Origin of the sequence: Paenibacillus sp. MER TA 81-3 (assembly GCF_023713585.1) — a bacterium.
Taxonomy (GTDB): Bacteria; Bacillota; Bacilli; order Paenibacillales; family Paenibacillaceae; genus Paenibacillus_B; species Paenibacillus_B profundus.
The window spans coordinates 403,570-461,240 of sequence record NZ_JAMAWB010000001.1 but is presented as its reverse complement, the minus strand read 5'-3'; the positions used below and the strand labels follow the sequence as shown (position 1 = coordinate 461,240).

Here is a 57,671-nt window from a genome sequence, read left to right as displayed (position 1 = left end):
ACCATTTCTCCCAAAGTAATACTATTATCCCACTGAATAAATTGGTATCTGACATTATGATTGCATTCATGTGCTAACACCGATTTTATACGGGGTAATGTATATTCATTTGGGGTCATGGTGGCGATAATATAGCCAGGGATACCACCATCCCCACAAATTCCTTCATTGATAGTTAGCGTAGGACTGTTAGCATCACCTAATAATATAGTGTAAAGATATTCTGAAATCGAAAGCTCAATCCCATTTTTGAGAAATGATGATAAACTAGTAGTAACTGCTTCATGACAATCTTGCCAAAATTGTTCAGACGAAATTGCTGCTAATTCTCCGTATATATCAGGAATAATGTCTGTTGGAGATAAATTCATGAAATTATTCATCATAATTACATCAAACCCATTTGGCTCACTTGATTTAAACGGAATTTGTTGGATTTCCCATTTTTCCATAAAGGGTCTCATCATTTCTTGCCGATATAGTTCCAATTTCTCATCTGGTGTTGCCTTGATTATTTTTCCATAAATCTTATCGGAACGCAATGCGGTAATCTTCAATAGTAATCTCTCCTTTATTTAAGATTGATTACATTATTAAGTATTACCTTACGTAACAGTCAAGGGTTCATATTCCAGGTATTGAATCGCTGCATAGCTACTTCCATTGTTACGGGGGATTTCTTGATATTGTTTACGTGTGAAGTAATAAAAAAATCCTCTTTTGCCTCTACCTGTTTTGTGAAGAACAGATAGCTAAAAGGGGACCTCTACCCTAGATATCGGCTGCCTTCACAGGGGGTGGATTAAGCTATAGTGTCCCGTTAGTTGAAAAAGCAAATCATAAATATTTTTTGAACCCTTTACTGGCTGAACCACTGTATCCTTTTCTTTCAAAGAATTGATGTGCTCTTTGGCGTGAAGAATTACTTAAAAGCATAATCTTATGACAATCAATTGATTTGTAGTAATCCTCAACATATTGTAGAAGTTTTTGTCCAATATTTCTGTTCCTATGATTTTCATGAACAATCACATTCTCTACCACTCCATATGGTCTAAAACCATGCAAAGCCTGCAAACATATGTTTAATGTAACCCTTCCTAATATTTGTCCATACTCCTCGTATACAAGTAAAGAATTGTTTGAATCCCTTCTAATAGTCTCAATTTGTGCTCCTAAACATTCATTTTCTTACTATTTGGTACTAACATTCTATAGAGCTCGAATATCTGATCTTTATCTGATATTTCAGCTTCTCGAATCATAAGATTTCGACTCCTTTTTAACTGGATCGATACATGGTATTCGCCTTCTATAGTTCATTTCCTTTATTTGTAACCTCCCTACCCGTTACCCCAATAATATTAGGAGGGCAATTGCTACAATAAACTTCTATTATTAAACGACTGACGATCGGGTTGAAACATTCATTGGCGAGCTAATCAATATCGATTTCTGCGTTCCCGTTGCAACCGATCCTCTAATACAGATCAATGATCTGGCGATTGATGGCTGGCCATCTGCGACCAACCCTAATATTATCTGGATCTCATGCATCGCGGTCAAAGGCGAGAACAAGATAAGTATTAAGGTTGATGATTCAACTTACAACTATTTCTTTCATGCTGAAAAATAATATCCAATGATTTGATAAAGAATGGCCTGCAGTTGTGCATTTTTTCTATGACACAAATGTTCCTAGATAAAAAAAGAAAGGAACGATTTACTTTGGGATGTGAAACATTTCTAAATATTGATTCGTATATATTGATGTTAAAGATTAGATATGAATGGAGGAACTATGGTGAGAAAATGTTATTCGTTGCTTATTTCCGCATTTCTACTGTCGGTTCTTGTAGTTGCGCCCACAACGATATTCGCCGCAGCACCGGCAACATCGTTTAACGTCTATATGAATGGGAAGCAACTGGAGGATGTGCTACTGTTGCAGGGGCGCACACTTGTGCCGTTGACTGCCTTCGATGATCCGACTCGGCTTAGTTATACCTATGATGCCAATTCGAAGACGGTCAACATTACAAACAAGGTCAACAAAGTGAGCATCCAATTAAGTGGCGGGGCGCAGGAAGCAATTATGAACGGGAAGAAAGTAAAGCTTGATGCGCAAGTAACCTTTAAGGGTGGCCGTACCTTTGTGCCGTTGCGTTTCTTGTCTGAGAATCTGGGAGGGAGTGTTAGTTATGACAAAGAGGGCAAAAAAGTCGTGGTTCGCACCCCTACGGAGCAAGAACGATTCAAAACATTGATGAGCGGAGACTTGACGGAGGCACGCAAAATTGCCATTAGACTTCCTCTCATATACGGGAAGGACGCTCTTCAACCACAGGGCGAAGGATTTTCAATCCAGTATACGTTTCCTAAGGGAGAAACTCTTCGTTATTATCAACAATATAAAGGGCTAGTTAATTATGTCGAAATTAATGCGGATGGACTTGCAGAAGTAAAATGGCAAGGGGATGAGCCTCAATCGGGTATAGAGCACCGCGAGAAAGGGAACAAACCAGCCGATCTAGGGGAAGCCGTCTATTTCGTTGATTCCGTCATGTCCGATTACACGTACTATGGTACGATCGACAAATTGGGAAAGTCGACCGAACTAGGGCAATTTGGCCGATTGGAGGAAAACAATAAAGGCAAAGTAATTGTCCCAATCGACGAAGAAAAAAGAATCGATGCAAGTAAAGACTAGATTACATATTTCATCTGTCAGCATGCCAGCCCCCGACTGTAAGAGTCGAGGGTTTTTCTTATTGTCTGTTCATGATACAGCTATAAGGAAACTGGTAATAAGATATATTTCTCCGCAATCCTGTGATGGACATAGATGATTGAAGTATAACCTCAAAACCTACCTGGTTTGTTTCAACCTGTCCGTAGATCAATGAAGTGTGACTACATTTTTGCATGAATATAATTGTTTATTACATAAACAACATCCGCGACAATGCCTGGTCTATCAAGCTTTTCATCGTTAAGTCATGTTGCATCACCGAAGGCTCCCAAATTTTCAGGAAAGACTCATTTTCTTATCATACTACTTATCCAACAACTGATAATATTTTTCGATATGCCCTCTAGGTGGTTACCATGAATGACTATATCTGCAAAATTTTTAGTGCGTAGTACAAATTCTATTTCTCTATGTTTTGCAGCATCTAAGTAATATGTTGCAACTTCCTCAAAACCCACGCCCCAATTTTTCATATTTCTACTTATCCTTCGATACATGCGTTCATCTGAATCAAGGTCAACAAAGATCTTTACATCTAACATTTTTCTTAACTCTTCAAAGTAAAGTGTGAAAATGCCTTCTAAGATAACTACTTCAGGAGGAATTTCAGCTCTCAGTAAGTTGTTTAAGTATTCCATTAATTTGTTATAGTCTAATGCATCTGAATGATTAAAATCGTCATATTCCACATTTGATACAGGCGATATCATCTTTGGCAAATCCTTTTTATAGAAATCGTCCGTTGAGACAACATCTACTTGATAATCTTTAAGTTCTTTAGCTATAATATCGCAGTAAGTTGACTTTCCGCTGCCAGAACCGCCTGCAATTCCCACAATAATTCCTTAGCAATGGAATAATATTCCACTAACTGCAGGGAAATCCTTCTTACACCATTATCCTGTCCGTTAGCTTAAAAAAATGAGCAGACTGCGGTAGCCTGCTCAACAATAAATTTTATGCAACTATTGTTCTCCGTTAGTTGAATGATTAATTACGAGTATTCAATGAGTTTCTTGTCGATTTCTGCAATTTCGCCGATCTCTGATATACCATCCCAAAGAATTATTGACTCAGCATCAGCAGGAACTGAGTATTGTCTGGATTGGTAGGAGATCATGTTCGATGCATTGATCTTTACAAGCTTATGATGTATGCGATAGGAACTTCTTATACGCTCCGCTGGTAACGGGTGTAAGGAGTTCTTTTTCTTTTCTAGGGCTAGAACTGGCACTTTTCCCGTTCCTTGATGGAACGATTGATTTACTCGAGCACATAGCGTTTGAATGTCGTCCATGACGGTCTTCATGTTGTCTGTAAGAATCTAATCTCATGAGGCACGCCACCAATGGTATCAAAGGCCTCCGTTAAGAAAGATAGCAGCACGCTTTGTGATTTAGATACGCTCATGTGATAAACCCTGAACCGAGAATACGAGAGCAGCAGTACAGCTACATTCACTTCAACTTTCTCTCCGTCCTTCGTTTCAAAGGGAATGCTCTTTCCAGTCTAACTGGGCCTGCACACCTGGATCTGTCTCGAACCGAATCGTTCCCTGTGGTGATGGCATTCGCTGTCCATGCTTAAAGTAGGCTTCAAATTCAGGTTTACGGGCAATGTAAGCTCTGAATGCAGACGCTGAACATTGCAGTCCATGGTTGTCCGTAAGGTATTGCCATAATACTCGCTTGTAGTAAAACACTTGCTTGCTGTCTATGGATAGAAGTGCAGCAATGATTTCATAATACTCATCAATCTTCGAGCCTTTGTCTCGTGATCTGCTCTCGTATACCCATCTAGGTATTTCTGAATGGTTCGACGATCCACACCCAGTTCTCTAGCTAACTGACTTTTATTGATTTTCATATTGAGATTCTCCATTAATGATTTGAGTTTTGGTAAGTCTAGTAAACTGCGGATTTCCATATTTGATTGAACATTCAACGTGATATACATACTCATCTCTCCCTTGAGACAATATGGTTCATCTCGTCAAATCTGAACATTCTAATTCAAGCATTTCTGTACATGTTTAGACTAGCATTTGTAGAGCACTCTCATTTGTGGAAGAACTTCTATATATTTATTTGGTATATCCGATGCCAAGATTACATTACTAGTAGCAAGCGTCCTTTTTCCTTTCGAATATAAATCATATACAACGCCCCCTAGATAAACCTTCTGCTGATAAAAAATTCTCCTGTCCCTCTAGCTTCCCGAATAAATCGTCTACTCTTTGGCTGAATGTTACCAATCCATCAACATTACTCACTCTTTTCGCCACCCTTAGTAGTGTATTTCCTTAAGTTTACACTCGTCTAAGTTATTCCGTAAAGTAATTGGCCGCCCCCGAAGGAGCGGCTATATAGGAGAAAGGTTATGAATTAACATAGTAAGTAGACGCAGCACGGTTTCCACCGGAGAAATGGAGAGCCGCTGGCGACCATGCCCGGGTTTATTCTCCGTGCTATTTTAGCGTCTTATATATTAGGTGGCTTTTGTATGGGATGAAAAATCTTCGTTCAATTTCCACAAACAATCAACACGTGTAAAAACATTTGCGGTTCCTATTTACACGTGTTATTACATGTGTTATGATGGAATTAGAAAGGAGGTCAACATGGTCGACCTTGATAAAGCATACTCATCAAGAGAAATCATCAAGATAATAAAAGCAGATGGTTGGGTACATAAAAATACAGAAGGTGACCACTGGCACTTCAAACATCCAACCAAATCGGGTAAAGTAACTGTTGCACACCCCAAGAAAAATCTTAAACGTAAGACAATAAAAAGTATCTTTGAGCAGGCGGGACTAATTTAAGCCCTGCCTCTCCCAAGGAGGTTAACATATATGAAGTACATTTACCCAGCTGTATTCTCTCCCGGCGAGCCAGACGAAGGCGGCTTCACTGTCACATTTCCTGACCTTCCGGGCTGTGTAACCGAGGGTGACACTCTCGACGAAGCCCTATACATGGCGAAGGATGCCCTTGGTGGACACCTTTACCTCATGGAAGATGACAACGATGATATTCCTCAGCCGTCGAAACCAGACGTTATCCAATTGGAAGCCGGTGAATTTGTGTCTCTCATCCAAGCTAATACAGATTTCGTCCGCGAGCGTATTCGCAATAAGGCCGTGAACAAAACACTCACGATCCCGAAATGGCTGAACGATGCAGCTGCAGAGGAAGGGATTAATTTCTCCCAGACGCTGCAGGATGCTCTTAAGCAGAAACTCGGTGTTAAAGACTTCTCTTCATGAGGAGTCTTTTTCTTTTATAGATAACAAAAAAAGTAAAAAACTCTCCCAAGCATCATACGCTCCATTGCCCGAGGGTATCAGAGGACCAAAGTCGGTCGTCGTGCTATCCAGTTGAATCTGGTTCATATCGGTAATGACGCGGACCAGATCGGGGAGCAGTTCAATCTTCTGCTTTGCCTGCAGGTCAGCCACGACACTGCCCTTAATCCGCTCTGAGATACAATACCTAAATGGCCCATCTTCTCCTCGTCCGAATGTCTTCGGATAAAGCACATCCTGAGAAGAGAGTATATCGGCAACATAATGCTCCGTTTGAAACGTATCCACTGCATCGCTGAAGTGGATGACATAATCGCGATGTTCGATCTTAAATGAAAAGACACTGCTGAAATTCCCGCCTTCGATTGCGCTGACATTCTCAGCAGATTGTCTCCAGTGACGCTCTAGTACCGCGTGGACATCCGTAATTGTTAAACTTGGCTTGGCATGGCTCATTTCGCTTCAACCCCTATTAGTTAGTCATATTAATGAATTAAAAGAGAGGCGTACACCTCGATGAGAATAGAAAAAAGCCGTGGAATGAACATAGTTCACCCACGGCCTTTCGTAAACGATCACCACCAATAGACGCATGTCTATCGCAGCAATGTAAACAATAGCAATGATGATAATATGGTTCATGACAAGTAAACATGAACCGTGACATTAAAAAATTACCCCACCTTAATACAGAGTAAGGTTCTCAGTCCAGTTCATATGCAGTTAAAAGATTAACCGATAACCATTGTCAGAAACATAATATTCATCAAAGCGCTAATCCCACCATTTCTTTTATTTGTCTCTAGTATAAGTGCTTTACAGGATATTACAACCTCTTTTATTGTAAAACGCTCACTTACAAATATCAGTACTCTCATTGAGATTGAGGCAACTTAAACCGTAGCGCGAACGATGTAATGTTCAAATGTTGTCGGCAAGCCTCTTTCGGTGGCATGTTCATGAAATATCCTTTCTATTTCAGACATGCATTCATTGATTACCATCTCAAATACGGAAGGCGTTTGACCAAAGCAACGAACTTTAACAACATCCATGGGCTCATGTAAATATTGAATACTTGTCACGGTTTCAACCTGAGCGTGCTCCAGCGCACCTGCTTCCAGCTTATTTTTGATTTTATCTAAAATGGGAGTTCCTTCAGAATGCGGTTCGAAAAGATTGGGGAATAGTTGCGGCAGCTCAGCCGATAAACGATCGCCTGGGTGGAGACCAAGTATTTGTCTGCCCTTCTTCACAACCCTGCCTATATCAACATAAGCTGAAGTTGGGCCTCTGCGATTGTAAACGCAATCAAATTCCCCAGCATCAAACGGTAGTCTGTCTCTTGTATTGCCTGTAACAAATGACACATTTGAAAGGGTGCGATTGCTCCCCGCTATGATGAAGTCGCTTGTAGCATCCAAACCTATGATTTTGTTAACTATCGGACTCCATTGCATAGTGAAGTCTCCATGACCGCATCCAACGTCCAGCACGATTTTATTCCGAACCATTTGCGACACTTTATTTGTAAATAGAGCCTCACCATTAGGCTCCGTAATCGTGGAATTCCATGAATAAGAATACTTCCCTGTCAATTTGCCGATCTGAGCGTACCACGCAAAAGAGTGGGGAGATAACCAATCCTTATGGGTCTTTGGATCTGACAACTTCGGGTACAATAAAACACCTCCTATGAGTCATGAGTTTACATTATAAGACATACCAACATGGATACACAATATATTCCTCAATCATGCCGATTAACTCACATACATTCCCTTCTCTGAGCATTTGGGAGAGTGGCCAAAAGCACCAAGTGACGGATACATTCGCCAGACCCGTACGTAACTCATTACCCCTAGAAAACAGTTCGCTGCACAATTAATCTCTTCTCCCACTAACGCCCTCCTTTGAAGGCCATATCCCTGTATCATTATCCCCGATCAAAAAAAGACAGCCCGCCATCAAGACAAGCCATCTTTGCATCCATATCTGCCAACCCACCATCAAAGAACAGCATTCCATCTCCCATGCCCTAGCGGCGCATCAGGAGCGGATTGCATGCATCCTCTGAAAATTCGTCACGATACGAAGCAGCACTCACTGCCCCTGTTCATGCCGATGTATTATCCATAGCGAAATGTCGGCATCCCCTGAACATCCGTTACGATGCGGAACAAGCTGCCTGCATGAGGCTCGGCTTGCATCTGCGCTTCGCTCAAGCCTTCCCGCGCTGTCGTTATATACAGCTCGTTCAGCTCTCGTCCGCCAAAAGCGCACGAAGTTACGTGCGACGCTGGCACCGCTACGAAACCTATCTGGCGTCCCGTATGTGGATCCCAACGTGACACGCCACCACCGCCCCAATGCGCGATCCAGAGCATGCCTTCGGTATCAATGGTCATGCCGTCCGGGTACCCTTGCTCTGGCGCAAAGGTGATGACCGCTCGCGGATGGCTAATGTTGCCTGACTCCACCTCATAATCCCATGCCCTCACCTGCAGCGTCGGCGTATCGATATAATAAAAAGTGCGGTGATCTAGACTCCAAGCAAGGCCGTTCGATGTCGACACCCCGTCAAGCAGCGTGCTCAGTTGTCCATTCTGCTCGAGCTGGTACAGCTTGCCCGCCTGCGGCTTCCCAATCTTACTCATCGTGCCAGCCAGAAAACGACCTGCCGGATCGCATTTTCCGTCGTTGAAGCGGATGGATTCATCTTGCGTCTCCTCAGGACGAGCGCACAGCTCCGTTTGTCCCGTCTCCATATGGTAGACGTACAACCCGTCCCGCAGCGCAAGCAGCAGCGTATCATCCACCTCCGTCAAGGCAACGGCGCCGACCATCTGCTCCATTTGAATCGCCTGCACCTCTTCCTCGCGCGGGCTCCAGTGAAACACGAATTGAGCAGTAATATCGACCCAATACAGCCGCTGCAGCCGCTCGTCCCATACGGGCCCTTCTCCTAATATCGCTTGGCGGTCAACGACCAGTTCCGCTTGCATCCCCATCTCTCCTTTTTTGCCAACTGTCATTCGACTATAACATGCAATGCTGCACAGCGTCACCCGTCGGGCCAGCTCTTCCTCCGGCACGTCTAGATGCAGCCGACGCGCAGAGATATCGAGCTCGATATCGTCGCCGGCGCGCACGAGCGCCAGCGGTCCGCCGAGCAGCGCTGACGCTGTACATCATTTCACCCGCCTGCTCTATCAACTAAATAACAGGTTAATTGGACAAGGAATAGATAATCTCCGATTTAGTTTATGATACAATGGAGTAATTATAAAAAAGGTGATGAATCTATGATAATTCGATGGGAAGAAATTACGCATGATAATTTAATTCACTTAGAAAAGGCCTTAAATTTATTTGACCAATCATTCCCTATTGAAGTGAGAGAATCACATCGTTACTAATCCTTTTGTACGAAGTAGAGGGCTTGGGGCGAAAACATTATCGAAATTAGAAGAATTATTACATAAAGATGCTGCTGCTGGATATGCTTCGTTAAGTGCAAAATACTTACAACCACCATTGCATGATGGGGGAAACAATATACCTCTAAATCTCTTTATTAAAAATGTTCATAAAGTTGAAATGAACACGGAAGAAATCAGTGAAATAATCCGAGCAATTTACCAAGAGAAATATTACTTTGTGAATAGAATAGATGAAAAAGTTCTTATTAATTGTTTTGAGAAAATGGGATTAATGGAAAAAGCCCGCATCCTCCGATGCGAGCTTCACAGCCAGTGAACTTCATCCGCGGCTGTCCCTCTGCCACTATACCAACTGTACCGTTAGATTAAATAGACCGCTATATGAACAGGTTCAGGTTGGCGTCTTCTGCCCTGCCCAAATATGTGGCGACTCCGCCGATCGTGACACCGTCGATCATCTCTTCCGCCTGGATGCCCATCACATCCATCGACATGGAGCATGCCACCAGCTCCACGCCGAGATCCATCGCATTGCGCATTAGCGTCTCAAGACTATCCACGTTCTTCTTTTTCATAACACGCTTAATCATTTGTGCGCCCATTCCTGCCATATTCATATTGGAGATCGGCAGCGCGTCCGGTCCTTGCGGCATCATTTTCCCGAACATCCGATCCATAATGTCTTTATCCAATCGTGGCGCATTCGCCTTGCGCAATATATTCAGCCCCCAGAAGGTGAAAAACATCGTTACCTTCTTCCCCATCGATGCAGCTCCGGTCGCAATAATGAAGGAAGCAATCGCTTTGTCCAAATCTTGATTGAATACGACGAGCGTCGCGCCTTTCTCCCCCTCCGGTTCGCTGCTAGTGGCCGCAGCCTGACTCTCGGCGGACCGGCCCTTCTGCAGCCAGACGCGGATGTTGTCTTTCTCCATCACTTGCTTCAGCAGCATGTTCCCTGTCTTGCCGCACCAAGCCGCAATATCCTGTGGAAACGCCGGATCGGTAACGGACACCTCGATTACGTCTCCTTCCTCCGCCTTCTGCATCACTTGATATACTTGGCTAATCGGGCCCGGGCACTGCAGCCCGCACACATCTAATTGATAACGGGATTGCAGCTCGCCGCTGAATTCAAGCTGCGGAGGCTCTGTATCGGAAGCAGCCTGCGACGTGGATGAGCCGGGCCCGTGCTGTCCCTGTGCCTCTTCCGGCGATTGCTTCCCGAAGTACATCGAGTACGTCTTATATCCGCCGCTCAAATTGATCGCCTTGAAGCCATTCTGCTCCAAAATTCGCGCAGCCAAGTAACCGCGCAGCCCGACTTGGCAGCTGACATAGATCGGCTCGCTGCCCGGCAGATCGTGCAGACGAGAGCGCAGCTCCCCGAGCGGAATGTTGATCGAGCCCGCAATGAATCCGGACTCGCGTTCGACCGGCTCGCGCACATCGACCAATGTCGCGCCATTTCGAATGAGCTCGTCGATGCGGTCGTAATGAACGACGTCCAGCACGCCGTCCGCCACATTGGAAGCGACATAGCCGAGCATATTCACTGGATCTTTCGCCGAAGAATACGGCGGCGCATAAGCAAGCTCCAGATCCGGCAGATCATGCACCGTTAGCTTGCCTTTAATGGCGGTCGCGATCACGTCAATCCGCTTCTCCACACCGTTCATGCCAACGCCCTGCACACCATAGATTTCCCCCGTCTCCTTGTTGAACGTCATCTTTAGCGATACCGGAAATCCGCCTGGATAGTAGCTGGCGTGAGAAGCCGGATGGATGTGCACCGCTTCGTATGCAGCCTCAAGCCGCTTCAATGTCTTCTCATTATTGCCCGTCACCGCTACAGTCAAGTCGAACACTTTCGCGACGGACGTGCCCAATGTCCCCCGATAAGGGCGCCCCTTCCCATAAATATGATCCGCTACCAGTCTCCCTTGCCGATTAGCCGGCCACGCCAGTGGAATCATCGCCGGCGTCTGTTGAATATAATCCTTCACTTCGATCGCATCGCCAATGGCCCAAATATGCGGATCTTCCGTACGCAGCTGCTCATTGACCATAATGCCGCCGCGGCTGCCAAGTGCCAATCCCGCAGCTTTCGCCAACTCATTTTCGGGACGCACGCCAATCGACAGAATCGTCATGTCAGTCTCCAATGTTCTGCCGCTCCCCAGCTTAACCTTGCGGCCTTCCTCCATAAAAGACGACAGTCCGTCGTTCAAAATGAGCCGAACTCCTTTGTCCCGCAAATGCCGGTGCACGATCGCCGCCATTTCCGGATCCAGCGGCGCCATCACTTGGTCCGCCATCTCAACGATGGTGACTTGAATACCGCGCAGGTGCAAATTCTCAGCCATCTCCAAGCCGATAAAGCCGCCGCCTACGATAAGGGCTTGCTTCGGTCCTGCTTCATCCACGAATTGTTTGATTCGATCGGTATCCGGAATATTGCGCAGCGTAAATACATGCTTCGCCTCGCTCAAGCCTTCAATTGGCGGCACAATCGGCTTTGCTCCCGGTGATAGAATTAACTCGTCATACGATTCCTCGTAGTTCTCCCCTGTCTTCACATTGCGTACAGTGACAACCTTGCGCTCGCGATCGATACCTGTTACCTCGTTCAATGGCCGGATATCGAGATTGAACTTCTTCGACATCCCTTCCGCCGTCTGCACGAGCAGCGATTCACGCTTCGGAATGACATTGCCTATATGGTAAGGCAGTCCGCAGTTCGCGAATGAAATATGCTCACCCCGCTCGAACAGCACAATATGGGACGTTTCATCCAAGCGCCGCAATCTCGCTGCAGCGGTTGCACCTCCGGCGACACCGCCAACGATAACAATTTTCTTCTGGTTCGACATTAGGATCATCCTCTCCTTTTTTATACCCATAGGGGTATATTATAACATCGCTGATGATCCGTCAAATCGGGAATGGCGGCATGAAAACAGCAGCGTACGCCACACATATAAAAACACCGCCTTCCTGAGAAAGCGGTGCAGCCCACACATTTGCCGTGCAGTATAGTCTGTATGTATGTTAATAAGTGCAGCATAAATATTGATTATGCTTTTTCCTTCGGCTCCATTAATCTCTCGGAGTCCACCGTCGGATCGAGCCAATTCTCGATCAACTGCCGTGCATATTGCAGGTCTTCATCATCGAGCATGTAGTACCATATTCCATTAATCATCGCGCCTTCTCCATCCAGCATATAGCTGCTGAATCCAGGGAAGCTGTCTTTCGCAATAATCGACTTCGCCAGGTCAATCATATCCTTGGGGAGCATATCGGTCGTGAAGTTGTCGCCCGCAATTTCCATCAGCTCAGGAATTCGGCCGATTTTGTCGAGCTCAACCGTACGCTCCATGACGGCTTGCAAAAAGATGCGGTTCCGCATCGTTCGATTCATATCCGAATCCTCGCGATATCGCACATAATTCAATGCCTCCAGCCCGTTGTAAATCGGCTTGTTCGCTTCGATTCTGAATTTATCATGGTTCCAATGTTTATTGACAATGTCTTGTGTTATCGGCAATTTGACGCCATCGAGCGCGTCAACCACATCTTTGAACCCTGTGAAGTTGATTGCTGCATAATGATTTACCGGATGCTGAAGCAAGTTCTCCACACTCTCCACGCTCATTTTCGCCTCTCCGAACGCATATGCGTGTGCGATTTTATCCTGTATGTCCTTTCCGACGAGCTCCGCATAGGCATCCCTCGGGATAGACAAGAGCAGAATTCGATTCTCTTTGGGCCGCACGATGGAGTAGATGATTGAATCTGAACGGCCTGCCTCTTTGTCACGTTGGTCAATACCCAGCAGCAGTAGGGAGAATGGAGTGTTCTCTTCGCGGATGACTTCTATTTTTCCGATAATCGGTTTGTACGTTTGTTCCAGCGTCTTCTCTACCCGCTCGGACAGGAACATGTCGAATGCAAGAACCGCAAGCTGCTTGCGAAAGAGAAAGCCTCCAATTGCAAGAATGGCCACTGCCAGCAGTACGATTCCCCATTTTTTATATTTTCTCATAGCCGCTCCTTCCTTCAAATTTTTAAAATCTCATTACACTTTACTTGAAGAAGGAACGCTTTTCCACATCCTAATTGTCATATATGGTATTTTATAGTTAGTTTCGACATTGTTTTTGCTCTCCTTTATAAGTTTTCTCCATTAAATCCTCGTTCTTCCATGGATGAAGCAGTCGATCTGCTCTACTCCGACCTCGACCGCGGACCATGGAACATGAAAAGAAAAACCAGTCATAGGGCATGCCCCACGACCGGCTTGATTGATGTTTAACGCTATCGAACGGCATCCAGTTCCTTTCACCCAACACCGTTCACCGATGAATGCCACCCTTCTTATCACAACCAGCTTGCGATGTTCTGCTGCAAGCGTTCAATCGGCTCCAGACCGGTATCGCCCAGATTGCTCAGCGCAATCAACACAGCATCTTTATCTGTATTCCGGTATAACGTGGAGCGGAATCCCGCCAAGCTTCCATTATGATAAGCCGTATTCCGGCGCTCAGAATATATCATCCAGCCATAGCCTTTGCACAGGCGAACGCTGCCTTCATAGGCAAATAAGAACGAACCGTTAAAGCCTTTGTACTCATGGCCTCTAATGTCTTATGGGGTCAAGCTCAGCCAATATATTTTCCAGGATGCATCCAAACGTTTCTTGAAACGGACCGGCCCGCCCAATAGCATCTCTACGAGCACGCCATCGAGCAGGCACATGAATGACGCCGTGACCGTTCCCACGTCCAGTTGCACCACTTCTGCCCGTTCCATTCCCCGTTCGAACACCGTCACGAGCATTTGCTCCATTTTGTCCAAATAAGCGTTGATATGCTCCATCACCAATGCCTGCAAAGACACGGGCGGGAAAAACATCATCCGCATCAAAAATTTCACGCTATTGTCGTTATCATACCTATCTTTATATTGCGCAATGAGCTCGAATAGCTGATGCTGGACCGTGTTATCTCGGTTCCGTTCGCAAAATTCCCGCAGCAGCTTCAGCTCATCATGAATCGTTTGCTCGATAACTCTCAAGAACAAATCATCCTTGCTCTTGAAATGAGCGTAAATGGACGGTGTCTTGATGCCAACCTGCTCTGCGATGTGAGCCAATGAGGCACCCTCATACCCATTCTCCGCAAAATGATCCAATGCAATCTCTATAATCCGATTCGCGGTCATAATCCCCCTCCTGCTGCCTAACTAACATTAGTTATATTGAAATTTTCACATAGCTTTTAGGCGTTTGTCAAGCAAAAAATCCCCTGGCAGCAATGTCGTACTCTTCATGAGCATCGCTTGCCGGCAGGGGATGCTTGTAACTACATCCGTTGAGAAAATAGTGTCTTCAATTATGATACCAATTTCAAGCCCACAGCTGCGCCGAGCACCATGCCGATGAACAAAATGCGTTTCCATTCACGCGATTCTCCGTACAGAATCATGCCGAGAATGGCCCCCCCAGAAGCGCCGATTCCCGTCCAAATCGCATACGCGGTTCCCATCGGCAGCGTCTCCATCGCCAGCGCCAAGAACACAAAGCTAGCGCCAAAGCCTGCCATCATATAGACAGCCGATTGCCATGTATGTTCCTTATGGAATTTATTAATCATGGAAACGCCTGCCATCTCAAACACGCCGGCCAACAGCAAACTAACCCATGCCATCAGGATTCAGCTCCTTTCTCTGCTTTCTCCTTCGTAACCAGCTTCAAGCCGATAACGCCGCACAACAGCAGAAGAATAAGGAGCACCTTGGCCATGTTGAACGGTTCGCCGAAGAACACGATATCCGCAAAGACAGTACCTGCCGTCCCCAACCCTACGAATACCGCATAGACCGTTCCGACGGGAAGATTCCTCCCAGCCATAATCATGACATAGAAGCTTATGACAATTGCAATAATTGTACCGCTCCAAGTCCACACATCATACGCGTGCTTCAGACCGATAACCCAGAACACTTCAAAGAATGCGGCAATAAACACTTTAATCCAATGAATATTCATGATTCCTACTCTCCTCTTCGCTGCCCATTCTGTCTACACTTACGGAACAAATCAACCTTCACTCATTGTGCGCTATAATAAGGCGATATTATGCCTGCAACAACTTGTTTCCTTCCTCCGTTCAAAAGTAAACAACTCCCTTCTAAGCAAACCTAACTAACATTAGTTAATTGAATTTTTTCACACAAAGAACTTACTGTCAAGAGGTTACATTCGTTTTCCAATATAAATGGTATTGATTCAACCATTATTATTATGAGTGTTCCACAAAGTCCTTTTGTCCACTATCCCCTTAATTCAGTAAACAAAAATCTATCGAACCACCAGTTGATAGGGTGAATCGCTCTTCACTGCTAGGATCAGATCCGCTCTAAAAAGAACAGAATTCCATCCTATCTCAGCAAATAAACCGATACCTTTAATTCCTGAGCTGTTCCTTCCACAATCTGAATGGTGGGGAGAGTGAACAAAAGAACACTTCGACGACCCTCGCCTTGCTCAATCTGAGTAATTGGGATAAAACCGATTGATCGCCACTTGATGCTTGAACCCTGCACTCAGGCAATTTCATAGATAGACCCTATATTACTTTTTACCAAAAGAAAAAAGCAGACCTATTCTCAGATCTGCTCCATACGCTTATTTATATTTATTTGCCTGATACGCTTGCAGCCTAGGCTCTCAGATCGAGCCAAGCCACTTCTTCCGGAGTCAACGCAATTGCAGCAGCATCTTTGCACGATTCCATTTCCGACCGGTTTTGCGATCCGATAATCGCGGCAGTAGGGAATGGCTGATTAAGCACATATGCAAGCGCTATCTGAATCGTCGTGACCCCTTTTTTATCCGCCAGTTGAGCAGCGCGATCGTAGCGTTCCCAGTTCGCATCATTATAAAATACGCGCACGAGGTCCTCGTTCGAGCGATTGTCACGCGTAAAGCGACCTGTGAAGAAACCGCGAGCTTGCGATGACCAGGACATTATCGGAAGCCCTGAGCGCTTATGCCAGGAGAGTGTTTCATCATCTGCACTGATGCAATCGGTCCAATAGGGCTCCTGCGCCTTCGCCAAGCTCAGGTTCGGACTGCTGAACGAGAAGCCGCGCAGCCCGTGTGATTCAGCATACTCATTAGCTTCCTCCAGACGCTGCCACGTCCAATTGGAGCCGCCGAAAGCACGAATTTTACCCTCTTCCACCAGCTCGTTCAACATTTCAAGGATGGCTCCGACCTCCACGTCCGGATCGTCCCGATGCAACGCATACAAATCAATATAGTCCGTGCGCAGCCGCTCCAGACTTATCTCCAACTCCGCCCGAACAGCAACACGATTCACTTGCGGTCCGTGCTGGTTCGGATGGCCGCCCTTGGTCCAGACACGGATCTGATCCCGATTGCCCCGCTCCTCCATCCACATTCCGATCGCTTGCTCGCTCTTGCCCCCGCAATAAATGAATGCCGTGTCAATCGTGTTCCCGCCGATGTCCGTAAAGGAATCTAGGTTGTTACTGACTAATTCATATACTTCAGGCGAAAAATAATCCGAGCCCATAATGAGCTGCGATACCGGCTTTGCCAGACCGTCAATGGACAGCATCTTCATCCAGGTTCACCCTTCCCCACGCATTTTTAGGTTATAGCTACACGTCTGCGCTCATAAGCGGAAGCAAGACATGCGTCAATGACTTGCATATTCAAAATGGCATCATCCGGATTCAGCAAGAGCGGCTGCTCTCCCCAGATGGCTTGCGCCATATTATCCGCTTGCAGCGCATACGCATTCAGCTTCGGTATTTCTTCCTCGCGCTGTCCTTCTTGCGTATGTACGATAAAGTTCGGATCGCCGATAAATGCGGAGGGCACCTCGATCCGGCCGTCGGTTCCCAATATTTCCAATGTGTTGCGGAACGCCGCCCACATGGCGCAATCAAATGTAAGCGCAACCGAATCCGGAAATTCAATCAATCCCGAAGCCATCATATCGACATTGTCATGCTCCGGCGACAAAAAAGCATGGACGGTAGCCGCTTCCGGTTCCGAGCCCAAAATATATCGGGCAGCGCTTATCGGATAACAGCCCACATCATAGATGGAGCCTCCGCCCCAGTCGCGGCGATAACGGACATTGTTTTTGTCACCCGCATTATTGAAGGAGAACGTGCCGTGTATACCGCGAACGGTTCCGATTTCACCGGACTGGACAATCTCACGGATACGCTCGTAGCGGGGATGATGGCGGTACATGTATGCTTCGGCCAGCTTCACGCCAGCCTTGGCGCACGCCTCGACCATACGCCGAGCCTGATCGGCATTTAACGCAATCGGCTTCTCGCAGAGCACGTGCTTGCCTGCTTCCGCCGCGCGAATCGTCCATTCCATATGCAAATGATTCGGCAGCGGAATGTAGACCGCATCGATATCCGGATCATGCAGCAGCTCCTCATAGCTGCCGTATGCCTCCGGTATCTCCAACTGCTCCGTTTTCTCTTGCGCTTTATGAACATCCCTGCTCGCAATCGCGACGACTTCACCCGTCTTTGATGCCCGAATTCCAGGAATAACCGAGTGAATCGCAATAGTAGCACAGCCGAGCACACCCCAACGCAGCTTCTGTTCCATAGCGTCTTCCCCTCCTGCCAATGTTTGGATTCCCTAATCACCAGCTATTATAGAGGATGGCATCTTCAAAATCTATAGAAGCGTTTTCATATGAATATAACGATTTGAAACTAAAAGACAATGCCCCGATCCGATGAGAAACCCAGAATGAATTGAAAAAGAAACAAGAATGGTGGGCGTATCCGCTTCCGTCGCTGTTGAATCCAAGTCATTGGGATGAGACGATGCGGGGATGACTCGGATTCAAAGGCGATCGCCAGGTCTCTTCAGCGGATACCTCCACCCTTGTTTGTTTCGTCTACAACCTTACAGGGTTTCTCAACGGTCTGGCCCCGCTCCGATGATTGGGGCATACCCTGACTATTCCGGAATATTGTTCACAGTTGGATCAGGCACATAGCTTTTTTTGTAATCCAAATAATGAACGTCCGTGACCATTCCGTCTGCCGCATGATGCAGATCATGGCAATGGAACATCCAGTCGCCCGGGTTATCGGCTTCGAAGGCGACGACTATCGTTTCTCCCGGATTGACGTTTAGCGTATCCTTCATAATGGGTGCTCCTGCAATCGGCTTGCCATTCTTGCTCAGCACTTGGAAGAAGTGCCCGTGCAAATGCATTGGATGATCTTCGCTCTTAGACTGATTTACGAAAGTCACCTTCACCCGCTCCCCTTTGTTGACCTTGATCTTGTCCGTATCCGGGAACACTTTGCCATTAATCGTATACACCGTTTTGCCTGCGCGCACCTCGGTATTCAAGTCCATCTTGACATCTTGATCATACGCTTCATTCAAACTGAACTTCGCATTCGCCATCTCACCGTATTTCGCCAAATCCAATGTCGGGTGCATGACAGAGGAATCAGACACGTCTTTGGATGCAGCGGCTGTCTCTCCTTCATATTCGATAAAGGTTCGCATTTGCTTCATTCGCTGTTCCGAGCCATGCTCTTCTATCAGCCACTTGCCCGGGTTGTCCGCTATGAATTCCACATCATATCGCTCGCCTGGTGCAATAGACAACAGCTGATTTTGAATGAGGGCCGGACTGTTAATCGGCTGCCCGTCCGATGCCACCACCTTGAATTCATGTCCGTGAATATGAATCTGATGGGACAGGAATCCGGCATTCACGAAGCGTAAACGCACCTTCTCACCTTTTTTCACCTTAAGAGGCTGTATCGCGTCCCCCATTTTCCCATTGATCGTATACATATCGTACATGCTCATATCGTGTCCTGCCATCGGTTGGACGGATGAGGCATCCGATGAAGCTGCTGCACCATGAGTATCGTGGCCATCCCCTTGCTGCTCCTTCTCCCTATGCTCCATTCCTTTCATTTCTCCATCCATACTATCCGTCGCATCCATGGAATGACTCATCTCCATGTTCATCCACTCATCCAACACCAATGTATAGTCGCGCTCCGCCTTATCATTCCGGTCCTCGACCACAAGTGATCCATACAAGCCTTTATCGACCTGATTCACGCTGTCCTGATGCGAGTGATACCAATAGGTGCCCGGAATGGTCGCCTTGAATTCATAGGTGAATGATTTCCCCGGCAGCACCGCATCCTGCGTCACTCCGGGAATGCCATCCATATCATTCGGCACCGGGTATCCATGCCAATGAATCGATACGGGCTCCTCCAACTCATTCTTCAGAGTAACCTTGATCGTCTCCCCCACCTGTGCGCGAATTTGCGGTCCCGGCACGCTGTTATTGAACGTCCACACCGGCAGCTTCTTCCCTGGCGCGATCTCCAATTCGCTTGCTTGTGCGGTAAGCGTCGCATTGCTTCCATCCAACACCTCAATTGCGCCGGTGAGCCGTCCGTTCGTGTCCTCGATCAAGCCAGATACCGCGGCGTCCGCTCCATGATTCATCCCTTCATGCCCGCTTGCTTGTCTTGCCTTCCCATCTGATCTGCTTTCTTCATCGCTCCCAGCGAAACATCCAGATAAGGCGATCACTCCCGCAAGAGCGGTTATGACGACATAAATATTCAACCATGTGCGTTTGTTCATTGACCCACATCCTTTCATCTGTTATGCACAATTGATTATAAGAAGCAATTTTGTACAAATGTTGTAGATGGCATACCTGTTGGGCAATAACAACACACTTTGGCGCATTACCAGTACTTCTCCTTCATCACAGCACATTGCTGCGCCAATAAGGCAGCATTCCCTATACAATTTGTACAACCTTTTGCGTTACAATAAGGAGGAGCGGATAAGGAGGTTGCTATGAAGGGCACACGGATTCTCGTCGTCGATGACGAGCGAAATATGCGCAATTTAATTCGAATCTATTTGAAAAAGAATGGCTATGACGTCATTGAAACCGATAATGGCATACAGGCGTTGGAGATCATGGAAAGAGAAGCGGCGGATCTCGTCATTTTGGATATCATGATGCCGGGCATGGACGGATGGAGTGTCTGTGAACGGATTCGCGAACGCTGGCCCATCCCGATTCTGATGCTTACGGCACGGACGGATACGAAGGATAAAGTGCACGGGCTGAATATGGGGGCAGATGACTATGTGGTCAAGCCGTTTGATGGGGAGGAACTGGTTGCGAGAGTCGGAGCTTTGCTGCGCAGAGCGCAGGTGAGCCATGCTGACACTGCGTCGACGCCCGCCATTCATGTTCCCGATATGGATATATATCCGGACAGCCGGGAAATTCGCATCAAGGGGGAAGCCGTCGATTTCACACCGAAGGAATTCGAGCTGCTGCTGTTGTTGGCTTCCAATGCGCAGCGAGTATACTCCCGCGATCGGATCGTCGAACAGCTGTGGGACTATGATTATGAGGGCGATATCCGTTCGGTCGATAATCATGTAAAAAACATTCGGGATAAAGTACAAAAGGCACAATTAAGCTACGATCCGATTCAAACCGTATGGGGCGTTGGCTATAAGTTCAACCAGAAAGGGACGTCATCATGAAATGGAATCGCGTCGACGTCAAGATTGGCGCCTCCATGATGTCGTTATTCCTCATCGTGCTCATCCCGCTCGGCATCGTAACCGATCGGATTTTCACTTCATTTTATTACCAAAAGGCCCATCAGGAAGTCATGGAGCTGTCCGCTCATTTCCTCAAAATGGCCGAAGCGCAGCACGGCTTGACCTCGGACGCGGTCTCGACGATGGCGGAATTTTCGAAGGTCGGCATCCATATTTTCGATCGGGATGGCAACGCCACGGGCAGCTCGAATCGCCATTCCCAGAACATAAGCGAGCTTCTGACCCCTGAGGAATGGAAGCGGCTCAAAGCAGGACAGCTTATCGATAAAGAATTCGAATCGCCGGATCAAGAGCCATGCATCGTATCGGGACGAGCCTTCATAAATGACGGACAATTTATGGGCGGCGTCATCATTACATCGTCATTGGACAGCGTGCGCAGCTTTGTCGGGCAGGTACGGCACATGATCGCCATCTCAGGTGTCATCGGCGTCCTGATTGCGCTGGGCTTCTCGCTCGTCTTGTCCCGCCGCATGTCTAAGCCGCTGCTGCATATGGTGCAGGCGACTCGACAGATTGCGGTCGGACAATTGGGAACGAGAGTCCCGGTCACGTCCCAAGACGAGATCGGCTCACTCGCCCATGCCATTAACGACCTAGCTCGGGATCTGCAGCGGCTGCGCGAATCACGCAATGAATTTTTCGCCAATATTTCACATGAACTGAAAACGCCCATAACCTACTTGGAAGGCTATGCGAAGGTCATTTCAGAGGAGCTGTATGAATCGGAGGAAGAGAAGAACGCTTACTTGCAGATCATCTCGTCGGAAGCAGTGCGGCTGAATCGATTAATCAATGATCTGTTCGAATTATCCAAGATGGAAGAAGGGCGCATCGAGCTGATTCCGGAAGCGATCGATCTTATCCCGCTTGTTGAAAGCGCCGTGGCCAAGGTCGAACGCGCTGCCGCACAGAAAGGGCTTGAATTGGAATTCCATACCGAACTGCGGCAAGCATTCGTGTGGGGAGACGGAATGAGGCTGGAGCAAATATGGATCAACCTGCTCGACAATGCCATCCGCTACACGCAAGCAGGCTCCATTCGGGTAAGCATTGTCCCGTTGCAGCAGCAGTATGAAGTATGCGTCCAAGATACGGGCATCGGCATCCCGGAAGAAGAGCTCCCCTATCTATTCGAGCGGATGTATCGAGTGGAGAAATCCCGTTCGCGCGATTACGGCGGAACCGGACTTGGGCTCGCTATCGTCTCCAAGCTCGTCGAGCTGCATCAAGGCCGCATCGATGTGCAGAGTGAACACGGCAAGGGAACGGCCTTCTCCGTCAAGTTGGCCAAGCATGAATCCGATTAAAAACATCTTTTCTTCCTGCGCATAAAAAGAAGATTGTTGTACCACAATAAGGCAGGGAATATGAACATACAAGAAAAGGTGGTTTCAGCATGTACAACCAACAAATGTCCTCGCAGCTCAATCAGTGCGAACAAGTTATTCAGCAATTGATGCAGCAGACACAGCGGGCATCTCAAATGTATCAGCAACTGCTGCAGCAAGAGCAGCAAAACGTATCGCGCCTCGAAGAGTTGGCTCAGCGCGAACGCCAAGCATCGCAGATTATCCAGACCGCGCTGCAAGGACATCAAGTAGCAATGCAGCAAATGCAGCAGGTATCGCAGGTGTGTCGCGAGCTGGAGCATTCGATTCAGACATCGGCCAATGTCGCATACGCGCAGCCGCAATACACGACGGCTTCGTATACGAACCGGGTATAAATGTAGAAGCTGTTCGGGCGGTTGCCGGCAATGCTGCGCAACCGCCCGTTCGGGCTGCTCGCTATACCCGCTTCGGCGTCTTCATGCCTAGCAAGTGCAGGCCGTGCTGCAAGATGCGCGATACAGCCGCGACGAGCAGCAGCTTGGCCGACTTCTCCGCTTCGTTCTCTACGAGAATCGATTCATGATTATAGAAGCGGTTGAAGTGCTTGGCGACATCGAGCAAATATCTGGCGAGGATAGACGGCTCGTTGGATGCGATAGCAGATGCGATGATCTGCTCGTATTGACTCAACGACTTCATACTGGCCCAAGCTTCCTTCCCAGCCAAATACGGATTTGCGGCAGCCTTCGCTTGATCTGCTGCGTATTTCTCCAAGCCGGGTTCCCCCATCGTTTCCAAGCCTTTCTCCAATAGGCGCACCGTTCTTGCATAGGTGTATTGCACGTATGGCCCGGTTTCTCCCTCGAAGCGCAATGCTTCGTCGAGACTGAAATCAACGGATAACGTGCGGCTGTTCTTCAAGTCGCCGAAGACGATTGAACCTACCCCAATCGCTTCCGCAATCTGTTCCTTATCATGTAACGTCGGATTTTTCTCTTCAACAATTGCTAGTGCTTTCCCCTTCGCTTCATCCAGCACTTCATTCAGGAAGACAACCTTCCCTCTGCGAGTCGACATTTTCTTGCCGTCCACCGTCATTAGGCCGAACGCCACATGCTTGCAGTCACGCGCCCACTCATACCCCATCTTGCCCAGCACGGTGAACACCTGCTGGAAATGCAGCCGCTGCTCCGCGCCGACGACATACAGGAGCTTATCTGCCTTCATCACTTCCTTGCGGTAAATGGCCGTAGCCAGATCACGAGTCGGATAAATGGTCGTGCCGTTCGATTTCAGAATGAGACACGGCGGCATCCCTTCCTCATCCAAGCGCACGACCATCGCGCCATCGCTTTCCTCCAACAGGCCTTTTTCCTGCAGCTGCTTCACGACTGCATCCATCTTATCGTTGTAGAAGCTTTCGCCCAATACGTAATCGAATCCAACGCCAAGTCTTTCATAGACGCGCTCGAATTCCTTCATGCTGACGTCCACGAAATACGTCCACAGGCGCACGGTCTCTTCATCACCGTCCTCCAGCTTGCGGAACCACTCTCTCGCTTCATCCTCCAGTTCCGGATGACGCTCTGCTTCTTCATGGAACTGCACGTACAGCTTCAAGCTTTCCTCAATCGGCTTTTGCTGGAGCAAATCATCATTTCCCCAATGCTTATAAGCGGCTATCAGCTTGCCGAACTGAGTTCCCCAATCCCCCAGGTGGTTGACGTTCATTACCTCGTAACCAGCAGTGCGGTACAAGTTCATCAGCGCATTGCCTATCATCGTCGAGCGCAAATGACCGATCCCGAACGGCTTCGCGATATTCGGCGATGACATATCAATAACGATCCGCTTCCCATTTCCGAGAGCGGGCTGCCCATACGTGGGTTGAAGCATGTCATGGAGCAAGGCGCCTGACAGCACAGCCGGATCGAAAAACACATTTACATAGCCTCCCGCCGCCTCTGCACGCATGCCTTCTCCAGCATGCTGCTCATTCACCTGGTTGACAACGTCCGCGGCAATTTGCTGCGGGGCACGCTTCCACGCCTTCGCTAAAGGGAAGCATGGGAAGGCGAGATCGCCCATGTCCGCTTTGGGCGGCTCCTCCAACGATTCGATGATGTCTTCCTGCAACATGTTCAGCATCGGCGCTAACGCCTTTGCCGCAATTACTTTCAACATTCATACCCCTCCAATGTGCTTGAAAATACAAAAAGCCCCCGTCTGCAAGAGACGGAGGCTGAACCTGTCCGTGGTACCACTCTAATTGAATTCAAATCGATCATTATCTGCATGCAACACGCAACGATTCGAAATCCACTTCCTGATTGTAACGGCTGTGCCGGATTTCCCTACTTCCATTCTGGCGTCAGAACAAGTTCAAGAAATCAACTCCCGGGTCCGCTTCCTCCGCACACCGTGCCGGCTTCCACCATCCCGGCTCGCTGCTTCACGGCTTTGTGCTAAGTACTCTCCCGTTCATCGTCATTGTACATTTGATTTTTTCACATTATATCCTTAGTCGCCTGCAAAAATCAACCGTCCGTTTCAAATCGGTTCCCGAATCAACGTTTTTACGAATTCCATCTGCGTATCTGTCCCGGTCACCCGATCATCTACGTTATCGGGTACAAGCAAGTCGGGATAGCAAGCGTCCTCCGCATTGCGTGCCGAGTCTGGCCGCTCGAATATTTTGTAGGACAGTTGGAAGCTCACCCTCGAATGCGGCATCGTAAATAAAATCATATCGCCATAGTGACTCGGCTTGCCGCCTGTCGGCATTCTTTTGACCTCGTTTCTTGTTCATTTTTATTAGTTAATTGATTTATAATTAACCACTTAACTATTTAGCTTATAGCAACCTTTGGTCAACTGCGACCAAAGGTTTAATCGTCATTCACTGCCGATTGGGAAGCATTCAGCTTGTGCAGCAAACGAAGCAATGTCATCTGTTCATCTGTAGTCAAAGGCTGCAGCATAGCGCTTACCGTTGTCTCATAAATGGGCCATGCCTGATTCAAGATGTCCTCCCCCGCCGGAGTAAAATAGACCAGTACGCGTCTTCGATCTGCTTGATCAAGCGCGCGGAGGACCATTCCATCCCGTTCCAACCCTCTCAGCAATCCGCTAATATTGGCGCGCGTGACGGCCAAATCATCCCCCAACTCGGAGGGCAGCGCCGGACTCCCGTGCTGCTGCAGAGCATACAACAGACATAACCGTCCTAACGTAAGACCAAGCGGGGCCAATTGTTCTTCAAGCTGGCGAACCAGCGACACATTTGTCTTATAAGAAGTTAGAAACCATTTAACGGGTATGATGGATTCTTTGAACGGGTCATATTTTATGATGGAAAATCAATCCCTTCATACATAATTAAGCACTTAATTATTTGCCGATTAATATTAAACCTCTAACTCACTCTTGTAAACAACGTGGAATGACCTTGTGCATTATCCAATAGGCAAGAAAATGACTGCGCTCGACGAGAAACCCAGTCACTTAAAGTTTATTTTGATAATTATTTCATTAAAATGTTGATTCTCCGTCAGTTAATCCATACCATTTTAGTGTGTACCCGTCTCGATAACGCTGATAGGCTCTCTCAATCAGTGAGTCGTCTTCAAATTGAATATATCCCGCTAAATATAGTGCCTTCAAATAATCTTCGAACTTCTCATTTCCAAGCGCCATGTCTTCTTGTGATATCCCACAGAAAATACTTGTCTCAAGACCTAGCAAGAATGACATACCTTGCTCTGTAGCACCTGACAAATATGTCTGATCCTCTGAGTTAAGAATGATGTTAATTCCATTGGGATGATAACATTCTAAATACTCGTCAGGGTTAAGCTTAAGAAGTTCCTTAATTCCTCGCTCATCTCGGAATATATAAGCTTTTACAACTGTATTAAAATTAGCATGCGGATCTTTTTCCAAATCAGAAAAATAGTGTATATCCACTTCCTCAGCAAAATAGCAATCTTTAAATCTTTTATTGATTTGCTCTAGAGTGAAAGGATTTGGAATATCTAAAGTCAAGTATTTTTTGAATAACTTGTTGATGTCGAGATTCAATTTTCTCCCTCTTTTCAATTTCATCTTATCGCATTAAAATTAAATTTAGTTGAGAAGGTACTAGAGCATTTTATTCTTGCTGAACTATCGAAGATTATTATCTTTTATTTTTACCCAAAAAATTACTTGTTCCGTAAAAGATATGGCCTGTGTCTCCTCTGCTGCCACCATGATAATGATAATAATAGCGAGTATCGTTATATCCTGTCTGCCAGTGATTCTCAGGTCCTACAAATTTCCCTTGCCCTACTCTCATGGCAAGACCTTTCGCATCCTTATCGCTTACTGCCCATACTTCGTTATGAATACTTGCTTTTAACCATAATTCAGCTTCGCCTTCCCCTAATGGTTTTTCGACAAGTAAAGGTTCTTTGTTTCCATTTCGAGATTTAGCTACATAAAATCTAGGCTTGTCTTCTTTTTTACTTTTGCTGATTGCTTCCGCCATTTCATTGACAAAAGCATATGTTTCTCCAGCCAATTCAATCGTGACAATTGTGACGGCCGCTCCTGCTGTTAACCAACCTATTAATTGTCCAATTCCCCAACCTATCCATGGAAGCGCTGGAACAACAAACATACTATCATTTCCATGCGAATCAGGGTAATCTGAAATATCCGTTCGTGATGAGTTATCGTCCTTTAATTCTATCTGACTGTGATTAAATTACAAATCGGCTTGCGCATTTAATGCATATGTGTGCGTAGCAGTTAAGAAAAAGATAAGGAATGCAGCAACCATTGCAGTCTTGCGAATTAGAGATTGAAAGAAAGATTTTTTTCTCATCGTTTTACGCTCCTACATTTTATTAGCTCTAGTACCCTCTCAAACAATTTCAAAATTCAGCCTCCCTAACGCCTAACATAATGAAGTAAGTTTTTCAATTTATTGGGAAATATATATAATATAACCAAATATTGTTAATGAAGCAAGATATTTTTTTCATCTCTAGATTTTCTAAAATATATATTTACTCTCCTTTTATAGATTTTTTTCTTTTATCCGCTACAAAGATGGCTTGGCTATCCTCACTTAAGTCCACTAAAGAAGAAATTTATTCGGAGTATCTGATTTACACAACAAAAAAGACGACTTTTATTCATTTTTTGAATGAGAAACCGCCTTTTTTTCATCCTTTGTCGGTTTTGAATCATCGGACTCACCCACTAATTTTGATACCTTATTATGCAAAAAAAGGTACAGCCTCCTCATAAATTGAGAAGCTATACCTTTTTCTGGTTCCGGAAAAGATGATGATGCCGTTTTTTCCAGACAGTTCAAAACGATTAGTGTGTTGCTTCAATATTGCCGCGTACCGACTTACCTTTGTTGGTGATCAGGAAATAATACTTATTATTTTTTTCGACATTAAATGTTTTTACATACTCGTCTCTAGTGTTGCCATCTACAACGACAGAGCCATACGTTTCCCAACCGTCATCGTTTACTTGAACTAAAGTATATTTGACTTCGGTGGCGCTGCTTCTGTCGCCTTTTTGCGTAACATATAATTTCACCTTATTGCTGGCTGCATAGAAAGTTCCGCTTTTATCCTTTTCATCTCTGCTTAGTTCGAATCCGTAACCATAGGATGCCAGCGTCCCAAATTCACTTGCTTGATTTTGCGGAGCGGCACTTGCGTTGTGGGCGAATACCGGACTGGCCGAAACCAACATGCACAGTGCGGAAATGGTAAGAATCATCTTTTTCATAAGCTATCATTCTCCTTTATTGTTTATAGTTAGTGAAGTGTACACTTCCTTGTACTATTGTAATAAATTAGTTCAACAATTTTAACTAGACTGTTATTACATTTCCCGGTGGTTTAATGACGTCTTTTGTTAACATCATCTGATAATGCCGATATTTTCCCGCAATATTTCTAAATAAATTCCAGTCTCAATCTAGCGTGAAAGGCATTTGGGAGATGGTTCGAACTTCGTCTTAATCTATGGCAAAAGACGGCCAATGGCCGTCTTCACTCGTTTTCTCTCACTTTGACTTTACGATGCGTCAATCCGTTCCTGAGCCGCATTGAAGCATTTTTTGCACACCTTCAGCGCCGTGCCGTTCCCCTTCGTTCGCGTGTAGAGCAGCTTGATGCGGGTGCTGCTGCAGACCGGACATGTCCCTCGTCCGTGCGACGGCATGTTCCACAATGCTTTGCCGCGTTTGTTCTTCGCCATGAACTTCTCTCTCCCTTTAGCACTAGCTCGTAATACGAATGCAGACTTGCATCCTTTCTCTACTTGTATGAGCGCTGCCTTCGTAATATTCATACACTGATGAACGGCTTCGGTCAGTCCGTACGACAAGATCAAAGTGCATACAATCAGCTGTACAATTCTTCATGGAAGTTGCAGCATCTCATGTTATGATAGAAGAAACAATCCGTATGAGGAGCGTAGATCAGATGACTATTCATATTCTTACAGACAGCGCAATCGACATGCCTCATTCCATTGTTGAACAGTTGGGCATTACGGTAATGCCGATCGTTGTGACCATAGATAGCGATCAATTCGAGGACGGCATCACCATACTGCCGAAACAGCTGTTCGATGGCATGCGGAATGGCCTCGTGTATAAGACATCTCAAGTGCCGATGGAACGGTTCAAAGAAACGTTCGAGGCGATCGCGAAGGCAGGAGATGAGGCGGTATACATCGCTTTTTCTTCCGAGCTTTCCGGGACGTATGCTTCCTCGCGCATGATGCTTGAAATGGTGCAGGAAGAATATCCTTCCTTCGCCTGCGATATTATCGACACCAAATGCGCATCGCTAGGCTTCGGACTCGTCGTGCATCAAGCGGCGCTCTGGGTGCGCGAAGGTCTGTCCAGAGCAGAGATCACGTCTCGAACCGAACTGCTCGCGAAGCAGATGGAGCACGTGTTCACCGTTGACGATCTGGAATATTTGTACCGCGGCGGGCGGGTCAGCAAGTCGTCCGCAGTAATCGGCGGACTGTTGAACATTAAGCCGGTATTGGATGTGGAGGATGGCAAGTTAATCCCAATCGATAAAGTGCGGGGCAGAAAAAAATCGATTATACGCCTTGCCGACCTGTTGGGAGAGCGTGCTAATTTGGAGGATAAAGAGCAGCTTATCGGCATCGCTCATGGTGACGACGAGGAAGCGTTGGAATCGTTGAAGCAGATGATTCAAGAACGCTTTGGCCTGAACAATTTCATTACCAGCTCCATCGGATGCGCCATCGGCGCTCACTCGGGACCAGGTACGCTAGCGTTATTTTTCAGAAACAAATCATACAAATAAATGGTACGCAGGCTGCTACATATGAACTGAACATCCCCCCGCACACGAAGGAGCGGCCTCACCATAGGCCGCTCCTCATCTTACACTCCCACCTTCGCTATCGCAAAGGGCTTCCTGGCGTCGTCTCATCCGTATATATCCGTACGGAATGCGGGCGGTCGTGCGCTTGGGCCCAATAATACGAGGCAGCCGCGATCCGATCTGGCTTGAACCCCACCAGCAGACCGGGAGCCAATGCTTCGGAAGTGGCGGTGTAGAAGCCGGCTGCATCCGTTGCCCCTTGCTGGTACTTGCCTGAAGCGAATTCGAAGCGTCCGTATACCGCCGCAGTCACCGGCACGTTAGTCTTCGCATCGACCACTTGAAGCGTCACCTTCACTTTGCCGTTATTTACCGCAGCCGCCATGCTGCCGATAACCATTGGCTTTAAATCCGTCGCTCCCGTCGTTGCGCAGCTCTCACCGGACATCGGGCCGACATTGCCTGCTAGGTCGACGGCGGCGACGCGATAACAGTACGTCGTATTCGGGAGCAATCCGACATCCTTATACGACAACCCACGCACTTGAGCCTCATATCCGTCAGGATCGGGTATGAAGCCGGCTTCCGTTCCGCGATAAATCAAATACCTGCTCACTTCCTGATTGTCGGACGCCCTATCGAAGCGGAGCGTAATCTGCTCGTAATCGAGCTCCTCGGCTTGAAGATTTCCAGGCTGAGTAGGCGGCTCCGAGTCCGGCAGCGGATTCCAAGCATAACGGTTCCGGCTCCAATCGGATGGCAGCTCCCTGTACGAGTCGTAATGATGCACGGCAACGCCTGCAAAAGAGGAATACGCCGCAAAGGCGTCGTACACCAGAGCCAACTCCGCTTCCATCGCCACACGCCCCTCTTCCCGGAACGTTATCGTTTCAGGGTCACCGCTGCTGGCGACATCGAGCGTTTCGACTCCGATGACGACCGAATTCACCTTCCCGATGGACTCCGCATAATCCAGCTCGTTCTGCGCCCCTGCGATAATGCCCGCACTGCCGGATGCTGTATCGCGGTAATCCATAATACTAATATAATCGCTTATATCCTGGATGTGCTCGGATAACGGCTTCACCGTTCCCTTCCACTCCACCGCCTTCGTGTTGACATTCGTATCGTACCACCGGGGAATGGCTGGTCCGAAGGCGATTTTCGTTTTGGACACATCCACCCTGCTCTTCATCTTATCCATGAGCATTAAATATTGCTGCTGCAAAAAAGGGGCTCTGTCTGCGAAATCAGGCAATATATAAGGCTCGATATCAATATTGACGCCGTCGAACCGAGCGGCCTCATCTGCTGCCAAATTATAATTGATGACGCTTTCAATTTCGCGGACCGCATCGTCATGATACTGCGGATAGACGGCAATATAAGGCGGTGATGTCCCGCCGGCAATTAACGCATGAACCTGAAATCCCTGTTCATGCGACCACTTTACGAATTCCTCCACCTGTGCCGACTCATCCTCGAGCATCTCCATACCGGCATATTTGCCAGTCGCGTAATAGAGCGTCGTCACGGGCTGAGAGGGGAACGTAGTCGTATCGTTCGCAAATTGCTCCAGCACGTCGCGGGAGCCCGGATTGAGCAGCAATGTGTACGACGACGGCTCCCAGATCCACATGGCGCGGTCCTGACGCGGCAAGACGGCATGCTCTTCTTCCGCACCATTATCATCCACTTCGGACTCGGGCTTCACGTACGTGGTTAAGCTCATCCCGATATTTCCGACACTGTCTGTTGCCCTTGCTTGGATGGCGTAGACGAGACGTTCATCACTGGGTGGATTCCAGAGAAATTCATATCCGCCATCCGTCTGCTGGGCCGTCTGCCACGGCTGTCCAGTCACTCTCACTTCGACACTCGCCACCGGATTCTTGCTGTCTACCGACACCCGTACCTTCACCTGTCCGCTTACGACTTCTCCATCTGCTGGTCCGGTTACCCTTACCTTCGGCTTGCTGAGCAGCGGATTGTCTACCGAGACGGTTATGAACGGTGACCATACACCATATCGAGTCGCAGCATCATTGCCGCGAGCCACGATTTCCATATCCCCGTCATAAGCGGAAGCGTCCCATGTCGCTGTCCATGTTCCCGCATGCGGGCCAAGGGTCGGGATCATTTGCGTACCGACTGTCTCACGGCCCGCCACGGACAGCACGACGTTATACACACCGTCATAACTCCCGGTGATGATGAAGCGCTTGCCCTCCGTTTCCTGAACCTGATCGATGGTGATGAAGGATTTCCCTGCGCTCAGACCCGCACTAGGCATCACAGACACCACCGTTGTCAACAATAGAACCGCACAGCACATTACCTGCACAACAACGCTAAGGCATTTTACGGCACTACGCTTCATCTGAATCACGCTCCACGTTATAGAGGTTGTTAACACTCAATTAATGAGGTTGTTTACCACTTCCCCATTGCATAACGAGGCAGGACGGGAGCAAATTCGGCTGCTTTGTTAAACTCGTGATTATAATTGCACGATCCTGCCTGTTTGCCGGCTCTCATTAGCCGCTTCAATAAAACGGATAATTTCCAGCGTTTCACTCAGCTCGACGGGAACGGCTCCCGTTCGGAACATGGCCATTACCTGCTCCAGCATGCTGGCGTAATACGGTTTGGCGTGCGCGTACACATCGACGTACACCGTCGCTTTCTTCGTATGGACAGTGCCGCCGAACTTGCGGTTCCCTACACGGTTGCCGCGCAGTGTGCCGATACGGCCATCCGCCCATTCGCCGATGACCATGTCATGCCCTTCGCTGGATGCGGCACGGACACTGCGGCAGCCTCGGCCCAGCAAAGCATACAGCATATCCGCCGTATGAATGCCGTACCAGAACAAGCCCGGCTGAGTAGGCTCCAGGTCCGTTGGGCCGAAGCAATCCGCCCCGACGATCCCGTCCGGCGCTACATCCCGCAAGCACTGTGCAATGCTTTCCGCGAAACGGACCGCCGAACAGCTCATAACGGTCACGCCCGCCCGTTCCGCCGTCTCCGCAATCATCTCCGCATCCGCCCTGCATACCGCGAGCGGCTTGTCGATGAACACCGGCTTGCCGTAATCGGCGATGCGCGCGAACAGCTCGCTATGAACGCGCCCGTCCACGGCTTCCAGCAGAATCGCGTCACAGCGCTCCGCCACCGCTTCGGGTGAAGACGCAATCTCAACGCCGTACGATTCGGCCAGTTTCTCCGCAAAGCCTCTGACCCGGTTGATGCTCATGCCGAAATCGGGCGATCCGCCCGGATACGCGATGGTCACCGTACCGCCCTTAACATGATGCGGATGCTCCTTATTGTTCAATAGCTCCGTGAAGTCGACCGCATGAGAGGTGTCGGTGCCGACAATACCGATGCGCAACCACTCCCGGGAATGCACCGGATCGAACACCGCCTTTTTATTTGCGTTACTGTCGTTCATCATGACAATAAGCCCCCCCTGTTCGTATCAATTGGTCCATCTGTCATTTGAGCTGCAACTCAGCAGCACGCGCATACGCCTGCTTATAAATATCGAGCAGCTTCTGCAGTCCGAGATTTTCCGCCTCCTTTACATACTGATCCCAATCGGACAGGGAGCGCGTGCCCAGAATAAACTTGGCGATATTTTCGCTCCGATGCTTCTTAACCGCTTCGCCGGTCAAAGCGAGCACCTCCGTCTCCTGCTCATTGAACGCTGGCTTCGGCTGCAGCTTCGCATCGAACTTGCGCGCTTGTTCGTAAGCCTTCTGCAAATCCTCCGATGCGAGGGCGAGCTGGGAATCATAATCAATCCATGTATAAGCGCCGTTCGTCGCGATGCCCGTCTTTGACCGCAAATCAACCGCATCGGCGAAGTCAGCCTTGAACTTGCGCGTGCCGTCCTCCGTCGTGAACGTTTCGCCTTCTTTCCCCCAGCTCGCGATGACACGAGCTTCCTCGGAATAGAAGAAATCCATATACTTCATGACATCTGTGATGTGAGATGAAGTGGAGGCAACAGTCAGCCCAGTCTCCAGCGTGTGCAAGTACGGATTGAATTGCTTCGCGCCCGCCCAGCCGGCAGGCGGCTCCATGAAGGCCAGATTGAATGACGGGTCGTCCTTGCGCAGCGGGATATTGAAGAAATCAATCCGGCTGATGTAATCGACCGTGATGAACGCTTTGTTCGTCGACACGATATCCTGCCACTGCTTCGTCTGGATGGACAGCCAATCCGGCGGAATAAGGCCGTCCTTGTACATCCGATGCATTGCTTCGACCAATTTTTTATAATTGTCTTGAATCGGACCGTATTCCCACTCCTTCGAGCCGAAATGGTAATAGATGTCGCTGCCCGTCTCAAAGTTCTCCGCCAAGTTGGCGAAAATACCCAATTCTTCGCCGAACCGGAAGCTGAACGGGTAACTGTCCGGATATAGCGTTTTCAATTGTTTTGCCGCTTCGTACAGCTCGTCGTATGTGGTCGGCGGCTTCAGACCGTGCTTCGCGAACACGTCCTCCCGGTACATCCAGATCATCCGGTTCGTCTCCCCGAAGCCTTCATTCGGGAACATGAACAGCTTGCCGTCCGCAGACAACGCCTGCCGCACCATTTCCGGATACTTCTCCATCCACTTCTTGAAGTTCGGCATATCGTCCGCATAATCCAAAATGTTCGCCAACGCCCCCTGCTGACCATACTTGTTGGCAGTCCGGCGATCGGTCATGAACATCAAATCCGGCAAATTGTTCGAGGCGATGACCAGGTTTAACGTATCGGCCAGCTTCCCCGACGGGAGCTGCACGCGGAGGGATACTCCGGTCTTCTCTTCAATCCATTTCCATATCGGCCAATCCTTCTTATACGGGAAGGTTGGATTCGAATCGATAAGCATCGTAAATATCTTTTTATCAGGCGGCTCCCCGCCCTTCTGTGCCATCTCCGCGCCGCTCTTCCCGCCTTCCTTCGCGCAGCCTGCGAGTGCCAAGGCAAGCAGGGAGCCTGCTATCACTACAGCCGTCCACTTCTGAATGCGTGCCGAACCCTTCTTCATCTGTCTCACCCCTTTACCGCGCCAATGAGCGCGCCCTTTACAAAATATTTTTGCAAGAACGGATATACGAGCAATATCGGCAGTGTTGATACCATAATCGTCGCGTATTTCAACGACTCCTCCACGATGAGTTGATCGCCCCCGATTTGCGTGACGTCCCCCGACATCACTTGACCCGCCAGCACCAGATTACGCAGCAGAACCTGCAGCGGAAACAGCTCCGGATCGCGCAAATACAGCAACGGAAAATAGAAGTTGTTCCAGAGCGACACCGCGTAGAACAAGCCGATCGTGGCGAACGAGGCTTTGGACAACGGAACCGCGATGCGGAAGAACAGGCCGAGGTCGTTCAGACCGTCCATCTTGCCCGACTCTTCAAGCTCCTTCGGAATGTTCGCAAAAAAAGTTCGCATGATGATCAAATTCCACGTGCTTACCGCGCCAGGCAGCACCATTGCCCAGACCGTATCGATGATACCCAACTCCTTGACGACGAGAAAGGAGGGAATCATGCCGCCGCTGAAGAACATTGTAAATATAATCATTAACGTGAACCCTTTGTTGAACAGCATATCGCTGCGAGATAACGCATATGCCCCCGCTGACGTTATGACAAGCGCGATGCCTGTTCCGAACACGGTGTATATAATCGTATTCAAGTACGCCTGCAAAATGGACAGATCGCCTAAAACGAGACTGTACATTTTTAGGTTGAAGCCTTTGGGCCAGAGAAATACTTCGCCTCTCATGACGTATACATCCCCGCTCACGGAGATGACAGCCATATAAATAAACGGATACACTGTTACAACGACGACGATTGCCAGGATGAGCGCATTGATGCATTGAAACAGACTAATTTTTTGGGAAAATTGCCTCATGACGCATGCCACCTCCTTCACCAGATGCTTGTATTGCCGACCCTGCGGCTAATCGTATTGGCTGCTATGACGAAGATAAGGCTAATAATGCCCATGAACAGATCAATCGCCGTCGCGTAGCTGTAATTGCCTTGCACGAGTCCGACCCGGTACACGTAGGTGCCGATAATGTCAGCGGTTTCATAAGTGGCCGGGTTGTAGAGCAGAAACACCTTCTCGAACCCGATCTCAAGCACCTTGCCAATATTCAAAATGAGCAAAATGATAATCGTCGGGCGAATCCCAGGCAAAGTGACATGCCACAGCTTGCGGAATCTTCCCGCTCCGTCCATGTCGGCCGCTTCGTACAGCACCGGGTCGATCGTCGTGAGCGCCGCCAAATAAATGATCGTCTCCCACCCGGCATGCTGCCAAATTTCCGAAGCGACATATACAGTCCGGAACCATTCGGGCTCCATCATCACATTCGCATTGGCCGCGCCGAACCATTTCAGCAGCTCGTGGAGAATGCCCCCAGTCGGCGACAGGAACATCACTACCATCGATGCAACGACCACATTGGAAATAAAGTGCGGCAAATAGCTGACGGTTTGCACGAAGCGCTTGAAGAGCGAATGCTTCACCTCGTTCAACAGCACGGCCAACACAATCGGCGCTGGGAACCCGAACGCCAAATTGTACACACCGAGCAACAAGGTGTTGCGCATCAGCTTCATGAAATCGGGATTCTCAAAAAACATCCGGTAATACTTCCATCCGACCCAAGCGCTTTCCTGAATGCCTTTGAACAAATTGTAGTCCTTGAACGAGATGACGATACCGAACATCGGGGCGTACTTGAACACGACATAATATAGCAAACAAGGCAGAAACAACAGCCATAAATATTTGGTCTGATTGAGCTTGCGCAGCAGGTTCTTGTCAGACCGGACGCGAATGTGTCTGATTTCGCATATCCTCCTCTCGTGATCATCTCGTAACAACGACATCGTATTCGGAATGGCGCACCCTGCCCATCGGCAAAGTTTCGGCTCCATCTGCGAATTTGTTAAAATCCGAACATCGGCATATAAATGAGAAAAAAAGAATATTGTGGAGAACTGCGATCACACCTACCATTATAGTGCGATTCACTTATCGCTCATTGAAAAGGAGGAGCTCATGCCGCGCGCACTATCGTTCAAATCGATTAAGCCCCAGAGACGTTCCCTGTTCATGCAATTGCTCGCCAGCTTTTTAGTCATCATTTTGCTGCTGCTGTCATTCCACATGCTGTCGTTTGCATTCTTCCGCTCCCTCATGCAGGAGGAGATCATCCGTTATAATGAAGCTGGCCTGCAGCATGCCGTTGATAACTATGAGCGGCAGCTCGGCATGTTGACAACATCGATGTTAAGTTTATACATGGACGATGCCGTCTCCTCATTTACGCTGAACAACGACCGCATCCGGTACGACATTGCCGACCAGATCCGGATTCAGCTCAAAAAAATGTCAGGCAGCTTCTATCCTTACGTGGACAACATTGCCATTGCGTTCCGCGAACCGAAGCTTGTCATTGAGAAGGACGGAATCAACACACCGGAACAGATGTATGGAAAGTTCTACGCCAGTGCCGACTACTCCCCTTCCTTCTGGATGGAACAGTTCAACCAATCGGAGTCCACTAAGCTGTTCCCAGCAAGAGAATTCTCGGAGAAAGGTATAAGCCAAGCGCTGCGCAAAGGAAATCTTATTCCGCTCGTCGTCAAGAACAAGCTGCAGCGTCATTTTTATGTAAGCGCCTTTCTGAATGCGGACGCGTTCCTTCGCGCCTATCAGCCTCCGGTATCGGATGGATTCGGTATTCTGTCCCCGGATACTAGCTCCCTGTTGTTCGGCACTGCAGAGCATTTCAATACTGCTCAGGCGATGGCCGCTTATCAGAGGGACAAAGAATATGTACACGATGGAGACCTGTTTTTCTTCTACTTAAAAGGACCAGTTACCGGCTCCGTATATGTGAATGTCATCTCTGCATCCAGTCTCTCGGCTCAAATCGCCAAGCTTAATTGGATGCTGATCGGCATTCTAGCGCTTGTTCTCGTTATCGGATTGGCGGCTTCCATCTGGTTCAGCATGCGTATTCATCAACCGATTCGCAGTCTCCTGCGGACAATCCAATTGAAACGCACGGACGCGCTCAAATACAAAGGGATTATGGAGTTAGAGGAAATCGGTTCAAACGTACAACAGCTGCTCATGAGCAATCAGAGCATGAATCGCGATCTGATGCGGAAAAACTCCCTGCTGCGCCACTATTTCTATACGAACAAACTGAAAATGATACATACGCGAAGCGCTGATTTTCAGGAACTGCTGCAGGAAGAACGCCCATACCGTCTGGCACTGTTCAAGCTGTATCGGAAGCAGAGCCACGATTGGACGTCCGAAGCTTCCACAGGACGCACTGCCTATTTCGTGATGGAATTCATCCAATCGTCTTTATCCGCCAAATACGAGGAAGCGCTCGTTTTTCAGATGGAACGAGATCAGATTATCGCATTGGTTATGCTGCGCGAAGAGGAAGAGCCACTTGAGGAGGCCGTCCACACACTTAAGCAGGTTTTCGACCACGATAAAGAATATTTGTTCTTTACGATCGCCATCAGCTCCGCATATGCCTCATCCGCCGAATTCAACACTGCTTACGAGGAAACGATCTGCATGGAGCGGCAGCGCCTGTTTCATGAGGAAACAGAGCTCATCCTCGTGTCGTTGCCGCAGAGTGAGATATCCATGTCCGGTCAGGAGGAGCAGCAGCTGAACGCCGTGTTGGTGAGCGGGAACGAGGATGCGCTGAAGTCTTGGTTAGACAAAATAATGCGCAGATTCCATGATATGCGTGCGACGGGGGAAGACGTACAGCGGTTCACGGATGATTGCATTCAAGCCGTGTACAAAGTTCTCTCTGCCCTCAACTTGCCGACGGAAGCACTAAAGGCGAAGTTTGCTGACTGGGACCATGTAAAAGGAGGATACCACTTGGGCAGGCTGCATGACTATTTGCTCGCCTTCCTGCATGATGCCGCCGCCCTGATTGCCCAGAGGCTGCATGAGGAAGATGCGGTGACGAAGTTCGTGAAGCAATATATTGAAGAGCATTACGGAGAGGACATTTCGCTCGATACCATCGCCGATGAACTGCAGTTGACCAGCGGGTACGTATCCACGTACTTTAAAGAAAAGACCGGCATGAAATTCAGCCAATATGTGAACGACATGCGAATCAGACAGGCGAAGCGGCTGCTGCGGCAGCCAGAACTGAAAATCCTTGATGTGGCGGCGCGTGTCGGTTACCACAACGTGAATTCATTTATACGCATGTTCAAAAACACAACCGGCCTCAGCCCCGGTGAATACCGCAAAAAAATCGACGCGATGCCCGACTGATCGAACGCTATCCTGTTCACCAGCTGCCATGCCCCTGTTGTTTCCATAACCGCTGCCCGCGGTTCTTTTTTTTCGTTTCACAACATGACTCATGTTGCTTGGCAACACAACCACCTCATCATCTCAATATCTCAATATCTCAGTCTCAACATCTCAGTATCCCGCACCTAAGCATCTAAGCGCCTAAGCATCCCTGCACCTTACCGCCCCCCTCCAATACTACTTTGATACGCTCTGCCCTTTCCTTAAACCCACTTTATTTCCTGTACGCTGAAATGCGGCCGTTCTTAGTTCATCATCTTAGCTTCATTCTCCCCGTTCCTCAGAATCCCCCCACGCCTCGCACATTGAAATAATGCAACCATTTCTCAGTTTATCAACTTAGCTCCACACTCCCTTTACCTCAGGAACACTCTACTTCCGGGCCAATGAATGCAACCTGTTCCTTGTTCATCATCCTAGCTACACTCTACCGTCACCTCAGAAACTCCAACTTCCCATACGCTGGATGCACCCTTTCTCAGCTCATCATCTTTGATTCTAGCTCCACCCTGCCCTTTACCTCACTCAGAATTATCCCTTCTATGTGCAGAGCTGTTTCCCTGTGATTCACTACCCCCATTTGGCAGAATCCAACCCGTTGATTAAAGCTTCTGAACTACGGGGAGATTGGGCAAAGACTAAATAGACACGATAATTGTCTTTTCACGAATCTATATACGGGGTAAAATGTCGAGAAAATGGTCCAGATAGAGAAAGCTTGTGTGGTTCTTTAAAGCTTGAAAAATCGGTTTCTTTCCAAGGAAATTCACGCACATCCTGTCGGCCGTTGGAAAATATACAGTGTTAACACCATTTCAAGCAGAGGTTTCATCATTCCACTGGAAATCATCCAGTCAAATCACGCCATTTTTTTCTAATATAGTGGTTTAAGGCTGTTTCTGTTGGATCATTTCCAATGAAAAGCGCCACCGCGGTAATTGAATAAAATTACATTGGACAGATTCCAACGGACTGGATGAGTGCTGAACAATACAAATATAGCCCGTCCTCCTCAGAGGTACGGGCTATCCTATACATGTTCCATTCTTATGCTACGTGCGGCTCTTCGTCATGATGAGATTCCGCATTAGTTGACGGTTGTTTCAATCCGTTAAATAGCAGGTTCAGTATGAGCGCCGTAAACGTACCGGCCACGATGCCGTTGTCTGTCAGTATGCGCATTGTTTCTGGCAAGCTCTCGAATATTTCAGGGACGACCGTAACGCCGAGTCCCATACCGACCGAGCAAGCGATAATGATTAAGTTCTCGTGGCGGTTCATATCGACCTGCGAACCGAGCATTCGGAGACCGCTCGAGACGACCATGCCGAACATGGCGACCATAGCTCCGCCCAATACAGAGTGCGGGATAAGCTGCGCTAAGGCTGCGAACTTCGGCACGAAACCCAGCAACACGAGCAGGCCGCCAGCCACGACGATAACATCGCGCGTCTTCACACGGCTCATCTGGATGAGGCCGACGTTCTGCGAGTATGTCGTGTAAGGGAAGGCATTGAACACGCCGCCGATCATGATCGCGAGCCCTTCCGCACGATAGCCGCGCGCCAAATCCTTGCCGTCCAGATCGCGGTTTAATATTTTGCCGAGCGCCATGAATACGCCGGTCGATTCAGCGATATTGACCATTGCGACGATAATCATCGTCAGTACGGCAGTGACATTGAATTTCGGCGCGCCGAAGTAGAATGGCTGCACGGCATGGAACCAGCCCGCTTCCATTACAGGCGTAAAATCAACTTTCCCCATAAACCCTGCAGCGATCGTTCCGACGGCCAATCCGACTAGAATCGATATCGCACGCAGGAAGCCTGTCGATACTTTATTCATAATGACGATGAAAATAAGCACTCCGAAGCCGAGCAGCAAATTTTCCGGACTGCCAAAATCGGGGCTTCCCTGACCGCCCCCCAGATCATTAAAAGCGACCGGTATAAGCGTCACCCCGATAATCGTAACGACCGAGCCCGTGACAACCGGAGGGAACAGGCGAATCAGCTTGCCGAACAGACCACCGAACAGAACGACGAACAGGCCCATTGCAATGATGGAGCCGTATATATACGGAATTCCAAAATCACTGCCGATTGCAATCATGGGCGTAACAGCCTGAAACGCGCAGCCGAGTACGACGGGCAGGCCGATGCCCGTGAAGCGATTCGTGAACACCTGCAGCAATGTCGCGATGCCGCACATTAACAGGTCGATTCCAATGAGATAAGTAAGCTGCTCTGATGTGAAACCGAGCGCGCTCCCGACAATAATGGGAACGATGACCGCACCCGCATACATCGCAAGCACGTGCTGCAGACCAAGCGAGAACGTCTGCAGCGGATGGCGGTTGCGCTGGAAGACATGGTTGTCGACCTTGCTCATCGAGCCGGCACCTCCTGCTCCTCTTCCACAAAGCTTACTTTGCCGTCTTGAAGAGAAGCGACGCGTACAAGAGATTCGACCCGGTAGCCAGCGTCAAGCAGCATGCTGCGTCCTGGCTGGAACGACTTCTCGATCACGATGCCGAACCCGACTACAGTAGCGCCGACTTGTTCCACGATGCGCGCCAAACCGGAGGCAGCCTCCCCGTTCGCCAGGAAATCGTCAATAATAAGTACACGATCGTCCGCAGACAAATATTTTTTCGATACGGTTACTTCATTGCTCTCCTGCTTCGTAAAGGAATAGATCTTCTCAACGATAATATCATCACGCAAGGTCAATGATTTCTGCTTGCGGGCAAAGATGAGTGGCACGTTCAGCTCCAAGGCAGCCATGACGCCCGGCGCAATGCCCGAGGATTCTATGGTAAGTACTTTCGTAATCTTTTCTCCCGCATAACGGCGAACGAATTCTTTCCCCACTTCGTACATCAACACTGGATCCATCTGATGATTCAAAAAAGAGTCTACTTTCAATACTTGGTTGCTTAGAACTAATCCTTCTTGCATCACTTTATCTTGTAGTTGTTTCACAGAAGGCTCCCCCTTATGTCTTATGTTTGATCTTAAAAGTCTGATTGCGTTCTGCACATCGCGATATACATCCATGCTGCCTGACTCTCATAAATGCACAAAAACCCGATCTATTGATTTCCAAAGTGGAAATAACTAGACCGGGCTAATGAGAAGTCGGAAGCCCCGTTATAAGTATGCGTCACTAAAATCAGCGGGCGCTGTCTCAAACAAGGGCATTCACATTTCCATTAATAATGAACCATATCTCTTGCTAATGAGAGTCAAGAGAAGGATCGTGAATGATGCCGGATGACACGAGCCAATCAGCTCTCTCGTTCAATGTGGCATTCACGTTCAGGTTCCCCGTAGTCCAATCATTTCCGGTGATCGGGTAGAGACGTGCAGGCCTATTCCTGCACATATACGAGAAAAACATCGATATATTGCTCGTTGTTTAATAAAGGCGCCAATTCCTCCTTATTAAACATGCGTGCTATTAATATGTTGTTTGTGTAGTATACATCAAGATATGGTTGAAAGAAAGTAGAAATTTCTGAAAAGAGTCCAGCTTTCTTTCACTTTCCAAATCCTTACTGATTCATCGACCACTGTTCGACGTCCCACACCTTTGATATCCATCCTTCATAGAAATCAGGCTCATGGCATACGAGCAGAATGGTGCCTTTATATTCCTTCAACGCACGCTTCAGCTCTTCTTTCGCGACAACGTCTAGATGGTTCGTCGGTTCGTCGAAGACGATCCAGTTGCTTTCATTCATGAGCAGCGTGCACAGACGCACCTTCGCCTGCTCTCCCCCGCTCAGCATGCGGAGCTGACGGGTAATATGCTCGTTCTTCAATCCGCAGCGCGCAAGCGCGGCCCGCACTTCATGCTGGTTCATATGCGGGAAGGCATTCCACACTTCATCAATAGGTGTGCCTGCTTGCGCTTTAACTTCTTGTTCAAAATAGGACGGGTACAAGAAGTCACCCAAGTACACCTCTCCGCCATACGGCTTAATGACGCCCAACATCGTCTTCAGAAGCGTCGATTTACCGACCCCGTTGCAACCGACGATCGCAATTTTGTCACCGCGCTCAATCGAAAAGTTAAGTTCCGGCAGCAGCGCACGATCGTAACCTACCTGTAAGCCCTTCGCCTCTACGACAAGTCGGCCGCTGGCGCGGGATTCCTTGAACACAAACGTCGGCTTGACCGCTTCCTCTGGCCGATCGATTCGTTCCAGCCGATCCAGCTGCTTCTCGCGGCTCTTGGCACGACCGGAAGTCGAATAGCGCGCTTTGTTGCGCTGGATGAAGTCTTCCTGCTTCTTGATAAACTCTTGCTGCTTTTCATAAGCACTAATATGTTGACTTTTGTTAATTTCCGCCATATCTAGGAATTTATCGTAGTTAGCCGTATAACGCGTCAATTTGGCGAATTCCAAATGGTAGATCACGTTCACGACCTTGTTCATAAATTCCGTATCATGGGAAATAAGCACAAAGGCATAGGGATAATTCTGCAAATAACTTGTCAGCCAACCGATATGCTCTACATCCAAATAGTTGGTCGGCTCGTCCAATAGCAATACATTCGGCTGCTCCAGAAGCAGCTTCGCAAGCAATACCTTCGTCCGCTGTCCGCCGCTTAAGCTCGCTACATCCCGCTCGATGCCGATTGCACCGAGACCGAGACCGTTCGCCGTTTCTTCCACCTTCACATCCAGCATATAGAAGCCGCTATGATCCAATTCCTCTTGTATCTCGCCCATCCGTTCAAGCAACTGCTCGAGCGTATCCGGATCAGCATCCGCCATCTGATCGGCGATTCCCATCATTTCTTTTTCCATTTCATACAACGGAAGGAATGCGTCCTGCAGCACTTCACGAATCGTCTTGCCCGGCGTAAGCTTCGTATGCTGATCCAAGTAGCCATAACGAACCTTCGGGGTCCACTCGACTTTCCCGTTGTCCTTCAATACTTGTCCCGTCAAAATATTCATTAATGTCGATTTGCCCGCACCATTCGCGCCCACCAGACCGACATGCTCTCCCGGCAGAAGACGGAAGGATACATCATTAAACAGTTCGCGTCCGCCATAGCTGTGACCTAGCTCTTCAACCGTCAATAAACTCATAACGTGTTCAGTTCTCCTATCACAATCATCTAATCTTATTCGTTACCGTGATGCGTACAACAGGCCGTCCGGAAACGAACACAACTTCCCCGATCCTCCTTTAGAATTAGCAAATTGTCAAGAAAAAGATAAAATAAATAATTATATTTTATATAGTAACTATATTTATTATAGTGTATACTGTCAGTATCAATCCTTTGAAGTAACGATACACTATTTGAATATGGAGGGACGATAACAAATGAATACACATTCTACAGACACTCATATTGGCCATGTTCATTTATATGTTGCCGATCTGACACGCTCCTTATCTTTTTATCGCGAAGTGATAGGGCTGCAATTGCTCCGCCAGCAAGATCGTGTCGCTGAGCTGACCACCGACGGCAAGCGGCCCATACTGATCATTGAGCAGCAAGCACAGCCATTGCCTAAGCAGCCGCGCACCACTGGCTTGTATCATCTTGCCATTTTGGTACCGAGCCGCCAAGATTTAGCGCACACGCTCACCCATTTGCTGCACACGGGCTATCCGTTGCAGGGCGCGGCAGACCACCAATTCAGCGAAGCGATTTATTTATCCGACCCTGACGGAAATGGAATCGAGCTGTATGCCGATCGTCCGCGCTCGGAATGGGCGTGGAGCGATGGTGAGCTGCCCTTCGTCAGCGATCCGCTAGATGGAGACGGGTTGTTGGCCGCGGCGGACGATACGCCGTGGACCGGTCTTCCATCCGGTGCGATCATCGGTCATGTCCATCTGCACGTCGCAGATTTGCAAGCGGCGAAGACGTTCTACTGTGATGGACTAGGATTGGACATTACGATCCCATTCCGCAACCGGGCGCTGTTCGTCTCGGCCGGAGGATATCACCACCATATCGGACTTAACACGTGGAATGGCGAAGGGGCCCCTGCACCCGCTCCAGAAAGCATCGGGTTGAAATGGTTCTCCCTCGTCTTTCCTGACGACGCAGAACGTCAGCAAGTGCTGCAGCGGTTAGCGGAGATTGGAGCACCTGTGAAGACAGAGAACGAGATTCCGTTCACGCGCGACCCTTCAGGCAATCAAATACAATTGCTCACGTCCCGCTGATGAATTGGCATTGCGCCATTCACGTTGAATTTCAGCATTAACAATAAATATCAGTTATCAGGAAAGTGGAATTATATAACAAAAGCCTTCCCTGCATATACGGGAAGGCTGTCCAAGTCATATGTGTTCTATATTATTCAAACAGCGTCATCTGCTCCAGCGGCATTGGCGGAACATTCATATGAAGCAACTTCATAAGCTGCTTCGCATTGGATGCTGCGTCGCCGCCTGAGTTGTTGTTGAAGATAACCCAGCATTGCTTCGTGGATTGCAGCAAGGTGTGCAGATACTGCTTCCATTCTGTCAGTTCTTGTTCCGAATACCGGTACAAATAGCGGACTTCCCGCCAGTTCGGCTGGCTGGACGATTGCCAACCGGAATCGTTCCGTCCATGCAAGCGTACCATCGTGGCTCCGTCATGCGTTGGCTCAAGCACGGTAGGCACCGAGCCTTCGCCTACCTGCGGTTCGTCGCACACGCTGTGAATCCAGCCTTCCTCACGCATAAAAGCGAGTGTTCGCTCGCGCATATCAGGAGCAAACCAGCTTTGATGGCGAAATTCCAATGCCAGCGGCAAGCCATCCATCCATTCACTCGTCCGGCGCAATATTTCCACATGCTTGCGCGCACAGTTGAACCATGGCGGGTATTGGAATAGAACCGCCTTCAGTTTCCCCTCAGCGCAAAGCGTCTCCGCGGCATCCCGGAACACCATGAACATCGTCTTCGCGTCATCGAATGGAATCTTCCCCCGTGAATGTCCGGTCATGCCTTGATAAGCCTTAACGATGAAGCCGAACTGCTCCGGCGTTTGTTCGCTCCAGCTTATCATGCGCTCTGGGGTCGGTACCGCATAGAACGAGCTGTCGAGCTCCACCAACGGGAAATGCGAACCGTACACGCCAAGCTTCTCGTTAGCTTTCGTTCCGGGCTCATATATGGCATCATGATCTCCCCATCCGGCCAGACCAATCTGAATTCGCTGCTCCGTATTGAGCTCATTTTCATTAAAAGGCATACCTATCGTCTCCGCTATCTTTTTCTCCCGCCCTTATCTCCTCTGCCCTCGACTGAATTCAAACATCAGAGGCAGGTCGTTACTGATATTATCGTCATTTCCAGAGTACAATGCAATCTTCTCCCGTCGTGGCGGCGGGTTACAAACCGGGGTAACACTTTTGCGCAAATGAATAGCTTTCTATACTTCTCATTCGAATGATATGGCTATGAATCTAATCATAAAGCGTACAACTAGTCTTGTATCAGCTAGGTTAGGGCATAACAATTTCGCTGAATGGGGAACCTGACAATGCGACATACAATGGTTGCAATTTGCACATTGTAGCAATAATATTATTCGTGTTACTATATATAAGTTAGTCCTAATTCAAATTATAATTATAATGACTTCTATACTTATTCAGCAGAATGAACCGAAAGGATGATCCCTTCGCATGAACAACAAACAGACGTTAACATCAGATGAAACGATGCGTTCCCGCCATTCAGTTCGCAAATATGTGCCCAATGTCCGTATCCCTGAAGCCGAACTGAACGAAATATTGGAGCTTGCCGGAACGGCGCCCTCTTCTTGGAACTTGCAGCACTGGCGCTTTCTCATCATTCAAGAAGAAAAGAACAAGCAGCGCATGCTCCCGATTGCCTATAACCAACAACAGATCGTTGACAGCTCTGCCGTTATCGTCGTCCTTGGCGATACGCAAGCCAACCTTGTGGCGGATGAAATCTATGGAGCGGCTTTGAACGCTGGCGCGATTACGCAACAGGTGTACGATACGCTTCTGGGCAATATTCAACGCGCATACGCATCCTCCGCGACGCTTGGCGTCGAGGAAGCCATCCGCAACGGCTCCTTGGCCGCGATGCAGCTGATGCTGGCTGCCAAAGCAAAAGGCTACGATACGTGTCCTATCGGCGGATTTAACCGCGTTGAACTTGTCAAGGCATTCCAGGTTCCTGACCGTTATGTGCCTGTCATGCTGATTACATTGGGACAGGCGGCTGCCCCAGCTCATGGCTCAGGACGCTTCCCGATTGAACGCACCGTCATTCTTGAGACATTTGCTGCGTCTTCGAACGAATAAGAACAACTTCTCTGTTCCAAGCGTCTGAGCGATAACTGATCAGGCGCTTGTTTGTTACATAGTTACCTATGCACTCCGACAGTCTTTGCAAGTCGGCATCATCATTGCAGCAGACGAAGCATGGCGTACACCTTGCGCTCAACACACGTGTGTATTGCTCACGCACATAGAGCTGCGCTGAGCCATCTCCGTCCAGGAAGCAGGCGATCCATTTGCAGGGCCATCATTCACAATCGCAACGCTCAACAGATTACCTTCGTAAAAGAAGCCTGCATTGATTCCCATATAGCCGCTGTCCTTCACGTTCGTCGCTATCGAGAACGGTTCAATATTATCTGCTGCAGTTTTTACGATATGAAGCTGAATCTGTTCTTTGCTTGTAAAGGTCTCGTACTGATACAAGTTAGGGCCGGGACCTTGCCGGAGATGAAAAAATCCAAAAATGACGATGATAAAAAGAGCCAAGATAATAGAGAGCGATACGTATGTTCTGATGTCGATTTGGCGATTGTCCATTCAACTCCAACGCATCTTCACGACGAGCTCACAGCAACTCTGCGATTCTTCTTCTGTTTTAAAAATTAGCTGAATGCCTTCGGGGGAAAATTTGACCGCCAAGGCGGAGCTTGCGCCCGCACCGCGAATGATTCGGAGCACTTCCAGATCATTGCCGCGCTGCGCAGCATCCATAATGTTGCTCGCCAATTCCTTGGACTGCCGAATCCGTTCCAGTACTTTGGCAGCTTGCTGAGCAAGTTGATGAGAATTCGCCGCGGATGTGATAAATAGCGACGGATTGACAGGCGGGTATTCATCCGGCCGAAACGGAGGCTGAGTCACAGGACGCACAGGTTGTACGGATCCGATACGTTGAATCGAGCCGATGCGGTAAGTAACTCCTGGCACATAAGGTGACATGGATTCACTCCTTTATTGTTAAAGATTATTATCGTTCCTAATTTAATATATATGACAGCCTATGAGTAGTGAGAAAAAGATGTGCCTTTTTAAAAAATACTCCAATCATAGCGTTCGGACAACGCTGCCAGCAATTGTACGCCTGCGACACTGTTCCCCTTTTCATTCAGAGAGGGACCGACGAGACCGATGCCCATTTGTCCCGGAATAAGCGCAAGAATTCCGCCCGACACCCCGCTCTTCGCCGGAATGCCCACATGAATTGCGAATTCGCCTGAAGCATTGTACATGCCGCACGTCACCATGAACGAATTGACGATTTGTACATAATGTCTTGGGATGAAGCATCTTCCCGTCACCGGATCACAGCCATGATTGGCCAGCACGAGCGCCATCCGAGCCAACTGCGTCGTGTTCACTTCAATGGCACATTGGCGAAAATATACGTCCAGCGTAGGCTCCACGTCATCCTCTAGAATGCCGTTATCCTTCAAAAAATAAGCGAGCGAGCGATTGCGATGCGCAGTCGCCTTCTCGGACTCATAGACGTGCTCATTCCACATCAACGTGTCATCGTCAGCCAACGTACGCACAAATTCCAGCATGCGCTCTGCCTTCTCACGCGGGCTCTGGCCTTCAATGAGCGAGGCAATCGCAATGGCACCCGCATTGATGAACGGATTGAACGGCTTGCCGGGATCCACTAGCTCCAGCTTCAGGATCGAATTGAAGTCATCGCCTGTAGGCTCCATGCCTACCTTCTCGAACACCTTAGCCTCTCCGCTATCCAATAGAGCCAGCAGCAGAGAGAACACCTTAGATATGCTCTGCATCGTAAACTTAAAGCCGCAATCACCTGCATGAGCCTGCTCACCTTGCGTTCCTAACAGGGAAATGCAAAGCGCATCGCGCGGAGCATTTGCCAAGCCGGGAATATACGTGGCGACTGCACCTTTTGCTGCTGTCTTCCTGCTCTCCTCCAACCAATGGGGAAGCTCCTGTTCTAGCTGCTGCCAATAGGTAGACATATGTGCTGCGCTCCATTCCTTCCGATAATATGCTTCTTTGTTCACAGTCGTTCACGATTTGAACATGCATTTATAGAGTGTCATTTACGATGTGGAACCATTCATTGAGGGCATTTCGCCAACAGACGACTGTCACTGCGCTCCTTCTTCACTTCTTGAATATCTGTTCTGCAATCCAGCCGATGATGTCCATGATCTCTATTAGCATATCATTTCCAAGCGCAAAAAAGGACCCTATTTCCACTTCAGGAAAAAGGGTCCTTCGCACGTTATTGAATGATTCCGGGACGATGCCAATCCGGTTCATGTGTAAGCAGGAACTGCTCTGTCGTGAGATAGAGCGGGATCGGGGGCACTTCCTTCAAATAATGCCGCTGCATTAACAAATCGTAATGCACCTGCCGGTTCCGGGTACCGGTCATGACGGGCAAATCTTTATGCTCATCCATATAATCGTCAACCGCGGTCTGAACTATATCCAAATAAAGAGGGATGAGCATATCATTCTCCTCGAAAATTTCATACGTATAACGGGACATATAGAACTTCTGATCCGATACGCCGCCTAAATAACGGCTGATACGCTTCAGATCAATACTTTGGTCCTCTTTCAGCAAAGTCGTGCGTTGAATTTGTTCAGGCATGTCGTTCTCGAACTGAAGCACTGCTCTTTTTACGTCTTGCAAGGACACATGTACAGGAGCATTCTCTTGTTTCTGTTGTTGTTTCCGACGTTTAAACCAGAGCATGTCTGAACCCACCTCTCTGTTTTCCTATGTTATGCAGATGGAAACAGGAATAATGTATTCGCTTACATATCCATTATAACATAGATTCAATATGGATCACATGACGCATGACAGGTAGGTTTAACCAAATCCACGATCAGTGGAGCAATATCAACATGAATCATCAAAAATATTGATATGACAAAAGGGGCAACGATATATGAACACGCAGCAATCCACGACTACACATCAGATGACAGGAACAGCCATCGTAACCGGAGCAGGGTCGGGAATTGGCCGGGCGGCTGCGATACGTCTGGCGGAGGCAGGCATGACTGTCGCGCTGTTCGACCTGAAGGACGAGCATACACAGCAGACGGAAGAATACATTGCCAAGCGATTCCCTGGACAAGCATACGCTTATGATGTGGATTTGAAAGATCCAAAACGGGTAGAAGACGCCGTCAAGCAGGTTGCCGAGCAATGTGGAGACATTAAGGCGGTATTCGCGAACGCGGGCATTAACGGCGTGCTCTCTTCCATTGAAGAGTTGAAAGTCGAGGACTGGGAGGAGACGATGAAGGTCAACCTGACTGGAACATTCGTCACCGTGAAGTATGCTCTGCCCTATTTGAAAAAACAAGGCGGCAGCATCATCATAACAAGCTCTATTAACGGCAGCAGAAAGTTCTCCGGATTCGGCATGAGTGCGTACAGTTCTTCCAAGGCAGCTCAAGTGGCATTTGCCAAAATGGCTGCGCTGGAGCTCGCTCGTTATAAAATACGAGTCAACGTCATTTGTCCGGGAGCCATTGAGACGCACATTGAAGAGAATACGAACCGGAAACCGTCCGTGAAGGACATCGAAATCCCGATGACTTACCCGGAAGGCAGTCAGCCGCTTGAGCATGGGCCAGGGTCTCCCGAACAGGTCGCTGATCTGGTTGCCTTTCTGGCATCCGACGCCGCAAGCCATATCACCGGCGCGCAAATTATGATTGACGGCGCCGAATCACTTCTCTAGCTCGATACTAAAACACGTCCATCCTTAGCGCAGTCACAGAAAGTGAAATTTCCGTGCCTTGTTATCCGGATGGACGTGTCTTCTTTCGTGTCTTATTTACTCATCTCTTGCGTTGCATGCCCCGCTTAGCTGAGCGGCTGCACTTCCGCAACTTTTCGTTGCTGGCGGACTCGTTTCGTTGCCTCTACCATGTGGCGAAGGGCCGCGACCGTTTCTGGCTCATGACGCGTCTTTAAGCCGCAATCTGGATTAATCCAGAACGATTCCACAGGAAGCACAGCCAGTGCTTGGTCGATCAATTGCTCCATCTCTTCGACGGAGGGAACGCGCGGACTGTGAATGTCATACACTCCAAGTCCGATTCCGAGCTCATAATGCTGCTTCTCCAGTGTGGCAATCATATCTCCGCCGCTGCGCGCAGTCTCCAACGAGATGACGTCCGCATCCATCTTGCGAATCGTGTCCACCATGTCGGAGAAATCGCAATAGCACATATGCGTATGAATCTGCGTCTTAGGCTCCGCGCCGCATGTGGCCAAGCGGAATGCAAGCACGGCCCACTCCGTGTAATAGGACGCATCCTCCGCTTTGAGCGGCATGCCTTCCTTCACCGCCGGCTCATCCACTTGAATCATTCCGATGCCGGCTTGCTCCAAGGCGGCAATTTCTTGGCGCAGCGCATAAGCCAGCTGGAATGCCGCTTGTTCGCGCGGGACATCATTACGGACGAACGACCAGTTCAGAATCGTCACCGGACCAGTGAGCATGCCTTTAACCGGCTGCGCAGTCAAAGACTGGGCGAACGCCGTCTCTTTCACGGTCATCGGTTCTGTGAACGCGACATCCCCGTAGAGAACTGGCGGCTTAACGCAGCGGGAGCCGTAAGATTGCACCCAGCCGAATTTGGTAAAGGCGAAGCCGTCCAATTTTTCGCCAAAGTATTCAACCATGTCCGTACGCTCGAACTCGCCATGCACGAGCACATCGATGCCGATGTCTTCCTGGATGCGAATCCAACGCGTCATTTCTTCTTCCAGGAAAGCTTCATATGTTCGTGCATCCCACTCTCCCTTGCGGTAACGCAATCTCGCCCGGCGAATGTCGGCCGTTTGCGGCATGCTGCCGATTGTCGTCGTCGGCAAGAGCGGGAGTTCCGGCCAGCGCTTCGAATGCAGCACTCGGCGCTCCTCATAAGGCGTGCGCTTAATTCCTTTCGCCTTCTCCTCCTCCAGCAGCTCGTGCAATGCTTGGACGATATCTGTACGCTGGCGGGAAGGCTCGTTGCACCATGAGAGGACGCGCGCGGCACTGTCATTCAGAGCGGCACGAGTTGCGTCACTAGGCTGCGCGATATGACGGGCCAATTGCACCGTCTCCTCCAGCTTCTCATCCGCGAAGGCCAACGCCTCACGAATTACCTCCGGAAGCTCTGTCTCGCGCGTCGCCGTCAACGGCACATGCAGCAGGCTGCAGGATGACTGTACGATCCAGCGTTCCTTCGGCACGATGCTCGCAACGGATTCCAGCCACTCCGCCACTTCTTGCAGATCAGTACGCCATATGTTTCGGCCGTCGATAACGCCGAGCGCTAACGTTTTATCTTGAGGGAAGCCCGACTTGCGAAGCGCGGCTTCGTTGCTTGCTTTGCCATGCACGAAATCCAACCCCAGCGTATTGACCGGCAGTTGAACGAATGCTTCGTAATCCGATACCGCATCGAAATAAGTTTGCACCCATAACGGAAGCGTCGGAGCCGCTGTCCGTAGCTGTTCGTATACGGATTGCACAGCCTGCCAATCTTCTGGCTTCATTGCCAACACGAACGCCGGCTCATCCAGCTGTACGCACGGAACGCCCTCCGCTTCAAGCTCGCGAAGAATGTCGCTGTACACACCGATGAACTGCTTCAGGACCTGCAGACGTTCTCCTGCGGGAACCCCCTTCAAGGAGCGCACATACGTGTAAGGACCAATGATGACCGGCTTGCCTTCGATGCCCAACTGAAGCTTCGCTTTGCGATAAGCTTGCAGCGGCCGGTTGGAAGTAAGCTGTGGCGCTCGACCTTCCCATTCTGGCACAATATAGTGATAGTTCGTGTTGAACCATTTCGTCATTTCACAAGCAACTGCATCTTGGGTTCCGCGTGCAAGAGCAAACATGAGATCAGGCGATACTTCCCCGCCTTCATACGAATAACGTGAAGGGATGAGTCCGAACATCGTAGTCATGTCAAGCACATGGTCGTACCAAGAATAGTCGTTTACAGGAATGTAATCGAGACCGGCTTGTTGCATTTTGGTCAATCGCTGCAATTCAATCTTGTCTAATTCCTGCTCCAGCTCCTGAGCCGAAATCTTTTTCGCCCAATACTGCTCCAACGCTTTCTTCCATTCGCGATCATAGCCGATGCGCGGATATCCTGCTGCACTTGTCTGTACTGATGATGCTGTCATTATCCTTGCTCCTCTCCATATGTGATTCCCCCGCGGGACAAATAGGGACAATTTCTATCTGTTAACACGGAATTAGCATATAACATTATTCGCCATAAGGAAACCACAAAAAAGGACATCCTGCCAACTGACAGAGATGTCCCGTAAACGTCCATGACGGAATAATGGCTCATCGCTTTCCTATCATCGTCCCATCCGGCTGCGCCGGACATCGACACGCGATTTCCATGTTTACGAACACTTCCCTATCTCCCGTAGGTACAATCAGTGCTGCCAGAACAGGCAGGTCTCCTGGCTTCAGCGTCATCGGTGTTAGCGGCCTTCCCGGTTGCATAAGCGAAACCAGTGGCCTGAAGGCTACACCTCTTCTGATACAGTGGCGGGACCGCGTCGGACTTGAACCGAACTTCCCTATTAAGCTTTGACATGTTCGCAAAGCGCCTGTTCCCTGATATGCAGTTGTGTTGGAACGTGATGGACACCTTTCCAATTGAGAACGATTATAAACTGTCTTGCAGCGGATGACAAGTGCTTTTTCCAAATGGACGAGCAGTAAAGTATGGGGTTGAGGAAATGTTCCAGAAAAGGGTTAACCTTTTCCTGATGTACCAGTCAATTTTGATTAAGAATAGGTTTACCTTCTCCCATGTCTTCCGGTAATGCATCTCCAGAAAGTCGAACCCATACTCGTCTCCCAAGTATGCCTAGCTTGGCAATGAAAATACACACGCTATATGGACATTCCTTCATTCAAGAACACGATGTCTTCCCCGTTCTCATCTAAGGTCAGCTCGCGATTGTCCAAGAACCACAGATCGTTCTGCTCCATGTAGAATGTAATGCCGTCCACGACTTCGGTTACGCCAGGATATTGCGGGCTGTCTTTCATGATGCCGAAAGAGTAAGGTCCTGAAGCGCTGAATCCACTGTAGCGCACGAATACGCGCACCGTATCTCCTGCTGTAAATCCCCAATCGGTCTGAAACCGCTGTGCCGCCTTTGGTGTCACTCGTAATTGCATCAACGGACCTCCTTTATTCAATCTTTTCCCTTCTAAGCTCGATCATACCATGTGGAGAAACCGATGAAAATACCAACTTTTCACCTTGCATCATTCATTTACGATCACGAGATCACATCGAAACCTTGGTCCTCGATCGCTTCGCGAATCTGATCCGGCTTTACTGCCGTCTCGTCATAAGTGACACTCACTTGCTTCGCCGCCAGGTCCACCTGTGCTTGTCCGCCGATGCCAGCAACGGCCCGTTCGACCGATTGCTTGCAATGTCCGCAAGTCATTCCTTCCACTTTCACCGTCAAATTCGCCATCATAACTGCCTCCTTTATATTCATATCGTTACTTCTGAATTGTCATCCATATCTCCAAGATAACTCCTTCCTCATTTTCCTGCAAACGTTTCGGGGCCACTCACATATAAACGAGCTCCATGCACGATGTACAACCACAGAACACATTTCACAAAACACATATATTTCGAGAAAAATTGATATAGTCGAACTAATGATCTTGGGCGCATTACCGCTCAAAATCAGAGCCTCCTCATATCGAGAGGTATCGAGAGGAAAGCTTTAATTTAATTGCATTTTACATCTCTCGATAACGTCGTGATGCCTCCTTTCATGAAATTTTCATTTTAGGTTGGCTATATGTATGAATATTGGTTAAAATTTAATTGTTACATATTTTGAACAAGCTGTCTCATGCTTCATTGAGCACAAAGGAGGCAATACACATTATGACCCAAATATCCAAAGTATCCCGCATTGCATTGATCGGTTCGGGATTCGTCGGATCCAGCTATGCATTCGCCTTGTTCAATCAGGGCTTAGCTTCCGAATTAGTCATTATCGACGCCAACCACAAAAAAGCGGAGGGCGACGCGATGGATCTAAACCACGGCCTTCCATTCGCATCCAATATGCGAATTTGGGCTGGGGACTACAGCGATTGTAAAGACGCTGATTTGGTCGTCATCACAGCCGGTGCGAACCAAGCTCCTGGCGAAACACGTCTCGATCTCATCGAAAAAAATGCAAAAATATTCAAGTCTATCGTTGAATCAGTCATGAACAGCGGCTTCAACGGACTGTTCCTGGTTGCCACCAATCCGGTAGACGTGCTTACATACGCGACATGGAAATATTCCGGCTTGCCAGCAAATCGCGTCATCGGATCCGGTACGATTCTAGACACGGCACGCCTTCGCTATCTGCTTGGAGAGCAGATCGAGGTCGATCCGCGCAATGTCCACGCCTACATTATAGGCGAACACGGGGACACCGAGCTTCCGGCATGGAGCAACGTCAGCATCGGGGGGCAACCGCTCGAAGATTACCGGAAGACGCACGGGAAGCCAACAGACGAAGATTTGAACAATATTTTCATCAATGTGCGCGACGCCGCGTATCATATCATTGAACGCAAAGGCGCCACTTACTACGGCATCGCGATGGGACTCGCGCGTCTGACTAAGGCGATTCTCCGCAATGAGAATTCCGTACTGTCGGTATCTACTTTGTTAACCGGAAAATACGGGTTGGACGATGTCTACATCGGCGTTCCAGCTGTCGTCAACCGCCAAGGGATTAGAGATGTGTACGAGCTTCACCTGTCAGAAGATGAGAAGCAGAAGCTGCACCATTCGGCCGGCGTACTGAAGCAGGCGATTTCTTCAATTTTCCCTAAATAATTGAATGATGTCAGCAAACCCCGAGGCTTAGTCTCGGGGTTTATTTACCATTAAGGAAAGTTAAAGTTCTGTGAAGCGGTAAAGCGAATCAACCATTCCCTATGGCGATAAACCCTGCCTCTACATGCGGTCGCTCATCTATGAAAGGCCTCGACAGAGGTTTTCTCATGTCGCACGGACATTTTACGTGCTTCCCAAGCTCAGCAGCCATGTACAGCACTAGACGCTTCGATAGTGACAAGCTCGAGTATGCTTAATCGCGAGAAAGGTTGAGGTTGTTATAAATCGCCCTAGCTCCACTATCCCCTCGCATCAGTAAGGTTAGTGTGACTCATATTTCGCTTTTTCCAATTCTTTGCATGCTCCGCGAATTACGACGAAGCCCCCCTGTGTTGCAGCCTCCAGCATCGCGTCCGTCGAACAACAAGCCGACAGCTGCTCGTCGTTGTTGTCCTGAGCATATGGGAGAATGAACATAAGCATGATAAAATGGCTCCAAAGTCTCCAGCAGATACGGCGACAAGAGGAACGCTGGAGAAATGAGCAGACACAAACAGAGAAGCGCACTGGAAACTGTTCCAGTGCGCTTCTTTTTTCAAGAATGGGGCTGCCAATCGCGCCAAGCCGGCACGCCTCCAGCCGACTCCGCTGCAATGATCGCATTGTGCACCGCATAGCCGAGCACTTCCGCCGCCCATATGCCGATTAAATCTACAGAAGCTGCGATGCCCCCCGTCGTCATGGCGAAAACCGTATCCCCATCGTACATCGTATGGACCGGGTATATTGTACGTGCAAGACCGTTATGCGCCATTTGCGCAACCTTGCTCATCTCCGTCTTCGTCAGATCGCCGTTGCAGGCAATCGCCGCAATCGTCGTATTCGTTCCTGGGCGCGAATGCCCGAATGGGTTCGCCATTTGTGTCAGAAAGCTTAACGGATCAATGAAGCTCCCCGCATCCTCCTGCCTCGCCCCTGCCAACGTCGTTCCTGTCTTCGGATCACGCACCTCGCCGATCGCATTGACCGCGACGGCCGCTCCGACGACAAGACCACCTGGCAGCTGCACCGATGCAGTGCCGAAGCCGCCCTTCATCACCCGATCAGGACCTGCATATTTCCCGACCGTTGCCCCCATGCCAGCTCCGATATTGCCTTGCGGGC

Annotated in this window: 53 protein-coding genes, 1 pseudogene, 2 riboswitches and 1 other annotated feature (2 of these 57 only partly in view); of the genes and pseudogenes, 12 read left to right on the top strand and 42 right to left on the bottom strand. The window is 48.7% G+C overall.

Features of this window, described 5'->3' with window-relative positions:
* Positions 1-557 carry the 5' portion of a DUF2268 domain-containing putative Zn-dependent protease gene (locus M3650_RS02075; protein WP_251571924.1) on the bottom strand. 370 nt of this gene lie to the left of the window's left edge, so only the first 557 of its 927 coding nucleotides appear in the window; its start codon is at positions 555-557; its stop codon lies beyond the left edge, outside the window.
* A gap of 280 nt (positions 558-837) precedes the next feature.
* The gene (locus M3650_RS32460) at positions 838-1,158 is read right to left on the bottom strand and encodes a GNAT family N-acetyltransferase (protein WP_369011078.1); all 321 of its coding nucleotides are present in this window, start codon (positions 1,156-1,158) and stop codon (positions 838-840) included.
* A gap of 646 nt (positions 1,159-1,804) precedes the next feature.
* Here M3650_RS32460 and M3650_RS02070 point away from each other — a divergent pair.
* The gene (locus M3650_RS02070; protein WP_251571922.1) at positions 1,805-2,710 is read left to right on the top strand and encodes a copper amine oxidase N-terminal domain-containing protein; all 906 of its coding nucleotides are present in this window, start codon (positions 1,805-1,807) and stop codon (positions 2,708-2,710) included.
* 329 nt (positions 2,711-3,039) lie between these two features.
* Here the strand turns inward: M3650_RS02070 and M3650_RS02065 are convergent, their stop codons facing one another.
* The gene (locus tag M3650_RS02065; protein WP_251571920.1) at positions 3,040-3,588 is read right to left on the bottom strand and encodes an AAA family ATPase; all 549 of its coding nucleotides are present in this window, start codon (positions 3,586-3,588) and stop codon (positions 3,040-3,042) included.
* A 242-nt stretch (positions 3,589-3,830) separates the two neighbouring features.
* Positions 3,831-4,708, bottom strand: a pseudogene (locus M3650_RS02060) (transposase); the annotation flags it as partial.
* Between the two features lie 664 nt (positions 4,709-5,372).
* Between M3650_RS02060 and M3650_RS02055 the strand changes: the two are divergent.
* Together M3650_RS02055 and M3650_RS02050 are read left to right on the top strand one after the other, a co-directional pair.
* Positions 5,373-5,576 (top strand): type II toxin-antitoxin system HicA family toxin, encoded by a 204-nt coding sequence (locus M3650_RS02055; protein ID WP_251571918.1) that lies wholly within the window; start codon positions 5,373-5,375, stop codon positions 5,574-5,576.
* Between the two features lie 30 nt (positions 5,577-5,606).
* On the top strand, positions 5,607-6,020 hold the full coding sequence (locus M3650_RS02050) for a type II toxin-antitoxin system HicB family antitoxin (protein WP_019420367.1): 414 nt from the start codon (positions 5,607-5,609) through the stop codon (positions 6,018-6,020).
* Here the strand turns inward: M3650_RS02050 and M3650_RS02045 are convergent.
* From M3650_RS02045 to M3650_RS01990, 12 genes are all read right to left on the bottom strand, one after another.
* Entirely contained in the window at positions 6,015-6,515 is a 501-nt protein-coding gene (locus M3650_RS02045) for a phosphotransferase (RefSeq protein ID WP_251571915.1), read from the bottom strand. The two genes, M3650_RS02050 and M3650_RS02045, sit on opposite strands and share 6 nt — an antisense overlap.
* 437 nt (positions 6,516-6,952) lie before the next feature.
* Positions 6,953-7,741 (bottom strand): class I SAM-dependent methyltransferase, encoded by a 789-nt coding sequence (locus M3650_RS02040; RefSeq protein WP_251571914.1) that lies wholly within the window; start codon positions 7,739-7,741, stop codon positions 6,953-6,955.
* Positions 7,742-8,188: 447 nt separating this feature from the next.
* Positions 8,189-9,235, bottom strand: coding sequence for an SMP-30/gluconolactonase/LRE family protein (locus M3650_RS02035; protein WP_285848254.1), 1,047 nt, complete (start codon positions 9,233-9,235; stop codon positions 8,189-8,191).
* A 644-nt stretch (positions 9,236-9,879) separates the two neighbouring features.
* A complete protein-coding gene (locus M3650_RS02030) occupies positions 9,880-12,375 on the bottom strand; it encodes a CoA-disulfide reductase (protein ID WP_251571910.1) in 2,496 nt (831 codons plus the stop codon).
* Positions 12,376-12,578: 203 nt separating this feature from the next.
* Positions 12,579-13,550: an LCP family protein gene (locus M3650_RS02025; protein ID WP_251571908.1), complete on the bottom strand. Its 972-nt coding sequence runs from the start codon at positions 13,548-13,550 to the stop codon at positions 12,579-12,581.
* Between the two features lie 335 nt (positions 13,551-13,885).
* Positions 13,886-14,062, bottom strand: coding sequence for a hypothetical protein (locus tag M3650_RS02020; RefSeq protein ID WP_251571906.1), 177 nt, complete (start codon positions 14,060-14,062; stop codon positions 13,886-13,888).
* Between the two features lie 90 nt (positions 14,063-14,152).
* On the bottom strand, positions 14,153-14,728 hold the full coding sequence (locus M3650_RS02015; protein WP_251571904.1) for a TetR/AcrR family transcriptional regulator: 576 nt from the start codon (positions 14,726-14,728) through the stop codon (positions 14,153-14,155).
* Positions 14,729-14,898: 170 nt separating this feature from the next.
* On the bottom strand, positions 14,899-15,213 hold the full coding sequence (locus tag M3650_RS02010) for a DMT family transporter (protein WP_251571902.1): 315 nt from the start codon (positions 15,211-15,213) through the stop codon (positions 14,899-14,901).
* The gene (locus M3650_RS02005) at positions 15,213-15,554 is read right to left on the bottom strand and encodes a DMT family transporter (RefSeq protein WP_019420380.1); all 342 of its coding nucleotides are present in this window, start codon (positions 15,552-15,554) and stop codon (positions 15,213-15,215) included. The genes M3650_RS02010 and M3650_RS02005 overlap by 1 nt, the downstream gene beginning before the upstream one ends.
* Positions 15,555-16,227: 673 nt before the next feature.
* Entirely contained in the window at positions 16,228-17,157 is a 930-nt protein-coding gene (locus M3650_RS02000) for an aldo/keto reductase (protein WP_251571900.1), read from the bottom strand.
* A 26-nt stretch (positions 17,158-17,183) separates the two neighbouring features.
* Positions 17,184-18,173, bottom strand: a complete 990-nt coding sequence (locus M3650_RS01995) for a Gfo/Idh/MocA family protein (protein ID WP_251571898.1) — start codon at positions 18,171-18,173, stop codon at positions 17,184-17,186.
* Positions 18,174-18,533: 360 nt separating this feature from the next.
* The gene (locus tag M3650_RS01990) at positions 18,534-20,207 is read right to left on the bottom strand and encodes a multicopper oxidase family protein (RefSeq protein ID WP_251571896.1); all 1,674 of its coding nucleotides are present in this window, start codon (positions 20,205-20,207) and stop codon (positions 18,534-18,536) included.
* A 222-nt stretch (positions 20,208-20,429) separates the two neighbouring features.
* On the opposite strand from M3650_RS01990, the gene M3650_RS01985 reads away from it, so the two are divergent.
* The 3 genes from M3650_RS01985 to M3650_RS01975 all read left to right on the top strand — a co-directional run bounded on the left by M3650_RS01985 (position 20,430) and on the right by M3650_RS01975 (position 22,947).
* On the top strand, positions 20,430-21,137 hold the full coding sequence (locus M3650_RS01985; protein ID WP_251571894.1) for a response regulator transcription factor: 708 nt from the start codon (positions 20,430-20,432) through the stop codon (positions 21,135-21,137).
* A complete protein-coding gene (locus M3650_RS01980) occupies positions 21,134-22,528 on the top strand; it encodes a sensor histidine kinase (RefSeq protein WP_251571891.1) in 1,395 nt (464 codons plus the stop codon). The genes M3650_RS01985 and M3650_RS01980 overlap by 4 nt, the downstream gene beginning before the upstream one ends.
* A gap of 89 nt (positions 22,529-22,617) precedes the next feature.
* Positions 22,618-22,947, top strand: coding sequence for a hypothetical protein (locus M3650_RS01975; RefSeq protein WP_019425129.1), 330 nt, complete (start codon positions 22,618-22,620; stop codon positions 22,945-22,947).
* Between the two features lie 61 nt (positions 22,948-23,008).
* Here M3650_RS01975 and argS read toward each other — a convergent pair whose 3' ends face one another.
* The 7 genes from argS to M3650_RS01940 all read right to left on the bottom strand — a co-directional run bounded on the left by argS (position 23,009) and on the right by M3650_RS01940 (position 28,819).
* Complete coding sequence (gene argS / locus M3650_RS01970; protein WP_251571889.1) at positions 23,009-24,736, bottom strand: arginine--tRNA ligase; 1,728 nt, start codon at positions 24,734-24,736, stop codon at positions 23,009-23,011.
* Between the two features lie 44 nt (positions 24,737-24,780).
* Positions 24,781-25,046: a binding site (T-box leader), on the bottom strand.
* Positions 25,047-25,102: 56 nt separating this feature from the next.
* Complete coding sequence (locus M3650_RS01965; RefSeq protein WP_251571887.1) at positions 25,103-25,336, bottom strand: hypothetical protein; 234 nt, start codon at positions 25,334-25,336, stop codon at positions 25,103-25,105.
* 104 nt (positions 25,337-25,440) lie between these two features.
* Positions 25,441-25,833 (bottom strand): MarR family winged helix-turn-helix transcriptional regulator, encoded by a 393-nt coding sequence (locus M3650_RS01960; RefSeq protein WP_251571885.1) that lies wholly within the window; start codon positions 25,831-25,833, stop codon positions 25,441-25,443.
* Positions 25,834-26,083: 250 nt separating this feature from the next.
* A complete protein-coding gene (locus M3650_RS01955) occupies positions 26,084-26,632 on the bottom strand; it encodes a pyruvate kinase (protein WP_251571883.1) in 549 nt (182 codons plus the stop codon).
* 97 nt (positions 26,633-26,729) lie between these two features.
* Complete coding sequence (locus M3650_RS01950) at positions 26,730-27,212, bottom strand: hypothetical protein (RefSeq protein ID WP_251571880.1); 483 nt, start codon at positions 27,210-27,212, stop codon at positions 26,730-26,732.
* Between the two features lie 707 nt (positions 27,213-27,919).
* Positions 27,920-28,345 carry a hypothetical protein gene (locus tag M3650_RS01945; RefSeq protein ID WP_233695508.1) on the bottom strand — a complete coding sequence of 142 codons (426 nt, stop codon included), beginning with the start codon at positions 28,343-28,345 and terminating at the stop codon, positions 27,920-27,922.
* A 291-nt stretch (positions 28,346-28,636) separates the two neighbouring features.
* Complete coding sequence (locus M3650_RS01940; RefSeq protein ID WP_233695507.1) at positions 28,637-28,819, bottom strand: RING finger protein; 183 nt, start codon at positions 28,817-28,819, stop codon at positions 28,637-28,639.
* A 227-nt stretch (positions 28,820-29,046) separates the two neighbouring features.
* Between M3650_RS01940 and M3650_RS01935 the strand changes: the two genes are divergently transcribed.
* Positions 29,047-29,910 carry a DegV family protein gene (locus M3650_RS01935; protein ID WP_251571878.1) on the top strand — a complete coding sequence of 288 codons (864 nt, stop codon included), beginning with the start codon at positions 29,047-29,049 and terminating at the stop codon, positions 29,908-29,910.
* A 97-nt stretch (positions 29,911-30,007) separates the two neighbouring features.
* On the opposite strand, the gene M3650_RS01930 is transcribed toward M3650_RS01935, so the two are convergent.
* From M3650_RS01930 to M3650_RS01910, 5 genes are all read right to left on the bottom strand, one after another.
* The gene (locus M3650_RS01930; RefSeq protein ID WP_251571876.1) at positions 30,008-32,311 is read right to left on the bottom strand and encodes an Ig-like domain-containing protein; all 2,304 of its coding nucleotides are present in this window, start codon (positions 32,309-32,311) and stop codon (positions 30,008-30,010) included.
* Positions 32,312-32,431: 120 nt separating this feature from the next.
* Entirely contained in the window at positions 32,432-33,385 is a 954-nt protein-coding gene (locus M3650_RS01925; protein WP_251571998.1) for a Gfo/Idh/MocA family protein, read from the bottom strand.
* A gap of 43 nt (positions 33,386-33,428) precedes the next feature.
* Complete coding sequence (locus M3650_RS01920; protein WP_251571874.1) at positions 33,429-34,979, bottom strand: extracellular solute-binding protein; 1,551 nt, start codon at positions 34,977-34,979, stop codon at positions 33,429-33,431.
* Positions 34,980-34,984: 5 nt separating this feature from the next.
* Positions 34,985-35,860, bottom strand: a complete 876-nt coding sequence (locus M3650_RS01915; RefSeq protein WP_251571872.1) for a carbohydrate ABC transporter permease — start codon at positions 35,858-35,860, stop codon at positions 34,985-34,987.
* A gap of 17 nt (positions 35,861-35,877) precedes the next feature.
* Positions 35,878-36,897 (bottom strand): ABC transporter permease, encoded by a 1,020-nt coding sequence (locus M3650_RS01910; protein ID WP_251571870.1) that lies wholly within the window; start codon positions 36,895-36,897, stop codon positions 35,878-35,880.
* Positions 36,898-37,021: 124 nt separating this feature from the next.
* On the opposite strand from M3650_RS01910, the gene M3650_RS01905 reads away from it, so the two are divergent.
* The gene (locus M3650_RS01905; RefSeq protein WP_251571868.1) at positions 37,022-39,292 is read left to right on the top strand and encodes a helix-turn-helix domain-containing protein; all 2,271 of its coding nucleotides are present in this window, start codon (positions 37,022-37,024) and stop codon (positions 39,290-39,292) included.
* A gap of 1,089 nt (positions 39,293-40,381) precedes the next feature.
* Here M3650_RS01905 and M3650_RS01900 read toward each other — a convergent pair.
* The 3 genes from M3650_RS01900 to M3650_RS01890 form a co-directional block, all read right to left on the bottom strand.
* Positions 40,382-41,728, bottom strand: coding sequence for a nucleobase:cation symporter-2 family protein (locus tag M3650_RS01900; RefSeq protein WP_251571866.1), 1,347 nt, complete (start codon positions 41,726-41,728; stop codon positions 40,382-40,384).
* Positions 41,725-42,321 carry a xanthine phosphoribosyltransferase gene (locus tag M3650_RS01895; protein WP_233695500.1) on the bottom strand — a complete coding sequence of 199 codons (597 nt, stop codon included), beginning with the start codon at positions 42,319-42,321 and terminating at the stop codon, positions 41,725-41,727. The genes M3650_RS01900 and M3650_RS01895 overlap by 4 nt, the downstream gene beginning before the upstream one ends.
* A 328-nt stretch (positions 42,322-42,649) precedes the next feature.
* A riboswitch (purine riboswitch) is annotated at positions 42,650-42,750 on the bottom strand.
* Positions 42,751-42,893: 143 nt separating this feature from the next.
* On the bottom strand, positions 42,894-44,444 hold the full coding sequence (locus M3650_RS01890) for an ABC-F family ATP-binding cassette domain-containing protein (protein WP_251571865.1): 1,551 nt from the start codon (positions 44,442-44,444) through the stop codon (positions 42,894-42,896).
* Positions 44,445-44,685: 241 nt separating this feature from the next.
* Here M3650_RS01890 and M3650_RS01885 point away from each other — a divergent pair, with 241 nt between their 5' ends.
* A complete protein-coding gene (locus M3650_RS01885; RefSeq protein WP_251571863.1) occupies positions 44,686-45,540 on the top strand; it encodes a VOC family protein in 855 nt (284 codons plus the stop codon).
* Positions 45,541-45,673: 133 nt separating this feature from the next.
* Here M3650_RS01885 and M3650_RS01880 read toward each other — a convergent pair whose 3' ends face one another.
* Complete coding sequence (locus M3650_RS01880; protein WP_251571861.1) at positions 45,674-46,558, bottom strand: DUF72 domain-containing protein; 885 nt, start codon at positions 46,556-46,558, stop codon at positions 45,674-45,676.
* Positions 46,559-46,994: 436 nt separating this feature from the next.
* Here M3650_RS01880 and M3650_RS01875 point away from each other — a divergent pair, with 436 nt between their 5' ends.
* Positions 46,995-47,645, top strand: coding sequence for a nitroreductase family protein (locus tag M3650_RS01875; protein WP_251571859.1), 651 nt, complete (start codon positions 46,995-46,997; stop codon positions 47,643-47,645).
* 138 nt (positions 47,646-47,783) lie between these two features.
* Here M3650_RS01875 and M3650_RS01870 read toward each other — a convergent pair whose 3' ends face one another.
* The 4 genes from M3650_RS01870 to M3650_RS01855 all read right to left on the bottom strand — a co-directional run bounded on the left by M3650_RS01870 (position 47,784) and on the right by M3650_RS01855 (position 50,340).
* Entirely contained in the window at positions 47,784-48,161 is a 378-nt protein-coding gene (locus M3650_RS01870; RefSeq protein WP_251571857.1) for a hypothetical protein, read from the bottom strand.
* Positions 48,162-48,563 (bottom strand): YuzC family spore coat inner layer protein, encoded by a 402-nt coding sequence (locus M3650_RS01865; protein WP_251571855.1) that lies wholly within the window; start codon positions 48,561-48,563, stop codon positions 48,162-48,164.
* A gap of 89 nt (positions 48,564-48,652) precedes the next feature.
* Positions 48,653-49,591, bottom strand: coding sequence for a glutaminase A (gene glsA / locus M3650_RS01860; protein WP_251571996.1), 939 nt, complete (start codon positions 49,589-49,591; stop codon positions 48,653-48,655).
* A 269-nt stretch (positions 49,592-49,860) separates the two neighbouring features.
* On the bottom strand, positions 49,861-50,340 hold the full coding sequence (locus M3650_RS01855) for a DUF3939 domain-containing protein (RefSeq protein WP_019425104.1): 480 nt from the start codon (positions 50,338-50,340) through the stop codon (positions 49,861-49,863).
* Between the two features lie 199 nt (positions 50,341-50,539).
* On the opposite strand from M3650_RS01855, the gene M3650_RS01850 reads away from it, so the two are divergent.
* Entirely contained in the window at positions 50,540-51,343 is an 804-nt protein-coding gene (locus tag M3650_RS01850) for an SDR family oxidoreductase (protein WP_251571853.1), read from the top strand.
* Between the two features lie 125 nt (positions 51,344-51,468).
* Here M3650_RS01850 and metE read toward each other — a convergent pair whose 3' ends face one another.
* The 4 genes from metE to M3650_RS01830 form a co-directional block, all read right to left on the bottom strand.
* Positions 51,469-53,796 carry a 5-methyltetrahydropteroyltriglutamate--homocysteine S-methyltransferase gene (metE, locus tag M3650_RS01845; RefSeq protein ID WP_251571851.1) on the bottom strand — a complete coding sequence of 776 codons (2,328 nt, stop codon included), beginning with the start codon at positions 53,794-53,796 and terminating at the stop codon, positions 51,469-51,471.
* Positions 53,797-53,965: 169 nt separating this feature from the next.
* Entirely contained in the window at positions 53,966-54,103 is a 138-nt protein-coding gene (locus M3650_RS01840) for a hypothetical protein (protein WP_157259900.1), read from the bottom strand.
* Positions 54,061-54,256, bottom strand: a riboswitch (cobalamin riboswitch). (Overlaps the previous gene by 43 nt.)
* Before the next feature lie 270 nt (positions 54,257-54,526).
* Positions 54,527-54,817, bottom strand: a complete 291-nt coding sequence (locus tag M3650_RS01835; protein WP_251571849.1) for a HesB/YadR/YfhF family protein — start codon at positions 54,815-54,817, stop codon at positions 54,527-54,529.
* 104 nt (positions 54,818-54,921) lie between these two features.
* On the bottom strand, positions 54,922-55,125 hold the full coding sequence (locus M3650_RS01830) for a cation transporter (protein ID WP_019425099.1): 204 nt from the start codon (positions 55,123-55,125) through the stop codon (positions 54,922-54,924).
* A gap of 428 nt (positions 55,126-55,553) precedes the next feature.
* Between M3650_RS01830 and M3650_RS01825 the strand changes: the two genes are divergently transcribed.
* Positions 55,554-56,507, top strand: coding sequence for an L-lactate dehydrogenase (locus M3650_RS01825; protein ID WP_233695492.1), 954 nt, complete (start codon positions 55,554-55,556; stop codon positions 56,505-56,507).
* 321 nt (positions 56,508-56,828) lie between these two features.
* On the opposite strand, the gene M3650_RS01820 is transcribed toward M3650_RS01825, so the two are convergent.
* Together M3650_RS01820 and M3650_RS01815 are read right to left on the bottom strand one after the other, a co-directional pair.
* Positions 56,829-56,990 carry a hypothetical protein gene (locus M3650_RS01820; RefSeq protein WP_251571847.1) on the bottom strand — a complete coding sequence of 54 codons (162 nt, stop codon included), beginning with the start codon at positions 56,988-56,990 and terminating at the stop codon, positions 56,829-56,831.
* Positions 56,991-57,102: 112 nt separating this feature from the next.
* A protein-coding gene (locus M3650_RS01815) for a P1 family peptidase (RefSeq protein ID WP_251571845.1) crosses the window boundary here: on the bottom strand, positions 57,103-57,671 show its 3' portion. The gene runs 454 nt beyond the window's last position; 569 of the gene's 1,023 nt are visible here — the last part of the coding sequence; the start codon falls outside the window, past its right edge; its stop codon occupies positions 57,103-57,105.

Excerpts from the sequence above, each read along its gene's own strand:
- M3650_RS02055 (WP_251571918.1), top strand. The coding sequence starts at position 5,373 with ATGGTCGACCTTGATAAAGCATACTCATCAAGAGAAATCATCAAGATA.
- M3650_RS02050 (WP_019420367.1), top strand. The coding sequence starts at position 5,607 with ATGAAGTACATTTACCCAGCTGTATTCTCTCCCGGCGAGCCAGACGAA.
- M3650_RS02045 (WP_251571915.1), bottom strand. The coding sequence starts at position 6,515 with ATGAGCCATGCCAAGCCAAGTTTAACAATTACGGATGTCCACGCGGTA.
- M3650_RS02030 (WP_251571910.1), bottom strand. The coding sequence starts at position 12,375 with ATGTCGAACCAGAAGAAAATTGTTATCGTTGGCGGTGTCGCCGGAGGT.
- M3650_RS02025 (WP_251571908.1), bottom strand. The coding sequence starts at position 13,550 with ATGAGAAAATATAAAAAATGGGGAATCGTACTGCTGGCAGTGGCCATT.
- M3650_RS02020 (WP_251571906.1), bottom strand. The coding sequence starts at position 14,062 with ATGATATATTCTGAGCGCCGGAATACGGCTTATCATAATGGAAGCTTG.
- M3650_RS02015 (WP_251571904.1), bottom strand. The coding sequence starts at position 14,728 with ATGACCGCGAATCGGATTATAGAGATTGCATTGGATCATTTTGCGGAG.
- M3650_RS02010 (WP_251571902.1), bottom strand. The coding sequence starts at position 15,213 with ATGGCATGGGTTAGTTTGCTGTTGGCCGGCGTGTTTGAGATGGCAGGC.
- M3650_RS02005 (WP_019420380.1), bottom strand. The coding sequence starts at position 15,554 with ATGAATATTCATTGGATTAAAGTGTTTATTGCCGCATTCTTTGAAGTG.
- M3650_RS02000 (WP_251571900.1), bottom strand. The coding sequence starts at position 17,157 with ATGAAGATGCTGTCCATTGACGGTCTGGCAAAGCCGGTATCGCAGCTC.
- M3650_RS01995 (WP_251571898.1), bottom strand. The coding sequence starts at position 18,173 with ATGGAACAGAAGCTGCGTTGGGGTGTGCTCGGCTGTGCTACTATTGCG.
- M3650_RS01990 (WP_251571896.1), bottom strand. The coding sequence starts at position 20,207 with ATGAACAAACGCACATGGTTGAATATTTATGTCGTCATAACCGCTCTT.
- M3650_RS01985 (WP_251571894.1), top strand. The coding sequence starts at position 20,430 with ATGAAGGGCACACGGATTCTCGTCGTCGATGACGAGCGAAATATGCGC.
- M3650_RS01980 (WP_251571891.1), top strand. The coding sequence starts at position 21,134 with ATGAAATGGAATCGCGTCGACGTCAAGATTGGCGCCTCCATGATGTCG.
- M3650_RS01975 (WP_019425129.1), top strand. The coding sequence starts at position 22,618 with ATGTACAACCAACAAATGTCCTCGCAGCTCAATCAGTGCGAACAAGTT.
- argS (WP_251571889.1), bottom strand. The coding sequence starts at position 24,736 with ATGTTGAAAGTAATTGCGGCAAAGGCGTTAGCGCCGATGCTGAACATG.
- M3650_RS01965 (WP_251571887.1), bottom strand. The coding sequence starts at position 25,336 with ATGCCGACAGGCGGCAAGCCGAGTCACTATGGCGATATGATTTTATTT.
- M3650_RS01950 (WP_251571880.1), bottom strand. The coding sequence starts at position 27,212 with ATGTTTGTTGTTCCAGCGCTTCCATGGATAGGTTGGGGAATTGGACAA.
- M3650_RS01945 (WP_233695508.1), bottom strand. The coding sequence starts at position 28,345 with ATGAAAAAGATGATTCTTACCATTTCCGCACTGTGCATGTTGGTTTCG.
- M3650_RS01940 (WP_233695507.1), bottom strand. The coding sequence starts at position 28,819 with ATGGCGAAGAACAAACGCGGCAAAGCATTGTGGAACATGCCGTCGCAC.
- M3650_RS01935 (WP_251571878.1), top strand. The coding sequence starts at position 29,047 with ATGACTATTCATATTCTTACAGACAGCGCAATCGACATGCCTCATTCC.
- M3650_RS01930 (WP_251571876.1), bottom strand. The coding sequence starts at position 32,311 with ATGAAGCGTAGTGCCGTAAAATGCCTTAGCGTTGTTGTGCAGGTAATG.
- M3650_RS01925 (WP_251571998.1), bottom strand. The coding sequence starts at position 33,385 with ATGAACGACAGTAACGCAAATAAAAAGGCGGTGTTCGATCCGGTGCAT.
- M3650_RS01920 (WP_251571874.1), bottom strand. The coding sequence starts at position 34,979 with ATGAAGAAGGGTTCGGCACGCATTCAGAAGTGGACGGCTGTAGTGATA.
- M3650_RS01915 (WP_251571872.1), bottom strand. The coding sequence starts at position 35,860 with ATGAGGCAATTTTCCCAAAAAATTAGTCTGTTTCAATGCATCAATGCG.
- M3650_RS01910 (WP_251571870.1), bottom strand. The coding sequence starts at position 36,897 with ATGGAGCCGAAACTTTGCCGATGGGCAGGGTGCGCCATTCCGAATACG.
- M3650_RS01905 (WP_251571868.1), top strand. The coding sequence starts at position 37,022 with ATGCCGCGCGCACTATCGTTCAAATCGATTAAGCCCCAGAGACGTTCC.
- M3650_RS01900 (WP_251571866.1), bottom strand. The coding sequence starts at position 41,728 with ATGAGCAAGGTCGACAACCATGTCTTCCAGCGCAACCGCCATCCGCTG.
- M3650_RS01890 (WP_251571865.1), bottom strand. The coding sequence starts at position 44,444 with ATGAGTTTATTGACGGTTGAAGAGCTAGGTCACAGCTATGGCGGACGC.
- M3650_RS01885 (WP_251571863.1), top strand. The coding sequence starts at position 44,686 with ATGAATACACATTCTACAGACACTCATATTGGCCATGTTCATTTATAT.
- M3650_RS01880 (WP_251571861.1), bottom strand. The coding sequence starts at position 46,558 with ATGCCTTTTAATGAAAATGAGCTCAATACGGAGCAGCGAATTCAGATT.
- M3650_RS01875 (WP_251571859.1), top strand. The coding sequence starts at position 46,995 with ATGAACAACAAACAGACGTTAACATCAGATGAAACGATGCGTTCCCGC.
- M3650_RS01870 (WP_251571857.1), bottom strand. The coding sequence starts at position 48,161 with ATGGACAATCGCCAAATCGACATCAGAACATACGTATCGCTCTCTATT.
- M3650_RS01865 (WP_251571855.1), bottom strand. The coding sequence starts at position 48,563 with ATGTCACCTTATGTGCCAGGAGTTACTTACCGCATCGGCTCGATTCAA.
- glsA (WP_251571996.1), bottom strand. The coding sequence starts at position 49,591 with ATGTCTACCTATTGGCAGCAGCTAGAACAGGAGCTTCCCCATTGGTTG.
- M3650_RS01855 (WP_019425104.1), bottom strand. The coding sequence starts at position 50,340 with ATGCTCTGGTTTAAACGTCGGAAACAACAACAGAAACAAGAGAATGCT.
- M3650_RS01850 (WP_251571853.1), top strand. The coding sequence starts at position 50,540 with ATGAACACGCAGCAATCCACGACTACACATCAGATGACAGGAACAGCC.
- metE (WP_251571851.1), bottom strand. The coding sequence starts at position 53,796 with ATGACAGCATCATCAGTACAGACAAGTGCAGCAGGATATCCGCGCATC.
- M3650_RS01840 (WP_157259900.1), bottom strand. The coding sequence starts at position 54,103 with ATGACGCTGAAGCCAGGAGACCTGCCTGTTCTGGCAGCACTGATTGTA.
- M3650_RS01835 (WP_251571849.1), bottom strand. The coding sequence starts at position 54,817 with ATGCAATTACGAGTGACACCAAAGGCGGCACAGCGGTTTCAGACCGAT.
- M3650_RS01830 (WP_019425099.1), bottom strand. The coding sequence starts at position 55,125 with ATGGCGAATTTGACGGTGAAAGTGGAAGGAATGACTTGCGGACATTGC.
- M3650_RS01825 (WP_233695492.1), top strand. The coding sequence starts at position 55,554 with ATGACCCAAATATCCAAAGTATCCCGCATTGCATTGATCGGTTCGGGA.
- M3650_RS01820 (WP_251571847.1), bottom strand. The coding sequence starts at position 56,990 with ATGCTTATGTTCATTCTCCCATATGCTCAGGACAACAACGACGAGCAG.